The sequence below is a fragment of the Alteromonas sp. HB246098 genome, from assembly GCF_054890645.1.
Genome location: NZ_JBTZUG010000006.1, coordinates 173,015 through 230,685, shown reverse-complemented (window position 1 = coordinate 230,685; position 57,671 = coordinate 173,015). Strand labels below are relative to the sequence as shown.

Below are 57,671 nucleotides of genomic sequence, written 5' to 3'. Positions count from 1 at the left end.
TTTATGCGCCACGTTTGACCGTCCCAGTATTGGGTGCGAAGTGGTAACAGTAGGGCTTCATCTGCTGCGCCATAGTTGTTTATTAGCGTGGCTCGGCCGTAGGCGAAGTTGATCGCATCACCAAAATCATCAACACAGGAACCAGCGCAAGAAAGCCCATTAAAGTTTGCGCTCTCAATTTGTCCACTATCAGCCACCAGCGCAATAACTGCATCCATATATGCTCCGTCGAGTGCTGCGCTCCCCAAACGACTAAATACTATGTCATTGTCAGAGAAGGTGATTTGACCTGTAGTCCCACTTTGAGGCCATGTTATCGAATTTGTATTTTCTAGACGGTCTAGCAGGTTTCCGTCGTGTTCAACCTGCAAACCAAGGTTTGTTAATTTGTCGAAGCCATCGTAGTAGTTCACAGTGCGGCTGCCATTTTGATTAAGGGCAGTAAGTGTAAAGCTTACCTCATCAATAGGTTGGCCAAAATAGTTAAACCTATCACTGGCAGTACATGCCGCTACTACGTCTCCAGTTAGAGAAAAGTTAGAGGGCGCAAACCTACCTACATTATCTACCTGCCCTAGCACGGTAGCATTTGTTAAATACGTGCTTTGCGCCGCAATAGATATAGTGCCAACCTCATCATAATTTACGGCCAGGTTAACTTTACCTTCGTTATCAAAGTTGACACTGGTAGCGCTTAATGACCCCGGTGCCCCCCCTGCTGGCAAGGTTTGTTGAGGTGTTAAGGTGACACTACCTGTATAGTGTTCAGCTGTGCTGTTATTGGTTAAATCAGCGAAATTATCTGGTACACCATCGTTGTTATTATCTTCGCCATCAACCCACTGCACAGTGCGAAGGCCTAATACAAAGTCTTCTCCCGTATGCGCTAGCAATGAACCATTCGCGTTAGTCGCATATCCGTTTGGATTTGTACTGGTAGCACTGTCATTTAAGATATCCATAGCAAATCCAAACGGGCGAACTGCAAAGATATTTGAAGAGCCCGTTATGGCAGTTCTGTCAGTGATTGTTCCTGTAAGCGACAATTCTCCCGCGTCAGGATACTGCACTGTGAACTCCGCCCGAGAATTTGCGTCAAACTGCAGCGCAAATGTCTCTGCTGATAACCCAAGTTCGTACGTATTGTTGTTATTTGAAAAGGCCATCTTATTCGAGCAGTTGCTAGAACTTGCGCAATTGTAGTTAAGATCCACATCCACTATTTTATTTTTTAAAAGTTCTGAATTTCCACAGGCCTCGACAGCATAGGTCTTACTATTAAAGCCTTGGTCAGATGGCTTGCCTGATAGCAGGGTAACTATGGTTGTGTTGTCGTCAGAAAGGTTTTTGAATACCAATCCATCGTTTTCAAAATCTATTTTGCAGCCTTCTATACCTACTTCGTTTCCGCCAATAAAACAGCGAAGCTGGGATGACGGCGTTTCTCCTAAAGTTGCAAGCTTTGTATCGTTCCCTCTAAGACTGTCGAGCGCTAACGAAATCTGTCCAGTAAACGAGACCGTATCACTTCCACTCCATTGAAAATTATTGCTATTTTGAGGAGATAAAATAACGCTAGAAGGCTGAGAGTAGATAAGATCGCAATTTACATCTGCGCAAGCTTTAAGCGTTATTTCTTTAGCTGCACAACTACTGCCTTTGTCATCTGCTAGCTCATAGCGATAATGATTGAGTACTTCGATAACCTCTCGACCGCAGATACCGGGAATATTATTTGGTACTTCATTTGCTGTAACTTTAAGAGGCGCAGGAACATCTACTTGGCGCGAGGAAACAGATTCAATTCCCCCGCCTGCGTTAAATCGTCCAACAATAGTTTCATCACCTACATTAGCAAACGTTACCGTACCTTTGGCAATAACTAACGCTTTGGGGTTAGAGCCATCAATGACTACGTCGCCGTCTACATAAATAGCTAAATAGGCACCATCGGCAACCGTTATATTAGCATTAGCCATAACGAAGCGGGTTGGTTGACCTGCTGGATTAGTACCAGGATCGGAAACATAGATTCTAGTTGGCGCGACAACGTTATAGTTACCTGCTGCCATCAGTACATTTAGCCGGTTAAAATAGTAATCCCCGGCTAAATTGCCCTCGGCTATTTCAGGGCCGCTGTTATCAACAGTAATAGTAGGTATGGCTCTGGCCTGTGACTCGGTCAGTGAGTCTGTGTTATTCACCGTACAGTCAACACCCGGCTCTCCACATTTAGGATAGTCCGCTGTGCCTGCGGTTCCACCAGCTATTAGTTGTGTTGCACTCAATACCCCGCCGTTTTCATCAATAATACGGCTATTAGCGGGAAGGTTAATTGCCGAGCCGCCAAATGCAGCTATAGCCCCTGGAAACGCCACGTCACAACTTGGCACTTCACCACTAAAGACAAACTCTGATGTCATAGCCAGAATGCTGGCCTCTTCTTCGGAGTGATTACGTTCTGAATCTAAACTTCGGTCTTCATCAACGCGAAGCCCCAATCTTGTGTTACTAACCCCGCAACTACGTAACCACCCACCGTCGGCTCCATTGCGGCTTATCTTACTGGCAGCAACCAATGGGGTTTGCGTATAAGAGTTCTTAAAGTTATTTCTAAAGCAGCCGTCACTCCAGCCCTGAATAAGAACATCTGCAAAATCAGCCTCCCAAACCACCTCGACACCATTGTCGTCAAAGAACCTGCGATCAAACCCTTCCGTGGTTGCCATATAAGCAACGGTCTCGGGTCGTGTTACCGGTTCATAATCGGTTTCTGATGCTTCCAAGGCAATGTAGTAGGAAGGCGCATCATATTTAGCCGCAATAGTTAAAAATGGTAGTAAATGCTCATTAGGGGGCTTTTTCCCATCCACATCGACCTGATTATTGACAGTTTGGATGGAGTGGAAGAAAACGGGCTGCTCACCAAAGTCTGTCTGTAGCGGCACTTCTGCGTATCGCGCATCTTCAGTACCGGGCACTAATGGCCCTGTTGGGATATACCAAGGAGAATTAGTAGAGGCCTGTATAGTAGTAGCATCCAACTCCATTTGCCCTACTTCAACGATATCCCCGTTAGGAAATTCATGAACGCCATAGGCAATAGCTAAGTAATGCCCACCCATGGTGATGTGAGGGCCATCTTCACCGGAAGGCTCAAGTGGTAATGCTTCAAAACCCGTTCTGGTCACGTTGCGAATTTTAACAATAGCAGGGTTACCCCCCTGATTTGTCGATAGCATAAACACGGCTGGAGGCTCGTCGTATACCTGCGAAAAGCTTATGGTTGTCCACTCTGCTTTGTTGTAGGTATTTTGAAGTTCGATGAACCTGCCTTCGATTTGGGGCACGGCTAGTACGGGCAGCGCAGGCATAAACAGCAGAAAAGCCAAAAAGAGACGAACAAGAGATTTACGGAAAGTCATTATTCTTCCTGCCTTACTTCAACAAGAACACGTTTGGAGGTTGTAAGTTGACCTACGCTGCACTGCGCTTCTGCTCCCAATGCATAAACCCTAATTTCACCAGCGGCAACTTCAGGCTCTTCAACTTCTGGCTCCACCTCACAAGATAGCGTAATTACGCAATTCTGCACATTAGCGGCATCTATAGTTACTGGTTGAGTAATTACGGCACACGCGGGGTTATTACCATTAATTAGTCTAGAAATAGCGACTTCCATTCCACTTTGGGCGGCTAAATAAGCACGAGCACCATAATATTCAATGGATTGCTGCCGGATGTTAGATGAAATTTGGTTAGATAAAGCTATACCGAGCCCTAAAAGAACAATGCTTATAATGATCGCAACAATCGTTGTCGAGCCTTTTTGTCGAACAAGAGAACCACGCAATCCAACTGTACGCTGGCCGCTGAGATTAACGTTTAATTGGCGTGTTTTACTATGGCACATTAGGAAAATGCACCTCATGTACAACCGATATTTGTTCGTCATCACTGCTTTCTAACGTCATTTGTAGCTCAATTAAGCCATTTTGGCGTAAACCCGCGGTGACCACATTCGCGCTCCACGATGCCACATTAATTCCAAGAACGCCCGACGTAGCGCCTTGTGTTCTTATTAAGCGTTCACCTTGGGCTGTAGACGTTCTACAAATTGTCACCTGCGCTTCAGGAACAAAGAAGCGTTTGCCTGGTGAGGATTGTGTGTTCGCGGCGCTAAGCGTGAGGTCGTACTGATTACTATCAGTCAATAATGGATCGGTAATAATTGTTCGCCCGTTATCATCCACGCTTTGTGGATTCGTTGGGTATATAACGAGGGTGTCGCCCTTACTTAACTGACTATTAAACACGACTACGTGCATAATGTTGTTAAACGCATCACCAACGTAGGTGCCGCTTTCCTTGATAGGGTAATATGAAAGGCATCCTAAACTCGAATCGAATGACACAGAGTTGGGTACCACATTGCGCAGCTCTTTTTCCAGTCGCAAAATAATAAAGCGCGCGTCTGAAACAAGCCGAGTGCGCTCTGCGCCTGTTATGTAAATTTGGGCACTGAGTGAAAACACTTGCGCTACAGATACACTAATTACGCCTAAGATGGTGATCACCAAAATAAGCTCTATAAGCGTAAAACCGCGCTGACGCTGTGCTTTGCGTGGAAACATTAATAGCTCCCTCGATAAGCACTGAAGTTGTAAACTTGGCCGTCCGGTGCAGTCACTGCTATATCAATACGCTTGAACGTTTGCCCATCAGTTGGCGTACTGTCATCTAAGTCACTGTCGTAATCTACCGTTACCGCAAAACCAAAATTGTTATAGTTACCGCCCACATTACCCACTATATAACCGTTGTAGTCGTCAACATCGTCATAGTCGTCTTCACTCGCCTCTTCAGGACCAAGGGTTGTTGAACAATTTCCTTTAGTATTACAAGTTTCAAAAGGCGGGCTTCGGTCGCTGTTTTCATCATAAGAGCGGCTTAGAATATCGTTCATTAACGATTGGCCCAACTTAGCTGCTTTTACTTGACGAAATGGTTCAGCCGTTTGTTCAGCTTGCGGCACAATGAGCGACAGCACTATTGTTAAGCTGATAGTGAATACAACAATACCAATTACTAGCTCTAATAAAGTAAAGCCTTCACTGTGTTTTCTACGCGTAGGTAACATTACGCTAGCACGCATAAATGGCTCCTTCACTTTGCAAACACATGGTAAAGGTACTTATTTGAATTTTGCAGTTAGTTGAGCAGGCAATATTGCTTGGTCGGCCAAACCCGTCAAACTGAATTTGAGAAAAGCTATCGCCGTTCTCATCTGCAGTTTGAAAAGTAAAATCGGTGCTTGATGCGTTGACAACCTGATCGGCATCAAAAGCAGAGGAAAGAGTATTTGCGCAATCGTGCCCGGCAGGGGGAGCAATAACTGTACTCGTTATTTTCACGCAGCTGCTGTCTTGTACGTTTTGCATGGCGCGAAGCTGCATATTGCGCACTAACTGAAGGGTTCTGTCCCGAAGTGCTATGGCTTCTTCAGTGTCGCTACCAAGAAAGCGAGGTGCGGCGGTTACCGCCAGCACCCCAATAACCAATATGGTTATAATAAGTTCTACGAGTGTAAAACCGCTTTTCTTCACATTACTCTACACACGTGTTTACAGTAATTGTAGGGCGCTCGCCTTCGGCTGCATTAACATATTGGACCGAGCATTTATCGCCTGCTGTATCAGGAGCATTCGCAGCATCCGAATAGTCACCATACCCTGTGTAATAAATAAACGCTGTATCGGTGCCATTAGTTGAGACCAAATATTCATCAGGTAAGTCTAGTAGCTTCGTGAAATTCGCAGCGTCATCACCATCTGGGTAACCATTAACAGTTGTAACATCTACTGCAGCATCGTTCACGCCGTTTCCATCCAGGTCGACAAAACCAGTCGCACCAGCTTCATCTGCAATAAGTGCTTTGCCGTATATAACCGAAGAAGAAGACTCCAATGAACCAGCAATACCTTCCAATACAGAATCACGTGCATCGTCTTGAAGGTTCAAAAACTTAGGTGCTGCGGTTACCGCGAGGATACCCAGCAATACAATTACAATGATTAACTCGATTAGGGTAAAACCCTTTTGTGTTGATACTTTTTGCATAATCAAACTTCCTGAGTATTAATTAAAAAACAGTAACCTGGCCAGTGGCTGGGTTGTAAGTGAAACCGTCAAACGAGGTACCGTCAGGCGTGCCGTCTGCTGGTGCTGAAGTATTAGGTAAACCCATAGACTCAACTAAGTAGTAAACACAAAGCGTGTTTGCACCAGAGTCATCTGAACGTACCGCGTATCTGAAATCAGCAACAACCGTATCGTTTGTCGATGTGGTGTTGGTAGGTGCCGACTGTAGAATTAGGTCAAATGTGTTTTTACACTCGGTATTGTTAACCGTAGAAATAAGTGTATTACCAGTAGAGCTGCCGGTAGGGTAACCAATGGTACCGTCAACGCCCACTGGCGTTTGGTCGTAAGTAACCACTGTGCCGTTGCCGTTCCCGTTGTTGCCACTTGGGCGACCTTCTACTTCCCATTGCGCGCGCACAAGACCTACAGCAGCGGCAAAGCCCCCTGCTACACCTTCTACACTAGCTTCTCGTGCTTCATCGGTAACATCGATAAAACGCGGTAGCGCCGTAGCCGCCAGCAAGCCTAAAATAATTACAACAATGATAAGCTCTATCAGCGTAAAACCTTGCTGTCTCGTGTTCATAGCATCTCCTAGATTACAAATAAGCGCATAACTCCGACGCTTAGTTAACTTTTTCTTTCTCTTACTACGCCGCTACCAGCGTTGTACTCAAACCAAACTTTGTCTTGAACAAAAAATACACACTGCAAATATCCGTTTGCGTATTCATCGCTTACCGATATTTTTGACGACACATCGAATTCCCTTAAAGTCGCCAATGTGAACATGTATTCACACGCATTTCCTTGGTCCGGTTCCAGCCCCTCAGGCCAACCCTTTGTATTTACAAATAACTCTGCAGCGACTTCTTTTTGCTGCTTTATACTGCCACTGGCATCAAAGTCCGTTTCGTAAATCAAAACCCTTGATTGCTTGGACTTTATCCATTGGGCTCTGGCTAACATAACAACCCGTTGAAACTGAGCCACTGCGTTTTCTTTGTTTACTTGCTCAGCTTCTTCTATCACCGGTGATGCGTAATACACGTACGATGTAGCCAAAACAGCGAGCACCAACCCAATCACGATAAAGTTAAATAACCCTGCTCTAGTGCTAGCCACGTTTTACCCCACTGAAATAGCGAACCTATTACCCGCCTTTCACCGCCGACATCATGTTCCACATTGGTGTAAAGATGCCAAGCGCCAGTATCAACACCATGACCGCCACAAAACCGATTAAAATAGGCTCTATTTTGGCGGTTAAGCTCTTAAGGTCGAAATCGACTTCACGTTCGTAATAATCTGCGCTTTCTTCTAAAAGCGGCTCTAATCGACCCGTTTCCTCACCCACAGCAATCATCTGTAATACAAGTGTAGAAAACAGTTCGCTATTTTTCGAAACTCTCAGCAAACTTTCGCCTTTTTCTATGCCTTGGCGCATCTCTTTAATGCGCATTTGCATATGAGCGTTATCTACAGCATCCGCTGTTAGTGACAGGCCCGCAGTTAGCGGCACACCTGCACGCAAAATCATAGAAAAGCTACGGCTATATCTTGATAATAATGATCGCTCAATAATGCTGCCTACGACAGGCAACTTTAGTTTAAATTTGTCCCATTTAAGTCGTCCATTAGTCGAATTAACGTATTGTTTAGCCGAGAAAATTATTCCAATTAATACGATTAAAATTAGCCACCAGTAGTTTACAAAGAAGTTTGAAGTGCCTATAAGCACGCGAGTCATTATGGGTAGTTCGGTATCGAACCGCTCAAACATTTGTGTGAAAACGGGTACAACGAAAAGATTCAATATAAACATAGCAATAGCGAGTGCTATCAATACAAAGGTGGGGTATCGCAATGCGGATTTAATGCGCTTTCGCGTTTCCTGTTCCCGTTCGAAATAGAGGGCTAACTGCAGGAAAACATCGTCTAGCTTACCGGTATTTTCACCTACTACGACAACAGAAATGGTTAACCGCGTGAAGACTTTTTCATACTTTGTCATGGCCGAAGATAAGCTTCTGCCTTGCTCAAGCTGATCAGCGATGTCCTTTAAAATTTCTTGGAAACGCTTATGTGAGGCGTTTTCACTTAGCCCTTTTATTGCCCGAATAATCGGAATACCCGCTTTAAGCAGCGAGTACATTTGGCGTGAAAAGATGATCATCTCATCTAGTCCGACTTTAGGTTCGAATAGACGCCCAACGTCTAGACCATCGCCCGCTTTTGCCGCTTTTTTAGTTTCTTCTATCGAAATAGGCACTATGTTTTTAGACAACAAAGCCTGCGCCGCTGCTTGCGCAGACGCAGCTTCAATAATGCCTTTTTGAGGGCCACCTTGAGCCGATTTACCCGCATAACTAAATTGAGGCATTAGTGATTCACCACCTCGGGTACAAATTCAGCCACCTTAAAGACCTCGTCTAACGAGGTTTTACCTTCTGCGGCATAATCTAGTGCCATATGTGAAAGAGGCACAAAGTCTTTGTTGGCCTTTGTCGCATCAACAAAACCTTGAGTATTATCGTCGCGCAGGGCCTCCATCATGTCTTCGTTCATTTCTAAAAATTCGAAAACACCTATACGTCCTTTGTAGCCTGTATGGTTACAGCTATTACAGCCTCTACCCTTGCAAAACGTTGCACTTGCTAGCTCTGGTTTTAAGAAACCTACCCATGCTTGCTCTTGCGCACTGGGCGCTCGCTCCTCTTTACAGTTTTCGCATAAGCGACGTACCAGGCGCTGCGCCAACACCCCACGCAATGAGGTAGCGACTAGATAGGGCGCCGCGCCCATATCGATAAGACGTATGGCACTGGTGACCGAGTCGTTTGTGTGAAGTGTACTTAATACCAAGTGACCGGTTAGTGCGCCTCTAAGCCCTATTTCTACGGTTTCTTGATCGCGCATCTCCCCCACCATAATAATGTCAGGGTCTTGTCGAAGGGTGGTACGCAAAATAGATGCGAAGTCGAGACCAATTTTCGAGTTCACTTGTACTTGGTTTATACGAGGCAAGCGATATTCAATGGGGTCTTCTGCGGTAATGATTTTCAAATCGGGCTTATTGAGTTCGCTTAGCGCGCCATACAAGGTGGTAGTTTTACCCGAACCCGTTGGCCCGGTTACCAATATCATGCCGTGAGGTCGGTTTATGGCGGCGCGAAATTTTTCGGCCATTGCATCTGGCATCCCCGTCTGGTCTAACGTCAAAAGACCTGCGGATTGATCTAGCAAACGCATAACCACCGCTTCACCGTTAGCGACAGGCATGGTGGAAACACGCACATCAAGGGTGTGACCTTTCACTTTAATATTGAAACGCCCATCTTGAGGAATACGCTTTTCTGATATGTCGAGACCTGACATTAGTTTGAGTCTAAGTACCAACGCAGCGGCAATTTTTACCTGGTTTAGCGTATTTTCTTGCAATACACCATCTACACGCTGCCTGATACGCAGAATATTCTCATCTGGCTCGATATGAATATCAGAAGCGCGCACCTGAACCGCATCTTCAAAAATAGAGTGAAGCAGTTTTACTACCGTGGCATCTGAAGTGGTATCGTCGAGAGCAGACAATTCAAAGTCGGCCTCATCGGCGTACTCTTCACCTAACTTTTCTGCAAATGACGCTATATCCTGGGTACGTCGATAAACCGAATCAAACGCTTCTAACATCTGATTTTCTTGAACTATTGCCAGCTCGATATTGCGCGGCGCTACTAGCGGACCCAACTGATCAAGACCGCCTAAGTCAGTGGGGTCGCTCATTCCAATCAGCACTTCATCGTCGTCAGCTTCGAGTACTAGCGCGCGATAACGCCTTGCATAGGTTTCTGGGATAAGTTGTGCTTGCTCTGGATCTATTCGACGCTGTGTAATATCTAAAAAAGGAATATTGAGCTGCTGAGCAAGAAAGCGAAGAAGTTGCGGCTCGCTGATAAAGCCTAAGTCAATAAGCGTATCACCAAGTTTTCGCCCGGATGCGCGCTGTGCCGATAGCGCATTATCAAGCTGCTCGCTGGTAATGATATTTTCGTGAACTAATAAATCGCCGAGGCGCATCTTTAATCGAGGACGCATTAAGGTTGCTCCTGTAAATCGGTTAGGCGGGCACTAGCATATTGCGATGATGTAGAAGAGAGGCCACCAATCGCAAGGGCTCTGGAATATGAAGATATGGCTAAACGCTTGTCAGACAGTGCATCGTAATTCACCCCCAGTGCCAACCACCATTTTGCATTATTTGGTTGTAGCGAGGTCATAGCGCTAAACGCCGAAATAGCTTGTTCTGGTTTATTAACTGTTTGTGCAGAGGTCCCCTTTAGTATCAGATAATCGATACGTTTTTCAGCCAGTGCTTTGGCATCTAAGTTGTCTGGCATAAGGTTCAGAGCTTCTTCAAAACGGCTTTCTTGAACCAAAATCTTAGCCATGAGTTCGCGCCACACTAACGATTCTGGCGACATCACAACGCCTTCCGAAAGTACCTGTAACGCTTGTAGGTTGTTATTTTGACCAAAATAAAGCGCGGCCAATTGTTTGCGAGCCTCGGTATTTTGCGGGTAGGTAGCCAGTGCAAGAGTAAAGCTTTTTTGGGCGTCGTCGAAAATACCAAAATTGTAAGCTTTAAGCCCTGCCTCTAAATGAACGGCGCTTTGTTGCTCTGGGGATTTAGGCGTAACGTCAATCGCAGGCTCACGTGAAATAATGCTGTTTGGCTTAGGCGAGCTCAATTCACTGCTTGTTTTAACGTTTGCTCCAAGGTTTGTCTTGTTGTGCGTTTGTATGTTTGCTTTTTCTTGGGTTAAGCCTGAGGCTTTCACTACCGCCGAGCTGGTTTCTCCAGTCTCTGCTAATATGTTTGCGGCTGATATGATTTCGTCTTCAACTTCGGCTGCCTGTTTATCTGTCTTTTTATCTGACTGGGCATCCGAGTTTGAGCTTGAAGAATTAGCAACTTGCGTACGTTGCCTATATTCTGCTTCGTCGTCGGCTACCGTTTCATCAATACTGTTAAATACAATCTCGGCCACATCTGACGGCGTATTTTGATATGCCAAATCTTCTTCGGATAACGGCGTAGACTTCATGCCTTCTAACTGTTGTTCGGCTCTATCGACATCTTGCTTGGAAGTACTTTCATTGTCAGTTGTAATGGACTCATTTTGCACCGAGCTCGCTGCTGTATTCGGTACATCGATTTTTGCAACAGTATCAAGGCTACCTGTATTAGCAGAACTCTTACTATCCCCTGACTCAGTTACGCTATTAAACACCAGCCAGCTAAATAGCCCTAGTGCGATGAGCGCAATTAGCGCTTTTGGCCAAAGCGAGCGATTTTCGACTTGAACTGTAGGCGGCAAGCCAAAATCTTCGTTCTGGTTTCGCTCATCTAGCGATCTCAAGGTGTCATTTAAAATGCTCATAAGCCCGGCGCCCCGTAAAGGTGAAGCGCACTTGCTACAGCAACCGCAGCTATGGATAAAATAACAATGCTTTGCCTAGGAACAAGCCTTCGTTTACAGTCATCAGTATCAAACACTGCGTTTATCGTATGTTGCCAATTCGCTGCGCTTTTACCCTGACCGTAAGCACGAAGAAGAATTTTGTGGCAAACAATATTGACCAACCGTGGCGTTCCTCGGGTGACTAATGCAATAAAACCCCGTAAACCTTTAGAAATTAACTGCTCGCTTCCGCCCGCCGTTGTTAGCCTATGGCCAATGTAGTAATCCACTTCTGCCGACGTCATTGTGCGCAGCGTGTAAGAAAAGCTGATGCGCTGACGGATTTGCCTAACCTTGGGGTTTGACAGGTTAGCGTCAAGCTCTGGCTGGCCGAATAAAACGATTTGAAGCAGCTTACTTTTCTCAGTTTCTAAGTTGCTAAATAAGCGCAGCATCTCAAGTGCATCCCAGCTTAACGATTGCGCTTCATCGATAATCAGTACCGCTTGCCGCCCCTCTTGTTTAAGCGCTAAAAGCCTTGACTCTATGGCACTGTGTAACCCTTGAGAAGCTTCGTTTTTACTTATATCAATACCTAATTCATTGGCGAATGCTATACGCAACTCGTCAGGGCTTAAGTATGGATTCGGCAAGTAACAGGCTACGAATTTGTCCGAAAGGTGGTTTATCAGTTTGCGGCACAACAGGGTTTTACCTGTACCTACTTCACCGGTCACTTTAATAAAGCCCTCAGACATACTTAATGCAGACAAAATGACTTTTAACGCTTCATTGTGCGGCGCCAGCGCACAAAAGAAATCCGTGTTCGGCGTAAGCGAAAACGGCATTTCTGTGAAATGATAAAAGCCTTGGTACATAATTAGTTTCTATACCATTGATCAAGTAATGACTGAGTGCGAAGGCGCTGCTTTTCCCATGTATCTGGCTGTACCACCGAAGGGCGAATAAGAATAACCAATTCGCGTTTGCTCTGGGTTTTCGCCTTGTTTTTAAACGCGTTACCGATAATAGGGATATCACCTAACAGCGGTGTTTTAGATTCTTGCTCGCTGGTAACCGTTTCCATTAAGCCGCCTATCACCACAATTTCACCGTCGCGAGCGCGGATCACGGTGTCTGATTCACGAATATTACTTTGTGCTAGCGGTAACAAAATTTGTTGGTCACCTACTTGGATAACCTTTGTCTGTTCCGCCGTTTCTGTTACTGAAGGGTGAACATGCAGTATTACAGAACCACTTCTGTCTATTTGCGGTGTTACATCCAGCGCGATACCAGAAAAGAAAGGAGTAAGTTCGATGTCATTCTCGTTCTCTGTGCTTGTTGTGCTTTGATCTTCACTGGTCGACACATCGGTAACAAAGTACTCGTCTTGCCCTACTTTAATAACGGCCTTTTGGTTGTTAGTTACCGTAACGCGAGGGTTACTTAGCATTTGCACGTCACCCTGGGTTTGAAGCATATTGATAACACCATCAAAGTCGCCGCGAGAAATTCGTAGCGTTGATACTCCGCCGATATCGGTAGAAATAGTATTGCCTATAGCATTAACCGCATTAATAGCTGGGTCGATTCCCGCAGCAGTGTTTGCTGCAAAATTAGAAGCAAGCGCCCCGCCGCTAAACCCAAAATTGAGGCTCCCTGTTAAGCCGCTAGCTATACGGTCCCATCTAACGCCTTGTTGGTAACCATCATTTAGCGTGACTTCAATAATGCGAGCTTCTAGAACCACTTGACGTTGCAGGCTTTCTTGGCTTTGGTTTAAAAAGTCTTTCACCACGGCAATTTCGCTTGGTAGCGCGCGTACCGTCACTAACCCCGCCTGCGGTGAAACCACCACCTGACGACCTTCAGTAGGTGATACCAGTACTTTTAACGCTTCTTTTAAGTCACTCCAAAAATCGTTTTCACTGGTAGTCTGAATATTTGAACCGTTGAGCTGCTGTATATTGTTGCCGCCAAGACCACTTTGACCACCTAAGCCGCCTTGACCGCCCAATGCGTTGCCGCTGATATTGTTGTTGCCGTTAATACCGCCGTTGTTACCACCGTTATTCTGGTCTTGTTCGCTTACTCCGCCTGCAATCACGCTGACGTTCGAAACACCAAAACGCTTGATCATTAGGAAGTTAACCGGGATAGATTCTGTCTTTAGTTGCGACGGCATCACTTGGATAACTTTACCTTCTAAAAATACATCCAGTGGATACATTCTAGAAATAATCGTAATCACATCGTCAAGGGCCACGTCTTTGAGTGTTAAGCTGATTTGGCCAGACACCGCTGGATGCACAGCCACGCTATAAGGCGTATCTTCCACCAGCGCATCGAAGAACGGACGAACATCCACATTATTAGCGGACACGGCAAACAGCTTCTGAGACGTAGGAGCTGGTAGCGACTGATAGCGAGCCACTTCTGACAGCAATTCTTGGTTTAACTGCGGTGGAGGGGCTGGTTTGGTTACAGGTACATTTTGGGAGCGATTGAGCTCATCGCGTATATGCGGTTTCACTTCCTCGCCAACACCATAGGTTTGACAACCCGCGATAACAAACGCCGCAGCTAGCATCAGTGCGTTAGAAATAAGGCTATTTTTTAATTTCATATGCATACATTCTTAGTATTTTCTGCTGACGACCGTCAGTTATAATCACGTGTTTAGGGGTTATTTTGGACACAGTAAATTCATTCAGCGTGTCACCCTCTCGATAAGACTTGCCAGATATGATCGCGCTGTAACCGGAGCTGCGTTTAAAAATTGACTGCAGTGCCAATGCGCCATCTAAAAGGTTGCTTTCGCTTGCACTCGCCCCTTTGAACTGGGCAGGTTTAGTTGGGTCTACGGCGGCTATTGCAGGTTTGAAAACACTACCTACCACCAACAAACTAAATATGAAGCATTTCATTGTCTTCACCTAGGCTCCCTAAAGCGAAATGAAGGTAGCGTTATTGCTTACTGTCGCTAACCCCAATGTCAGTGATGCACTGGGATATTCGTCGACGTTATAAGCGAAGTCCGTCACAATGACTTTTTCTGGTGCCGCTTGAAGACGCGCAAGATAACTGCGTAAGTCGAAGTAACTACCCTCAATCACTAAACGCATATTGTGACGATAGAATGATGTACTTTGCGTTTCACCTTCACCAAAACGAATGGTTTGAGTAGGTTCTACGTTAAAATTAACCAAGCTCACATTGTTTTCTTCATTCAATAGCGTCATTAACAACTCGGGCATCCTGTCGGCAGCCACGAAGCCTTCGTTCAATGAAAGCAACGCATCGTCAACGCTCAGTAGCGCTTTTCTCGCGTTATCTAACTCCTGTTGCATCCGCTGCGTGTAATCGACAGACAATGCTTGCTCAATGGCATCTCGCTGAATGACAAGCGCCTTGTACTCGCTTTCTTTTCGAGTAGCGGTTTTGTCAGCGGCAGACATGTCTTCCAGCGCTGGCGATATGCCAAACCAAAAGAACAGATAAACGATAAGGCCAAAGCTCACCCACAAAATAAGCTGCTTTTCTCTGTTTTCGAGCGCAGAAAACTTATCAGAGAGCTGTTGATACTGACTCATCAGCGTCTCCTTCAAAATCAGTTGATATTAAAAATTGCTTCACGTTTTCAGCCCCATCTACTTCGTCGAACTTCACTGACGAAAATGACTTACCCTGAAAGAAAGGTGACTGCTGTAACTTCTTCAACCAAATAGGGATAGACGACGGTGCCACCGTTTGTCCTGACAAACGAATTTTCTGGGTATCTATGTTTATGCTGGTAAGCCAAAGGTTCTGGTTGTGATAGTTAGCTAAGTCGTCCATCACTTCGCCATACTTGGTTGCATCAAAAGACAGCTCTCCACTTTCTAGATAGGCAAGCAGTTGCTTTCTGTTTTCTATCTTTGCGTTTACTTGCTCAAGCTGCTGCTGAAGCGTTTTGGTATCACGCTTTTTCTCCAGTGCATTATTCAGCGTTTTAATTTCATTATTGATTTGGCGGGTTAACGCTGATTGCTGTTCTATTTTTTCTTGTTTAGCGTTTAGTAATACATTTAAAGCAACAACGGCGATTAGCATTACTCCAAATGCTATGCCGTTTACCCAAAGTACCTTTGATAGAGGTAAGCGCTCTTTTTTAGGCTTAAGCGAGGGGTGATAAAGGTTTATCGTGCGTTTCACTGGGCCTCCCTCGCTGCAACAAGCGCACTAGCCAAAGCAAAGTGGCAAGTGGGGTCAACAACATCAGCTAATTCGAGCTGCGCAGCGAATTTTTTCATAGCCGCAGGCTGAAAGGGCTTTAAGCGCTCTATAACAGGCTCGCAATCAAACTGTGTTCTGAACAAGATTTCTTTTAGCGGTGGCTGTTTTAGCTGTGACTCATAGAAATCCATTGAACGTTGAATTTCTAAACCAAGCATGTCGCTTAATTGGGCTAAATCTTCTGGGGCGGAGGATTTTTTAACAAATCCCCTTAATCGACGCGATAGCCAAATAGCACGCGAGCGCACTATCATCAAAAAAGGTTCGCTATTGGGCTCTTGAATAATAAGTAATCGCGCGTAATCATCATCAGGCACCATTTCGGTAGCCAGCACTTCTTTAGCGTGGATATGGGTGAGTTTAACCTCTTTCTTTTTCGATAAACTTTGAACCAGTGCAGAAAGCGATGACTTTTCGGCAGCAAATACATCTATTTTCTTGCCGCCGGTCCGCGTTTGAACCGGGTAATCGATGTAGTCCAAAACAATATTACTAGAATCGAACGGAACCAACTCGCCAAGTGTCCAAGGTAGTGCAGTCGTGATGTCCTCTTCGGGTACATCAGGCTTTTCCACTTGAACCATATGATACATTTCTTGAGAAAGTACAATGGATACTCGACATGCCTCTTTTTCAAATTCTCGCAAGGCCTCGCTTAATTGCTGTTCAAGAGGTTGTCGACTGTCAAAGGGAACAGACGCAAAAGAGTTAAGTACATAGCCACTGTCGCTAAAATTAACAGCGGCAATATGTAACTCAGCCGCACTCACAGACACACCTACCGTGAGCGTTGTATTGTTCTTTTGCGAAGAGAATAAGCTAGAGAGCATATGTCTACTTAATTCGTTAGTGTCGAGTATTATCTTGTTATCAACAATACCTTAAGGTGCCAATTTGTGACATGGCGCTAACTCAAAAGTAGACTAATTATCTAAATAAACCAAATACCTACATAGGTAATTATTTATATTAATATGTTAATGGTATGAAGACCTTACTAGTCTTCCAAGGCAGTTACCGAACCGCTTGCGGGGTAATAGTCGAAGTAGGCTCCTCTACTCAAGCTGAAGCGACACCAGTAGTTATCTTCACTTGTTTCAAGCTCGGCGTAGTATCGTGCATGCACTTTGAATCCGTCGACACGTAATGGGGATGCCACTATTGATGACCAAATTTTTTCACATCCAGCGTCCGACATATCAGCGGTCGGCCACCCATTGTGGTTCATACGAACTGGCGTTCGGTTCATTTCGCTGCCAGAGTCGTCATAGTGAATAAGCATTATCATAGTGGTAGGCTGACGTACTCGCCATTGCCAATGTGAAGAAATCACATGCCGCTTGAACGTCTCTAAACGCTCTGCAAAAACTTTTGTAGTGGTATCTTCTTCGCCAATATGGAAATGGTTAATTGCTATGCCTAGCGAGAGTGCAAAAACAACGGCAATAGAAGCTTTAATAAGGTTTTTAGTGGTCTCGGTATCTTTATTATTTTTATTCATCTGTGGCTCCTCAGCTTATAACTGAAGTATTAAACCTTGTTTGGTGTGGTGTTTGTCGCTATTTGGGCAATATGAAATTGCTATAGCTGCGAAAACAACTTCGTTATGTTGTTAGTTTATCGGCATTTTGGAGGAAATATGAAGTAATACCAGTCCGTATAAATAATTAACCGAAACCTTAAGCCTAGCTCGTTTTAAAGTAGCGATGATTAGCAGTACGGCTGTTGGTTAACCGTTTTTTTGCAAAATAGTAATGCCCCAGAAATCACTGTCTTTTTGCTTTAGCTGCCACCCGCTTTTCATTAGCGCTTTTCGCGTATAGTAGTTCGTCATCCCATGCCCAAAAAGAACCACTCTGGGGTGTTTTTCGCTAAGTTTATTAATATGCAATGAAAGTTTTTCAACCCGTTTTTTAGCAAATTTAAAACTTTCAAAGCGGCCTTTAGTTCCCATAAACCAAAGAGCACGGCTTAACAAAACCCAGTGCCAACTACGCAAAGTGAAAGGCAGCTTGTAGTAAGGTATATCCATTTCTCTTAGTTCCGGTAGCTCTTCATCAATTGAAGTTGCCCCATATTGAGCTGCTGTTAACCTTGCTCTTAACAGCGGGCTAACCGCGATGTAGCTACCGGTTATATCAATTTTTCGTTTTGGTTGGCTGGCTGGGTCTAAGGGGGATTTATTATAGTTACGCACCCAGCTTGCATAATCCGCAGCATTCACTTTCTCATTGTGGGCTGAAAGTGGCTTTCCATGGCGAATGAAAATAACTTCTTTCACTGTGCTTTCTTTTATGACATCCGTGTTCATATTGAATCCGATTAATTCAAGCTTGAGATCTTGTTAGTGTAAAGAGCTATAAAAAACAGTATCAAATTGATAAGACCGAGGGTATACGAAAATAAAGGGCGTTGTATTAGAGGAAACGCCCTTTATATATGTCGTATCTAATTAATAAACTTACGCACTTGCCAACACTGGGTCAATAGCTTGTTGCTCGCTATGAAGGGAGTGCGCTTTTTGTTCGATGTATTGCGATAGCACCTCTTGTTGCGCTTTGGTTAAACGCAACCCATGCTTAGTTCTGCGCCAAATTACATCTTCCAGCGTACATGCCCATTCACTCTCTATTAGATAGTCCACTTCTGCGCAATACATACCTGCGCCAAAGTCTTCACCCATCTCAGCAATTGACGATTTTCCTTTTAAAAATTTGTAGCTTAAAAGGCCATACTGACGCGCATAGCGTTGAGCAATATCTTTGTTCAACCACGAGAACTCACCAATTAACTTATTTACAAGCTTGTCTTGGCTTTCGAATGCGCCACCTGGTAAAGGCACATCTTTAGTCCATGCTTTCTTGGCTTTAGGGAAACATGTAGTCAGTTTGTCTACCGCATGCTCAGCTAATTTTCTGTAGGTCGTTATTTTCCCACCAAAAATATTGAGCAGCACTGGCTTTCCTGTTTCACCTTTCAGCTCAACTTTGTAGTCTCGCGTTAACTCTTGAGCAGAAGCATTCTTTTCTTCCAGTAGAGGTCTTACGCCACTGTAGGAGTGAACGATATCGCTTAAGGTGATTTTTGATTTAAAATATGTGTTTACCACATCTATCAAGTATTCGGTTTCTTCATCCGATATAGCAGCATCTGACGGATTACCTTTGAAATCTTCATCAGTAGTACCTACCAGCGAGAAATCCCCTTCATAAGGAATAACAAAAACAATACGCCCGTCTTTGTTTTGCAGTATGTATGCTTCATCAGTATCGTAAAGTTTAGGCACTATGAAGTGGCTTCCTTTCACCATACGCATAGCATTTGGGTTGTTAATATTTACTAAACGATCTAAGAAGGATACCGCCCAAGGCCCTGCAGCATTGACAATAGACTTCGCTTTTACTGTAAACGTTTTCCCTTTTGCTGTTCTAAGCTCAACACTCCACAGGTTGTCTTGCTTTTCAGCTTTAACACATTCAGTGCGGGTGTAAATTTGTGCGCCTTGATCTTGTGCGGCTAGTGCGTTCAATACCACTAAGCGTGCATCGTCTACCCACCCGTCAGAATATTCAAAACAGGTTGTAATATCGCTAACTAAAGGGCTTTCGCTGGTTGTCGACAGCTTACGTGAGCGAGGTAGCATGTTGCGTTTCGCCAGTGAATCGTAAAGGAACAAGCCAATTCGAATCATCCACGCTGGGCGTAAATGCTTTTGATGCGGCAAGCGAAAGCGCAAGGGCCACATGATATGAGGGGCTTTTTGAAGCAGTACTTCCCGTTCCGCCAATGCTTCTTTTACTAAACGGAACTCGTAATGTTCTAAATATCTAAGGCCGCCGTGAATAAGCTTGCTACTTGATGAAGATGTAGCGCCAGCAAGGTCACCTTTTTCACATAATGCTACTGAAAGCCCACGTCCTGCAGCGTCCAGCGCTACGCCAACACCGTTAACGCCGCCGCCAACAACTAAAACGTCTACTGTTTTTTCAGATTCATTGCTGTGACTCATAGTTTGCCCCTGCTCGTATTCACATTTGCTTTATCTAGTTGTTGGCTATTTGACAACCAAAAGGAAAACATGTCAACACAAAACGAACATTATCGAACATTAAAGAAAGTTAAATGAACCCAGTTATGCGTTAACTTGCTGGTAAATAACGCAAAGGAAGAATAAAGGGTTTAGCTAATCTATATGCGCTTAACCGCATATCTGTAAGTACAACTAGACGAGTGAATCAATACAAAACCATGTGCAAGGATTAGTTAGCAATGCAGCAACACACAACATTATCGAGTGATAAGGCTAGTGCAGAATTATGACAAATCTGTGATTGTGACGATAAATGAGTAAGACAACTTATAGTTATGCTTTTACAAAAGTAATGTTATTTTCTTTTATAATTTTGCCTATGCTTGGCGGTGGTGTTTTGTCACAAACTAAACAGTCGACTTGTGATATATGGCCCTGTTCAACCATAGCGCGGCGTTCAAATTTACTGTAGTCGGCAGCAAGGATGACGTGTTGAGTATGCTCTAAAATAGCTTGTGAAACTTTCACTTCTCTGAAGTCAAAGTCTAATAACGCGCCATCTGAACTTATACCACTTATACCGATGATGCCGTAGTCCATGCGAAACTGACTTATAAAGTCACAGGTTGCTTCACCAATAATACCGCCATCGCGATACCGTACTTCACCTGCGGCAATTATCACCGAGAAGTCTTCTTTAGCAGACAGGATTGTCGCTACATGAATGTTGTTTGTTACTACATGTAGATTTTTATGATTTAGCAGCTTAGTAGCGATAAGCTCAGTCGTAGTTCCAATATTAATGAATAAGGACGCACCATCGGGTATCATCGCCGCAACAGCCTCAGCAATTTTTTCTTTTACTTCACTGTTTTGTGTTTTACGTTCTTGATACGGTGTATTTTCCCAACTTCTGTTTAATCCAGCGCCACCGTGATAACGACTGACTACACCGTTTTCAGCCAGCTGATTTAAATCTCTTCGAATGGTCTGTGGCGTCACTTCACAAGCACTAACCAAATCATCAATAGACATAAAACCATGTTGCTTTATTAACCCAACAATTTTTTCGTGTCTTTGCGTTTGGTTCATCACACATCCTCAAAAGTAAAATCGACAATAATTATACGTGCTTAATAACAAACTTCACGCGATAAAACGAAAAGCAAATGTTCGTTTTCGAAAATATGGCATTGTTAAACACCTGTAAATGATGCAAACTCTATGAAAATTATCTTCAGGAGTGACCTTATGGGACAACATATTCTTGCCATTGATCAAGGCACAACAAGCTCTCGCAGCATTATTTTCTCTGCAAAAGGCAGTATAGAGGCCATCGCTCAACAGGAGTTTTCTCAAAAGTACCCTAAAGATGGCTGGGTTGAACACGACCCGGAAGAAATTTGGGAAAGCGTTGTCGCTACCCTGAAGGAAGTTTTTGATAAGTGTAGCGTAACCCCGTCTGACATCGCCGCTATTGGAATCACAAATCAGCGCGAAACCACGCTAGTTTGGGATAAACAATCAGGAAAGCCTGTCTACCCTGCAATCGTTTGGCAAGACAGACGTACAGCGCAATATTGCCGAGATTTTAGCGAAGACGAAGAATTCGTTTCGTACATAACAGAGTCGACAGGGCTTTTACTTGATCCTTACTTCTCAGCAACGAAAGTTGCATGGATACTAGATAACGTCGAAGGCGCCCGAGAGAAAGCAGAAAACGGCGAGCTTCTGTTTGGTACCGTGGATACGTATTTGATTTGGCGCTTAACGGATGGTGAATCACATAAAACTGATGCCACAAATGCGTCTAGAACCATGCTGTTTGATATACACAATCAACAGTGGGATGAAAAACTATTAGAAAAATTCAATATCCCATCCTCAATGCTGCCTGAGGTAATGGACTGTGCCGCTGATTTCGGCGTAATTAAAGACGATATTATTGGTACCGCCATTCCTATACAAGGTGTTGCTGGAGATCAACAAGCTGCATTAGTTGGTCAAGCTTGTTTCGAAAAAGGCATGGCTAAAAGTACTTATGGTACCGGTTGCTTTATGATCCTTAATACTGGCGACGCACCGCTTCAGTCGAAAAATCGATTACTTACGACAGTCGGTTATCGACTAGACGGTAAAACTACTTATGCGCTTGAAGGCAGCATATTCATGGCCGGCGCAACCGTTCAGTGGCTGCGCGATGGGCTTAAATTAATTGATGATGCTGCTGAGACAGAAGCATTAGCACAGAGGGCAAGACGAGATAACGGCGTATTTTTAGTTCCTGCATTCACAGGCTTGGGTGCGCCTTATTGGGACCCAGATGCTCGAGGCGCCATTTTAGGCCTAACCCGAGATACCGGGATCAGCGAAATTGTCGCGGCGGGCCTTCAATCGGTTTGCTATCAAACCAAGGACCTTCAAAAAGCAATGGAAAGCGACGGAGCACGCCCCACTACCATTCGGGTAGATGGTGGTATGTCGCGTAACGATTGGGTAATGGGCTTCTTATCAGACATCTTAGGGGCCGAAGTAGAACGCCCTGAAATCACTGAAACTACTGCGCTAGGTGCTGCGTTTCTTGCAGGATTACAGGCGGGCGTATTCAATAGTATCGATGATTTAACCCAGTGTTGGAAGAGTGATAGCGTTTTCACTCCGCGTTTATCCAAACATGAACGCGATCAAGCTTATGACGGCTGGAAAGCTGCTGTAGACCGTATCCGCTGTAGCTAATTTTCTCTTACATTTCTTATTGTTAATAAAGTGCGGTAATACACCGCACTTTTTTTATACAAAAAAATTTTTTATAACATTGTAATTACATTGTCATTTTGTGCTAGTATTGGATCTAAGGTAAACGTTTCACCTTTTACCTTAGATAATAAATGTTATATTTTTCATAAAGTTACAAATAATAAGCGAAGAAATATAACGTTAAATGTGTAAAAGTAATGTTAATAAGCTTGATCCGCACATACTAAAAACGTAATTTAAGTGCAAAGTACGTTAAAACGTAGCCTACTCACGGAGAAAACACAGTGACACACAAAATTAACACATCACAGTTAGGCCCTATCGCGAAACGCTCACTTTTAGGTGTTGCTATCGCCTCTGCCCTACACGCACCGGTTGCATTTTCACAAGACGCTGATACGCAGAATGTAAACGATGCACCTGTTGAAGTTATTGAAGTCCGCGGCATTGTAAGCAGCTTGAAACGAGCAATGTCTGACAAGAAAGAAAACCTTGCTGTTTCAGACGGTATTGCAGCGGAAGATTTAGGAAAATTCCCAGATTTAAACGTTGCTGAATCACTTCAGCGTATCACTGGTGTTTCTATCGACCGTAACGGTGGTGAAGGCCAAAAAGTTACAGTTCGTGGTTTCGGCCCACAGTTTAACACTGTACTTGTAAACGGTCGCCAGCTTGCTACTGACGACGCTGGCCGCGCATTTAACTTCGACGTACTTGCTGCCGACCAAATTACTGGTGCAAATATCTACAAAAGTGGCGTTGCCAACCTTCAATCTGGTGGCATCGGCTCTACCATCAACGTATCAACTGCTCGTCCGTTCGACTATGACGGTTTCCAAGCAGTAGGAAGCGTGAAAGGTGTGTATGAAACCCTTTCAGAAGAAACGTCTCCACAAGCCTCTTTCTTAGTTAGCAACACATTTGCTGACGATAAATTTGGTTTGCTACTTGCGGTATCTCATCAAGAGCGCCAAGTTCAAATTAACCGTATTCAAACAGCAGGTTGGCGTCCAGGTTTAACACTTTCAAACCGTGGCGATGGCGAAACGGCTGAGATTATTGCTACTGATGTTTATTTACCACGTAACTGGGACCAAGTTGTAGACCAGCAAGACAGAACCCGTACTAATGCATCGCTTGTTGCGCAGTTTGCGCCATCTGATGATGTAACCATTACCCTAGACGGTTTTATCTCTAAGTTTGAAGTTGATTCACAGGTTACTGACCTTGCATCATGGTTTGAACCAGACCGCGTAGGCTCTGCCACTATTTCTGAGTTTGGTACAGCTGTTCAATTTACTCAGGAAATTGACTTACACCAAGGTAGCGGTAACCCGGCATCTGACTTCGTTTCATCAACCCGTGGTGTACGTGATGTAACTAACAAAGGGTTCGGTTTAAATGTTGATTGGCAGGTAACTGACGCCCTTTCAGCAACCTTCGATGTTTCAACATCTGAAGCGGAAAACGACGTTGCTGGCGAAGGTCGCTTTAACGTTGTGGGTATTATCAACAACTACGAGTTTGACAGCACAGGTGGTACACCTACTGTAATTCACGACGGTTTCGGCAATGGTCAATTACCTGATATTTCGCTTAACCGCCTTCACTATAACGACTTAGGTAACGTTGTTGCGTCTGAAGACGAAGTAACAGAATACAAAGCTGACTTCACTTACCTTGCTGACTCTGACGTTTTCCGTAAAGTTGACTTCGGTATTTTGCGTTCAGAGCGTGAGAAGTTCGTTTTCCAAGAGTTTGCGTCACAATGTGCATTCTGTGGTTATGGCACAGCAGCGCCAATCGATGAACTGAACATTCGTCCGTTCACCGCGAACAACTTCTTCAGCGGTCTGATTGACACTTGGTACACGTACGATGGCGATGCATACCTAGATTACCTTGCTTCTCAAGGTGCGCCAGTAGTACCAACCCTTCAGCCTAACTATTACAACATCGAAGAAGACGTAACCGCGCTTTACGCTAACTTCGAATTTGGTTATGACATCGGTGATATGCCGTTAACCATGAACTTCGGTGCCCGTTACGAAGAAACCAGTGTTTCAGTTTCTGCCGTACAAGCACTTATCGCTGACGTTGTTCCTACAACTGACTTAACCTTGTTCTCGAATGTTTTCGCTCCAGCAGAAAACATCACAGGTTCATCTTCATACGCAAACCTTCTACCTAGCCTGAACGTTAAGCTAGAAGTACAAGAAGATATGATTGTTCGCTTCTCTCGCTACGACTCTTTGACACGTCCTACTATGTCTCAGATGTCTCCAGCGACCACTTTCAACGAGCCTCGTCGTCAAAACCTACAGGCAAGCGGTGGTAACCCTGACCTTAAGCCATTTAGCGCTGAAAACTGGGATCTATCATTTGAGTGGTATTACAGCGACGATTCTGTGTTCTCGTTTGCAGTGTTTAGCAAAGAAGTAGAAGACTTCATTGTTACGCTTTCTGGCGATGAAACTTATACCATGACTAACCGTTTGCCGAATGACTATCGCTGTGCGGCTGAAGATTGTGCGGTGGGCGTATCGCTTGACCCACAAGACCCTGATCGCGACGTAGTGGCTGACACAGAAGAGCTCAATGGTGCAAGTGAAGTTTATACTGTTACCCGCCCTCAAAACGGCGAAACGGCGACAGTTAATGGCTACGAAGTAGCGATTACCCACGTATGGGATAACGGCTTTGGTGTAACCGCTAACGCGACTGTAGTTAACAGTGATGCGGAAGTGTCTGGTGATACAACGCAGACATTTGCACTAGCTGGTCTTGGTGATTCACAAAACCTTATCGTTTTCTACGAGCGCGATGCATTCCAGGCACGTGTAGCGTTTAACAACCGTGAGTCGTTCCTATTTGCACTAGATAACACTGAAGTTGGTGGCGCTACAGGCGAGCCAATTACTACTGAAACCTACGGTCAGTGGGATGTAAGTGCAAGTTACGACATCAACGAGCACCTTACGGTATTTGTTGAAGGTATTAACGTAACGGAAGAAGAGCTTACGCAAGTAGGTCGCTTCCCAGACCAAATTTACTCAATTGAAGACAATGGTGCTCGCTACTCTGTAGGTATCCGAGGCTCATTCTAAGATTTGTGAGTGTTCTGGCAGGGGTAATACCCTGCCATTTATCCATAAGCCTATTGGCAAAACGAGTACGTTTATGGATAAATGTAGTAAGCAGTCATAATTTCATTTAAGCAGTGTTGTTTCATGAACCATTCATCTAATACATCTCAAAAACAGCGTATTGTCATCGTAGGTGGCGGCACTGCCGGCTGGCTTACAGCCGCTATCGTCGCAGCTAAACACAAGGTAGCAATGGGTGAATGTGGCTTAGACATCACTTTGGTCGAGTCCAGTGACATTCCTACTGTCGGCGTAGGTGAAGGAACGTGGCCAACAATGCGCAACACGCTGAAAGATATTGGCCTGTCTGAAAAAGAAGTATTTAGACGCTGTAGCGCTGCATTCAAGCAAGGCGGAAAGTTTGTTAATTGGGTAAATGGCGACGGTGACTTCTATTACCACCCGTTTACCGTTCCGCTAGGTTATGGTCGTGTTGAGATGGCCCCCTATGTAGGCGATATAGCAAATTTTGCCAACGCCACTAACTTTCAGCAGCATGTGTGTGAGCGTAATATGGCGCCTCGTACGCTTAATGAGCAGGAATACAGCAGCGCACAGTCTAACTACGCTTATCATCTGGATGCGGGTGCATTCGCTGACATGTTACGAGATTTCAGTAAGACGGAGCTAGGCGTTAAACACATTGTCGCTACTGTAGAAGACGTAGCTACAATCTCAAACGAACATATTGAAAGCATTACCCTTAACAACGGCATGGTTTTGAAAGCTGATTTATTTGTCGATTGTTCAGGTTTCCGCTCGCTATTGCTTGGCGAAACCCTCGGTGAAAGCGTAGTTTCTACAGACGACGTGCTATTTAATAACTCAGCCCTTGCCCTTCATGTACCTCACGAAGAAGACTTCGAAATAAAGCCTTACACCCAAGCAACAGCGCAAGAAGCAGGCTGGATTTGGGATATTGGTTTATCGTCTCGAAGAGGTGTAGGCCATGTTTACTCCACCGAATTTACCACCGATGAACGGGCTGAAGAAGTGCTACGTCAGTACGTGGGGGATAAGCACGGAGACCTAAAAGCTCGCACAATTCGCTTTAGCTCTGGTTATAAGAAGCGCATTTGGAAAGGAAATTGTATTGCTGTAGGCCTTTCAGCAGGCTTCGTAGAGCCATTAGAGGCAACGGCCCTTATGCTTATTGAGATTTCAGCGCGTTATATTGCAGAGCAAATGCCGCTGCCAGAATCAGCGATGCCTATCGTTAGCCAGCGCTTTAACAAGCAAATGAACTATCGCTGGCAGCGCATTATCGACTTTTTGAAACTCCATTATATTTTCAATCAACGCAGTGAACCTTACTGGGTTGCCAATCGCGATGCGACTTCTATCCCCGACTCTTTAAGAGAAGATTTGGAAATTTGGAAGTATCGCGGCCCTCAAATTGCTGATTTTTCAGCGGCAATAGAGCTTTTTCCTGCCGCCAGCTATCAGTACGTACTATATGGAATGGGATTTTCTCCAGACTTTTCTTTGCAGTCTCATTTCTACAACGAACGTGACCTAGCTGATAAAGTGATTCAACAAAATCAGCTAATCACGCAGCAAAAACTAAGCAGCTTACCTAATCACCGCGACTACATTGAGCAGTGGTTGGCAAGCTAACGAGAACTATAATATGCCAACATTTGAAACCTTATCGGCTGATACCCACAGCGCTCTTACTATTGATGAGAGCAAGCTTGCTAGTACTTATTCGAAATTTCATCTTCTCAACATTGAGATAAAGGAAGCCGTTCAAGCATCTAGCGACTTCCCTCTGTTTTTCAGTAAATCTACTGAAGCACAGTATTGGACAATATCGGCCCTGTGCGGCCTAGCTCCTCAAGAAAACGTGTTTGAAACACAAGGTACATGGCTTGGTCACTATGCACCGCTTAGTCTTCGCACCTTACCTTTTATCGTACGATTGGGAAATGATGCTCAGCAGCAAGAAGTTTTAGTTGATGTCGACTCGCCAGCTGTTTCTTCTCAAAACGGTGAAGCACTCTTTTTGCCTTCCAAGCGCCCTACTGCGTACTTAGATAATAAAAAGAAATTGCTAGATGAGCGCGTTACCGCCATGCAACAAACCGCTGTAATGATGAATCAAATTAGCGAGATGGGACTCATTCATACTGTTGACTTGATTATAGAGTACAAAGACAACACCAATCAGCGCGTAGGCGGGCTAGCTACGGTGAATGAACAACGCTTGCAAAACCTTACGGGCGAAGAACTGGCTAGTTTAAATCAAAAGGGCCTGCTCAACGTGCTTTTCAATATTCTTGGTTCTATTTTGCAAGTGAACCGCGTTATCCGTCTTCATAACACTAAATTCCCTGATCGCGCTGTAAACAACATTAAGTTCGAAACCAGCAAGTCATAACTGTCCCTTAGGAGTAAAACATGTTTTCCAGCACTATTCAGGTGTCTGTTTTTGTCTTTGTGACTGCTTTAATTGGTTTTCTTACCTATTTAAGTTGCCGCGGACAAAATAGAAATGCCCAAAACCAAAACCGCGAATACTTTCTTGCAGGCGGAGGTCTAGCTTGGTATTTCGTTGCAGGTAGTATCACGCTCACCAACCTAAGTACCGACCAACTAGTAGGTATGAACGGTAACCAAATGGCCTTGTTAGCCCTATGGGAACTAGCAGCCGTTGTAGGACTTTTCGTACTGGCAAAAGTATTTCTGCCTGTGTATTACAAGTTCAAGTGTACAACGACAACAGAACTTCTAGAGCAGCGCTATCACGACAAGCATATCCGAGCGGTAATCAGTGCTTTGTTTTTCGCGGGTAGTGCACTCATTTTCTGCCCAGCGGTAATTTATTCGGGCTCGTTGTTCATGCAGTCTATGTTTAACGTTGAGCTGCCGCTTATGTACATTGCAGTTATCTTCGTTATTGTCGGTGCTTTATATGCCATCTTCGGCGGTCTTCGCGCAGTAGCGGTGTCTGATACCTACTCGGGCGTACTTCTTTTAACCATGGCCGTATTGGTGGTTATTCTGGCGCTTCAAGCCATCGACTATAACTTTGACGGCATTCCGCAAGAGCGCCTTACGTTAATTGGCGATGATGAGTCTCCAATCCCTTGGCATACCTTGCTTACCGGGATGATCTTTATCCAAATGTTTTACTGGGGTACTAACCAAGTTATTACGCAACGCGCAATGGCGGCACCTTCTTTGAAAGAAGCGCAAAAAGGCGTATTCGCTGCGGCCGGTATCCGCTTGCTGATTGTACCTGCCATTATTGTTATTCCAGGTATCGTTTCGTACAAACTATTTGGTGATATTGGTGATAGTGCTTACGGAAAAATTGTTGCAACGGTATTGCCTGATTGGCTTTCTGGCGTATTCGCAGCGGCCATGGCAGCTGCGGTATTAACCACGTTTAACAGTAACCTGAACTCTGCTACTGCGCTTTACGTGTGCGACATTCATGAAAGCTATATCAACAAAACACCTAACGTACCTAAGTTAAGCGGCTACGTTACTATTTTGTTGTGCTTAGTATCGCTTGCGCTAATCCCCGTATACCAACAAGCTGATAGTATTATTAACCTAGTCCAGAAGCTTTACGGCCTTTTAAGTATGCCTATTCTTTCGGTATTCATCGTAGGCTTACTGTTTAGAAACGTGCATGCATTCGCGGCCATTGGTGCAGTGTTGTTCGGCGTTTCAATTTACGCATTAATGAGCTTTGAAGCTTCACCTCTGTATGCACCATTTGGACTTCATTACATCCACCTAATGTTCGCAACTCTTATTGGCTGTGTCGCCTTTGCTCTTATTGTGAACCGCTTGGTGTTTAGCCAAAAGGCAGAGTTTTCGTTAGAACTTTACAAGAAAGAAGCCTAACAAATTAGTTACATGTCGAAAAAGGATGTCTTTTGACATCCTTTTTTGTTTTTAACAATTAATATCGTCTATATTTTACAACTATTGGTCAGACTTCATTTCCTTCGCAATGCAGACTACCATTGAAAGTAAAACGTTTACCCTAAAATTGTAGAATAGGTATAGTGAACGTGATTTAATATGCGAAATTATGCCGTAAGAAGTCACTACTTACGTTGTAAAAAAGTTGTATCACCACCTAATTTACGTTTTATTAACGCTGAGGTTTTTATGTCGTCACTTTCTCAATTCGTACGCCTGTCGAACGAAAAAGTCACCTTAATATTCGACTGTCAGGGTCGTATGCCAAAAGTCATTTACTATGGTGCGCCATTAAGTGACAGCACAACGCCTGAAATGCTTAGCGTTTTAAATACACGCCAAGAAGCTAAGTGTGCGCCAGTAATAGAGCCACCAATTACTTTAGTACCAACCCATGGTGAAGGTTGGACAGGTCAGCCAGGCCTTGAAGTTTCCGGTGATGCTGACCAATGGTCAGCGGGCTTTTGCTTAGTAGAGATAAATCAAGACGCTCAATCGGTTGCCTTTATTGCTGAAGATGCGCATCGCGGTATGCGCCTTATTACAAATGTAGAGCTTGATACCGCGACCAGCGTTGTAAAATATGTTTCTCGTGTAGAAAACACCGGCAGCAGTGCACTGAACCTCAATTACCTGAATGCTGCTAACCTTCCACTTCCTACAACGGTTAGTAAAATCAAAACATTCGAAGGTCGTTGGTCTGCTGAATTCCAAACCAAAGATCACGACTTATTCTTTGGCAGCTACGTGCGTGAAAACCGTCGAGGCAAAACCTCTCACGATACTTTTCCCGGTTTAATTGCATTTCCAGATGGAACAGGCGAGCTTAACGGTGAGTGCTTTGGTTACCACCTTGGCGCTTCAGCAAACCATAAGCTTCGCGCCGAACTCATGGCTGATGGCAGAAGTTATGTTCAGTTCGGTGAATTACTGTTTCCTGGTGAAGTGGTACTTGATGCAGGGGACAGCTACACATCTCCGGTGCTTTATACCGGCTATGGCTGTGAAGGTTTCTCATCCCTATCGCAGCAGTTCCACAATTTTATACGTAGCAACGTGCTAAACCATAGCGCTGAATCTAAGCCTCGCCCAGTTCACTACAACACGTGGGAAGGCATTTATTTCGATCATAACGAAGACGAACTTAAAGCCTTGGCTGACAAGGTAGCACCGCTAGGTATTGAGCGCTTCGTTTTAGACGATGGTTGGTTCAAAGGCCGCAGAAACGACAAAGCTGGGCTTGGTGACTGGTTTGTAGATGAAGCCATCTACCCTGAAGGACTAGACGGGTTAATTGACCATGTTACTGGTCTTGGCATGGAATTCGGCATTTGGTTTGAGCCAGAAATGGTTAACCCAGATAGCGACTTATATCGCGCGCATCCCGAATGGGCTTTACAAACTGAAAACAACCCTCATGTGCCGTTTAGAAACCAATACGTACTGGATTTAACCAACCCAGAAGTGGTTGAGTACCTGTATAAAGTTATTACTGATGTACTCAAAGCCTATCCAAAAATTAGCTACATCAAATGGGACATGAACCGCGACGTAAACCACCCAGGTAACCTTCAAGGCAAACCGGCAATGCACGGCCAAATGGCAGCGCTTTACGGCTTGATTGACCGTGTAAAAGCGGCCAAGCCAGGCATTGAAATAGAAAGCTGTTGCTCAGGCGGCGGACGTGTAGATTTAGGCATATTGCCACACACAGATCGCTTCTGGACGTCAGACTCTAACGATGCACTAGACCGCTTATATATTCAGCGCGGTTGCTCTTACTTCTTCCCATCTGAAGTAATGGGCGCCCACGTAGGTCCGCGTGACTGCCATATTACAGGTCGTAACTTACCTATTGAAATTCGTTCTGCAGTAGCCTTATTTGGCCATATGGGTATAGAAATGGACCCGCGTGAACTGACAGACCACGAGCAAAGCGTGCTAACAGACGCCATTTCGCTTTATAAGAAATATCGTCATATTACTCACGGCGGCGATCTATTCCGCATGGATGACGACGGCATGAATGTGAAATTTGGTTATGTGTCGAAAGACAAGCAGGAGGGTATTTTTGCATATAACAGTGTTACAGAAACCGTACGCACTACGCCTAACCGTTTCTACTTCGCAGGGCTTGACGCTAACAAGCAATACTCCATTGAGCGTGTGTGGCCTGAAAAGCTGAAAGAATACACTCCTTCAATTTTGCAGCAAACTGAAGGGCAAGTGTTCTCAGGCGAAGTCTTGATGAAATACGGTATGCAGCTGCCGGTACTCTTCCCACAAACAGCCTTAATTTATACTGTTAAAGCCCTGTAGTTTTCTAAACGCTATGGCTTTCTAAGCTCTGCCTAAGGAAAATTAGAGTAAGCGAGCTACGCGGTATTACACCGCCGCTCGCTTTTTTAGTGCCTTTTTGATTTTTTTGAGTGTCTTAGCAAAACGTTCATCTTTCTCTTCTTTTATTCCCTCAACAAGGTTTTGCGCTTCATTTACCTTATCTGCATTAAGAAGAAGTTCAGCTAAGCGTAGCTGAGCCCAATTAGCTGCTGGTAGACCTTCAGTATCAATGGTCGCAATCTGGTAGTCCTCCAAATAGCTTTTTAGCGCGTTTATACCTGAAGTTGTGTACTCGCCACTTTCAACAGCAACTTGCCCTAAGCGATACTTTCCATACATAAGACTGGCTTTACGCTTTTGATAAGTATCCCAAGCCTCAGTATCCGCTTTCGAAACTGCAGCCACATCTGTATCTGATAAAGGCAACAAAGTATCGTAAGATGCCGCGTACTGCTCATTACCTAAATAGAAACTACCTAGCTCAACCCTAGCGCGAATTTGGGTACTATCATCTTCAATTAAAGAGGCAAAGATCGCCTCTGCTTCTGCCTGGTTATCTTTCTCCAAATAAACCTTAGCTAAGGCAAACCGACCTTCGGTAGCATCTAGTTTTGAAATTGTTTGCGCAAGTGTCATGGCTTCATCCATGTCCCCTCCTGCAATAGAAGGAGCCATTAAGTGAAACTGCATTAAGGCTTGGTAAACAGCAACCTCTTCTGGGGCGATTTCCACTGCTTTTTCTAAACTCTCTTTTGCTTTTTTCGCATAGCCTAGGGCTGAAAATATACTACTTGAGGCTTGGGCTCCCATCACGCTTGCGTGTGTATGGTAAGCCTTATAGTTATCACTGTAATCCTGAATAAACTGCTCTGCTGCCTCCTCGGCATCGTCTAAATCTATGTTCATCAGGGCAGAAATAAGCATGTTGTGCTGTTCTGGCGATTTGCCTTTAACGGCTTCGAGGGATTCTACAACGTATTTAAAGTCGCCTTGTTTGAAGTAGGCCTTTAACGTTGCTACCTCATCGGCGTTCGCTGTAGCAACGTCTTGTGCTGCTGCATGGCTTTGGGTAATAGCCGCTGCTGGCATTAACAAAATAGAACACACACATAGTGCTGACACAGTAGATTTACGCATTTTCACTTCCTTATGGTTTAGTTTATGGCTAGCCAGAAATACCGCTTTAAAGCGCTTTTTACTATCAATGATTGATAGAAGCAGACTTACATTACGCCACTATGCGTTACGATAGAAAATAAATATGTAACAAAATTAAAAAAGGATGCCGAAGCACCCTTTTCAAACTTTTATTTGCTGTCCATCTCTAGACCCAATGCCCATCGGTCGTCGAATCCCTTCCAAGGCTCTGGCTTCTTACCGTCTACGGGTACTTGGGCACTACTGCCGCTCACGTTCAGGTATTTACAATCATCTTCTAAACCTTTCACATGACAATTCATAAGCGCTAACGCGAAGTGCTCGTTGATACCATTCAGCTTTTGCACTTCCCACGCAGGTTCAATGTAGCTGCCCAAATCAAACTCGCTGCCATAGGCTTCTTTCGGGGCGGGGTGAGGTGCGACATTATGACGCGCATTTTTAACGGTAAGTAGCTTAGAACCTTCACTGCCGGTATTTTCGAATAACCATTTAATACCATCGTAACCAGAAATATCGTCGTTATCACCCGCCACATAAAGAACAGGTACCTTGATATTGTTAAGTGATTCAACGTCAAAAAGCTGATGTTGCCCGCCCCATGGGGCAAGCGCTAGCGCTGCTTTCCAAGCTGGCAGCACATCTTTGCTACTTTCTTCGCCACCAGCGCATGTATTTAGCGCGTCTTTAACAAGGGCTGCCACTTTAGGGTCTTGTGTACCGGTAAAGGTTGCTGCTGTTTGATCGTTAAATGCATAGCAACCACCGACTGTACTTACCGCGCCATAGCCTCCCATTGAATAACCAATTACCCCTGCTTTACTTGCGTCAACACTCTCTTTGAAAAATTCGTTTTCGCTGATGCTGTTTAAAGTAAGTACTTGGTCTCGTGAGCGGTTTAGTAATGTGCTTGGAAAACCTGAATATGGGTTTTCTGCAAAATTAACATCTTTATTCGTAGAATCTGTGTGGTCGACTGCTGCTACTACATAGCCGTGAGACGCAAGGTGTTCACCTAAATAATACATAAGCGTGCGATAGCCAGTATACCCGTGAGATATAACCACCACCGGGTAACCAGATTCTGCTGCAGCAATGGGCGCATCGCGGCTTGCATCTCCCTCAATTTCAAATACTTGACCACTTCGTGTTTCATTCACATACGTTGCCGTCTCAGCAGCACTTGAAGCTGGATACCAGACCTCTAGTGTCAACTTACGCTCGACATCATTTCCAGCAATATCTTTTACTTTTTCAGGATACGTGGCTTCAATAGTTTTTACGCCAACTGTATGTGTACCTTTCTCACTGAGCGACGGCATCACGTCGGCAGGAAAAGGTTTATACAGATTTTGAGCAGCTGATACTGTGGGTGAAACGATGGCAGCTGCTGAAACCAAAGCGATGGTACTAGCAAGTAGGGATAACGTTTTCATGGTGATAGGCATTTTTCTAATTAGTTAATAAAATAATAATACCTTTTAACGAGTGAGGAGCAAGATATGCGCTATTTATAATGGTAATTAGAAACAATAAGAAGCAATGATTGAAAAGGTGAAACGTATTACTTTTTCAATTTATGACGCTTCCTTGAACAATCACTTATTAATCTAAGAATTTCAGTTTCATTTGCAGTCCTCAAATAAAAGTGCGACTTGCTACAACCACCCTAGTGCTGACTGTACTGCTTTCAATTAGCCTGCTAGCAGGAAACACAGGCTTTAGGAAAGTAACATCCAAAAGCCGCGACCAGCTCACTAGTGTACAGTTATAGGTGCTTACGGAACCAGCTCACGAGTTCGTTATTAACCGCTTCTTTATTTTTAAAAAGTCCATGATTGTCGTTAGGGTACAATACCAGCTTATGAGGGATATTATATTTAACTAATTCAGAGGCGAAGTCTTCGGAATGCTTAACGGAAACCCGCTTATCAGCTGTACCGTGTAAAAGTAAAATTGGCACATTTGGTGATAATTCATCCACCCACTTTAGTACCGATCTTCTATCTAATTCTTGCTGCTTATTTTCTAGGTAGTTGGGAATTCGCTTTTTATATACTTTTTCCATCTCTGGACGATAGGTTAATCCTTTAGCTAGATCCGTATTTCCAGCAATGGTAGCGATAGCTTTAATGTTATTACTATGCTTCAGCGCTAAATGTGTTTGCATACCTCCTCGGCTCGCACCATACATTCCAACCCTATTTGAGTCAGCTCCACTTATCGAAGGTATCAAGTCTAATAAGGCAGTAACGTCTTTAACATCTTCCCCACCAAACTCATCTAACGTATCAAATTTGGTATGTGTTCCTCTATATTGACTTCCGACGACAACAAAGCCCTCTTGTGCAATAGGGAATAAGTTATGCATCATTGAGCCGAAAACTACACCGCCAAAATTACCATTTCCACCTCGATTATAAACAAGTACAGGGAGTTTTTTATCAGCCTCCTTTGGTTTGATAACATACCCTTTAACCATGAGAGAATCGACTTCATATTCAAATGTGCTGCAGTCTAAATTACTCTTATAAAGGTCATATTTTTCTTGCGTAAACATTGAATCAAACCATGCAAGTTTTCTATTTACGGCCTCTTCGGTCTTTGCGCTTTTCTCGTATTTCTTTTTCATTTGATTGCGCCAAGAACTATAGTCGGAAAATATCCAGCTAAAGCAGCTTCTCTCGTTTTTAACGAGCTCATGATCGAGTAAATTTGATGCCGAAGCTGAAAATGAAAGTAATAGCAAGGAAGCTAAAAGTATGTATCGTTCCATTACAAATCCTTTTTGTTTTGTTGAACTATTCCATTATGTTTTTGAATAGGGAGCCAATTGTTACGCTGAGATTTAAAACAATAGTCTAAAAGACACCAGCGAAGCAATCCTATGCAAGAACTTTCTTTTTTAAAGGAATTACTTGGCTTTTGGACATCCGGCGTTGAACTTGCGATATTAACTTGATTAGCGGCTCTAGTAATTGTTTGCTAAAACCTAGTGAATACAGATCAAAAGAGATTTGCAGGAGTTTTTTTACATATTCAGCCCTTGCTTTAGTACAGCAAAAAAAGAGCGAGAATAAAAAACAAAAAACCCAGCTTTTACACTGGGTTTAAATAGTATTTAGGGTCAAAAGTGGGTTTTATCTACACTTTTAATTTATACGTAAGCTAGAACGGAATGTCGTCGTCGAAGTCAAAGTCTGGCTCGGCCATTGGTGGGTTCTTAGGCTGACCTTGGTTACCACCTTGAGGCGCTTGATTATAGCCGCCACCTTGGTTTTGATTGTAACCACCTTGTTGACCACCGCCTTGCTGTTGCGCTTGGTTATAACCGCCCTGCGCTGGTGCTTGGTTGTAACCACCTTGGTTGTTTTGAGGACGTTGGTAACCACCGTTACCACCACCGCCTTCACCGCCGCGACCGCCAAGCATTTGCATTTGGTCTACGATAATTTCGGTAGTGTACCTATCCTGACCTTGCTGATCTTGCCACTTGCGCGTTTGCAGTTTACCTTCAACGTAAATCTGCGAGCCCTTTTTCAGGTACTCTCCGGCAATTTCTGCTAAGCGACGGTACATTGTAAGGCGGTGCCACTCAGTGCGCTCTTGAACCTGACCTTGTTGGTCTTTCCAGCTTTCGCTAGTTGCTAGGCTTAAGTTCGCAACGGCGTTTCCGTTAGGCATGTATCTAACTTCAGGATCATTGCCAAGGTTTCCAACAAGAATAACCTTATTAACGCCTTTCGTTGCCATTGATGTCTCCTGTAACGTTTTTAGTGGCTTGCTGATGTCTTCATTAACTAAGACATCAGCAAGCGCGAAAGTTCATCGAATATTAGCCGGTTAGTATATCGTATTTTATGTGGGAAATTTGAAATTTTTCGCCTCACGTTTACCTCACTAACTGCAACACGTTCTAGAACTTAACAAAATTTGTTGTCAGCGTCTTCTGAACTTTCGCGTTGTTTTGAGCAGAGCTTAGTTAGGGCGTTAAGATTAGAAACGCCCTCTTATACTTGCTACCACCACGTAATATAAAACGCTGCGGTCAAAATCACTACGGCGATTGACGCTACGTTAAACCCACTTGTGGTTTTGAACCGCACTTCATTCAGGTCAACCGCATTTTCACTAATGCCTTTCTTCTCTAGCAGAGAAACAACCACAGCTAAAGCAACACAAAGCAGGAATACGAGCCCAACACGGTCGATAAACGGCAATTCAGGCCAGAACTGTCTAAACACAATGCTTAATAAAAATGAACCTAACGCTGCAAGCAGGCCACCGTTTGCCGTGGTTTTCTTCCAGAACATACCCAATACGAACAGCGCGCAGATACCTGGAGTAAAGAAACCGGTAAACTCTTGAATGTATTGGAATGCTTGATCGAAATTGCCTAAAAGTGGTTTAGCCACCACCATTGCTATGATAAGCGCTATCAAGCTTACAATTCGTCCTACTTTAACGTAATGTTGCTGCGACTCGTTAGGGCGCTTATCTTTATAAAGGTCCATAGTAAAGATAGTAGACACGCTGTTTGTCATTGAGGCTAGTGATGACACAATTGCCGCCACAAGCGCGGCAAAAATAATACCTTTAAGGCCCACAGGCATTAGCGTCATCAAGCTTGGGTAAGCTTGGTCAGGCTTAGCTAGGTCAGGCACAATTAGTACCGCAGCTATGCCAGGCAACACCACAATTAACGGCATAAGTAACTTAAGGAATGCCGCAAACGCGATACCTTTTTGGGCTTCTTGCACACTCTTTGCCGCCAATGTACGCTGAATGATGTACTGGTTAAAGCCCCAGTACGACAGGTTCATTATCCACATACCACCAACCAGTACAGAAATGCCCGGTAAGTCCATATAATGCGAATTGTCTTTTGACAAAATCATGTCGAATTTTTCAGGTAGTTTATTGGTTAAATCGACAAAACCTTGAATAACACCGTTTCCATCGCTGATTAGGTTTAACGCGGTATACGACAGGAACAGCCCGCCAATGACTAACAGCACCACTTGAATAATGTCGGTTAACGCTACCGCTTTCAGGCCGCCATAAAGTGAGTAGGCTAGCGAGAAAAGACCTAAGAACATCATACCGTAAACCATATCTACACCGGCAATAGTGTTAATAGCCAGAGCACCCAACCACAACACAGCAGTAAGGTTTACGAATACGTAAACGCCTAACCAAAATATTGCCATTACTTTGCGCACGCGATGATCATACCGCTGCTCTAAGAATTGAGGCATGGTGTATATTTTATGTTTTAAAAAGATAGGTAAAAAGAATTTGCCCACAATAAGCAGTGTAATGGCGGCCATCCATTCATACGACGCTATAGCAAGGCCTAATTGGTAGCCTGAGCCAGACATACCAATAATTTGTTCGGCGGAAATATTGGCGGCAATTAACGATGCGCCAATCGCCCACCATGGCAAGCTTGAGCCTGCTAAAAAGTAATCGTTTGTGTCTTTCTGATGCCCCTGCTTTTCGCGAGAAACCCACCACGCAATTGTGACAAGCGCGACGACGTATATCACGAATAATGTGATATCTATTGATGCTAATTTCATAATTTTCCCAAAGTTTTTATTTTGGGTGCGGCGATTATTATGCAGGGTACACAGGTGAAAAATTGTTTTTATTATTTTATTGGTTTTTGCCACACCAGTGTCACGTATCAATACGCGTTTTTCGCATTCTACGATAAACCGTCAACCGGTCAGAAAACCACCGATAAACGCATCGTGTTATTGCGGGTAGTATTAGTAACACACTTTGTTGATCTTTTTTAACAAGAAATGTGCAATTTTGTAAAAAAAAAGCCGCTACCTATGGAAGCGGCTTAAGGGACACAAACAATTCTAGCGAATAGGATTGTTTAGAAAAAGGGAGTGATGTGTATCTAAAATCTTTGTTCCTGCTGATTTATCTTTAGGCAAATGCGCCTTGTGTTGCAGTGCACACATAGATGTCTGCATGATAGCCAGTTTCGTCAAAGTATTTGTCTGCTACTACTTTCTTCACAGCATCAACTTTGTCTGTAGGGGCAAGCGCCACTACGCAGCCACCAAAACCACCGCCCGTCATGCGGACACCTCCAGATTTACCAAGTACTTCACCGATAATCTCAACCAAATAATCAATTGGGCGTACGGTAATTTCGAAATCGTCACGCATAGAAACGTGAGACTGCGCCATAGCGTCGCTTACCGTTTCAATATCACCAGACTTTAACGCCTGACTTGCTGCTAAAGTACGCGCGTTTTCAGTAATGATATGCTTTGCTCGGCGATAAACCACTTCAGGCATGTGTGCTTTAGCTTCTTCCAGCATCTCCATGGTTGCTTCGCGCAACGATGAAACACCCAGTAGCGATGCTCCTTGCTCGCACTGCTGACGACGCAAGTTATACTCGCTGTCTACCAAGCCACGTTTCACATTCGAATTGATAATCACGATTTGGTGCGAATCTGGAAGCGGTGAATGCTCGATGGCTAATGACTGGCAATCAAGCAGCATTGCCATACCTTCGTTGCCCATGGCTGAGATTAACTGATCCATGATTCCGCACGAACAGCCTACGAAAGTGTTTTCTGCTTTTTGACCTAATAGCGCAGCTTGCACACCATCAAGAGGCAATTCATACAATGCGCTTAAGGCTTTTAGTATTGCCACTTCAAAAGACGCTGAAGAGCTCAAACCGGCGCCTTGTGGAACATTACCCGTTACCAACAAATTTGCGCCGCCAAAATCTGGCATAGCCTCTTTTAGTACTTTCACTACGCCGCGAACATAGTTTGCCCAACCTTGTTCCTCGTCGTAATTAATGTCTGACAATGAGAACTGGTTCTGCTGATTTTCGTAGTCCATAGCAGTAACTAGAATGTCATTATCGTTGCGCTTCGATGCCGCAACCCAAGTACCAAAGTTGATAGCAGCCGGAAAGACGAACCCTTCGTTATAATCGGTGTGCTCACCGATTATGTTCACTCGGCCAGGGGCGTGTGCTATTAGCGTTGGCTCATTGCCATAATGCGCTTCAAATTTTGAAGAAAGTACTTGGTTATCCATTAGTATTCTCACGTTGCTTGTAGTGCACCGCAGGCAGTGCTTTTAATCTGTCTGCCGCCTGTTCAGGGGTCAAATCTCGTTGTGCTTCGGCCATCATTTCGTATCCAACCATGAACTTGCGGACACTTGCTGAGCGCAATAGCGGCGGGAAGAAATGTGCATGAAGCGTCCACTCAGGGTGTTCTTCATTATCAAATGGCGCACTGTGCCAACCCATTGAATATGGGAAAGACGTCTCAAATAAATTGTCGTATTTCGCTGTTATCTCACCAATTATTTTGGCAAGTGAAAGAGATTGCGAATCAGATAGCTTATGCAAAGATTGAACATTAAAACGTGGCAGTAATAACGTTTCAAATGGCCATGCAGCCCAATATGGAACCACAACCACCCAGTCATCGTTTTGGCATACTACGCGCTCTTGCTTAATCACTTCTTGCTCTGCGTAATCTAACAACATAGGTGCGTTGTTTTCACCAAAGTACTGCTTCAGCTGTACCAATTTTTTTGCTGGGTCTGTGGGAATATGCTGCTGCGCCCATACCTGACCATGCGGGTGAGGGTTTGAACACCCCATCATTGAGCCTTTGTTTTCAAAAACCTGTACCCAACGATAGCTTTCACCCAGTTCAGCGGTTTGTTCTTTCCACGTCTTAACCACATCTACCCGTTCTTCGTCAGTAAGTTCAGGAAGTGTTTTACTGTGATCAGGAGAAAAACAAATAACGCGACTACAGCCTTGCTCTGTTTCAAATTGGAACAGGCCTTTTTTCTCACTGGCTTGCTCAGTGTCTTGCTTGAGCGCAGCAAAATCGTTTTGAAAAACAAACGTCCCTTTATAGTCGGGATTTACTTCGCCGTTCACACGCGTGTTAGACGGGCACAAATAGCAAGTAGGATCGTAAGATGGCTTTTGTTCGTTATTCGGCTCTTCAGAAGCCCCCTGCCAAGGACGCTTAGCACGGTGTGGCGATACTAGCACCCACTCGCCCAACAACGGGTTATAACGGCGATGTGGATCATTGGTTGGGTCGAAAGGGGTTCCCATAATCACTCTCTCTGAATAGGCCGGTTAAGCTCTAGCATAACGCTTTTGCATAACACTTAAAGGTTAAACGTTTACCCTAGCAATAATATAGCAAGCAATGCTGTTTATCAATTAACTAACAAAGAAAATTAATTGTTAAATTAATAACAATTAATTTTCTTTTGGTAATTCAGTGAATTTACTCAGCCCTGAACTTATATCGAATCGTTTCTTCATAAGTTTCACCCGGCTTTACAAAACAATTTGGAAACGACGGTTTATTCGGTGCATCAGGGAAATGCTGAGGCTCTAAACATAGGGCGCCTAGCTGATCGCTGTCTTTTAAACTTCCCGTATAAAACTGCAGCCCAGGAAGGCTAGTGTATAGTTCCATTGTAACGCCGGTATCCGGTGCTTTAACCGTAGCTTGTGGGGCATTTCCTGAAGCTGCTTGAAGCACATAGTTGTGATCGTAGCCGCCTACTCGGTCAAACAATGGATGCGAATTGTCTTGTTTAGCCCTTTCTTCTATTTTACTAAGTGAAGTGAAATCAAAGGGTGTATCAGCAACATCAACTAAATCACCGGTTGGCAACAGCGTACTATCTGCATCCGTCACCTTTTTTGCATCGATATGTAGCAGTGTACTACCCACTTTTTCATCGTTACTTAGCGTAAAGTAAGCATGTTGGGTGAAACTAAGGGGTGTTTCTTCATCTGTCGTTGCTTTGATTACAAGGGACAACTCGTTGAACTGATCAAGTGTATAAGAGGCTTCAACATTAATATTTCCAGGAAAGCCACCCTCGCCGTTTGGGCTAGATAAGGTAAATGTCACACTGGCACTATCGGGTGATTCTTGAGTACTAGCTTGCCACAATTTTTTGTGAAAGCCGGCATGCCCCCCGTGAAGATTATGCTCTCCGCCGTTTTTATCTAACGTGTATTGCTGGCCGTTTAGAGTAAATGTGCCATTCCCTATTCTATTAGCGTAGCGCCCTACAATTGCACCGCGATAGCTAGGGTCATCAATATAGCCCTGCAACGTATCAAAAGTTTGAACACAGCTAATCAACTCGCCCTTCGCGTTGGGAAAATAGAGTTCCTTGATAATTCCACCATAGTTAAGCAAGGTAACTGACATCCCGTTGTCATTGCTTAAAGTAAAAGCATTAACAGCTTTGCCGCTTACTTCACCAAATGTCGATACGTTGATTTTCATAACAATTATTTTACCTTATAGGGTGCTCGATTAATTAATCTCGGGCAATTTTTCGTGCTCGCCTGAAAAGTTTTAGAATCGGTAGAGCGTTCAGAATTGCTAAAAGGTTATACGTTTTCCGTTCTTTTTGACAGGGGTTTGGCGAGGAACTGTGTATGGTAAAACCACTTGATAGTTTTATCTATTGCTTGAGATGTGCCGCCATAGCACAGAAAGTGAGAATTTTACCTTTTTATGTAAATATAATGTACGCTATGCCAATCAGACCTCAAGGTCTTTAATGCATTAAAAAAACAAAGTTAAAGAGAAAATGGCAACAATAAAAGATATAGCCCAAGCCGCTGGCGTTTCGTTAGCCACAGTATCCAGGGTTATCAATAACGGCCCAAAAGTAGGCAACGATACTCGACAACGCGTTAAAAAAATCATGGAAGAAATGGGATACCGTCCCAACGCAAATGCGCGGGCTCTTGTAACTAAACGCAGTGCCTCATTGGGTGTGGTTATTGCTGAACTGCACGATCCATTTTTCGCAATGTTAGCCCATGGTGTTGAATCAATAACGCGCAAAAATAACGTTCAAATACTATTAAGTGCTGGGTCAATTGAAAAAGAAACAGAACTTCGCGCCATCGAAACCTTATTAGAACACCGTGTTGAAGCCATGGTAGTGCACAGCAAAGCCCTTGATGATAAGACTTTGATTGGCTTTGCTAGTCAAGTACCAGGTTTTGTTTTAATAAACCGTTACATACCAGAAATAGCAAATCGCTGCGTGTGGCTTGATAACGTGACCGGTGGTCGCCTAATGGCAGAGTATGCAATTAACCAAGGGCATGAAAATGTAGCGGTAATAAGCAGCCAATACCGTATTGATGATCCGAATCATCGTCTTGAAGGGATTAGAAACGCTATTGATAGCGCAAAGCTCAGCTTACCTGAAAGCATGATTGAATACGCCACGCCTGATCAGGAAGGTGGTGAATTAGCTATGCAGAACCTGCTAGCCACCGGCGCAAAATTCACCGCTGTATTGGCTTATAATGATGCGATGGCATCAGGTGCAATGACCATGTTACAGGACCACGGCATCTCAGTGCCCGAACAAGTGTCTGTAATGGGGTATGATGATGTATTGCTAGCTAAGTACTGTCGCCCCAAATTAACCACTCTGCGTTACCCTGTCGAAATGATGGCCGCAAAGGCCGCTGAGCTTGCACTAAAGTACGCGTCGGGGAGTAAACCAGAAGAAGGCTTAACTTTTAAATATACACCCACGATTGTTAAGCGAGATTCCGTAGTGCGAGTGTAATCTTCGCTAACATACTACCAGTCCGCATGGATAATAGTTTACAAACGTTAAAAGTAACAAATACCCGCCTATGGCGGGTATTTTATTTAAACAGTAAAAAGCCCATTTGATGAGTGATTAATCGCAATTCGATGTATTACCGTGCAATAGTATTCTAAAAATTTTATTTCACGAAACTGTTGACAAAAATACACGCTTGATCGTTTCACCCTAGACTTTTATCCCCAATTTGAAAAAGTGCCTGATCCTGCACATAATTACGATCAAAAAACATTAAGATCAGCATGGATTGCTCTACACCGCTTGATTTCACTGATATTTCGTGATCCGACCAGAAGGTTACACCAAGATCGTGATCTGCCGGTATATATGGCTATTAACAGACTTACCAACAAGGTTTTCCACTATTTATCCACAGAGGACAAAACTCACTTATTGAGTAAACCTCGCTAAAAATTGTTTGTACTGTTCAATGGCATAGTCACTTGTAAGCGTTGCATTATGTGTGGCTCCGGGAATTACGGAAATGTATTTTTTGCTACTTGAAGCATCTTCTAGCAATTGTTGGCTGATTGGATAAGGCGTTATCTTGTCTTGTTCACCAACTACAAGCCACAAAGGGCCTTCATAATGGCGAAGAATTGGTGCTATTTGCATACTGTGAACTTCGTCGTGAAGTTTCATGTTAGTGAAAGAATTAGAGAAACCCGGCACCATATTGGCAATTAAATCAGAAATGTTGTTGAAAGCCCCGTCCAGTACCAAAGCATCTATTTTTCGATTGGCCGCAACATAACTTGCGAAATAACTGCCTATACCACGGCCGTGAACAATAGTGGGAAGTGAGGCATCAAACGCATTTTCGACATAATCAAACTGGGTTAACGCGTCTTGCTTGATAGCGTTAATACTCAAATCTTTTGCCTTATCACTGGCCCCTACCCCCTGATAATCGAGCCATAAAATATTAGCGGGCAGCTTACCCAGCCTGTGAATAATGCTGTTATTTTCACTTAGCGGCATACGATTGTCTGCGAAGAAAACAATGTTAACGATTGGGTCAGGGTATGAAACGGCAACACCTCTTAGGGTTAATCCAGCTTCGTTTTTTACTTCAACACGGGTGATGCCCGCTGAGGTTTTATCTTTTTGAATGGCGGCGTGCAGCTTTGTGGTATCAAGAGGTTGTTGCTGCGCATCTTGATAGAAGAATGCAGAAGGAGATACGTTAATTGCACACCCTAATAGTGAAACACTGGCAACTACACTGATTACTGCGCTTTTAAAGGTCATCATTTAAGAACTGTCCGTGTTGATTTGTAATAGGGAAGTTTATATTTAACCTGCGAGTGCTTGAAAGTCGCGTCACTGCACACACTTTGTGCTTTGATATGCTAAACCAGCTGTAACAGTTTGCAACAGTTGTTCAGTTTCTTCGCACTACAAACTTTCTTATACTTGAGTCTATATTACTGACATAAGCTATCCATAAGAAAAAATTAAAATAATGAAAAGTACATCATTTTTCTCACCCCGCATTGCGCCATCAGCACGAATGATTTTCGCCTGCTGCACGCTACTTTTGCTCGCCGCTTGCGAGTCTACGCCACCCGAGCTTGACTCATCATTAATTCCTGCGTCGCAAAGAAAAGACTATCAGCTAACCATGTCTAAAGCGAAAGCTTGCCCAATTAACTTGGCAGAATTAATCGATATGCGGTCGAGTAAAGACTTGCTCGTTGGAAGCAGTAATGTAACAGAAGACACGCTCTATTCACTGTTACAGCAAAGCTTAGAAGCGATGAATGTCAGCCCAGATATTGAAGCAGCCACAAGCGTTAAAGTAGTACTAAACCGCGCGTTTGTAAAAAGCTTAGGAAGTAATATGGTTGCCACCGTGGTGCTTAATGTTTTGTACAAACCTGATAATGCCGATGAGTATTCACCCGCCACCACTTTCAGAGGGCAAAGCGTAAATGTAAACGCCAGTGTCAGTGAAAAAGAGAGCAGTCAGATTGCTATCGATGCCATGAAAACCGCCATTCATGATGCCACCAAACGTATAAAGTCTTCACTACTACACAACTGTGGAAATACGCTAAGCGAACTAGAGGCGGTATAAGCCTAAGAAACTATAGAGTGGACACGATTGAGTGAGCGTAAACCCTAAGCTCGAACTTTCAATCAGGAGAAGATTCAGTAGATTAGACGCGTGTTTTTAACCATAAAGCACGCCATGCCGCCGTCAACCGCCGCTTTTCTACCCATGTCGGTATCTTCAAACACCACACAATGCTGTGGTGCTACCCCCATTAGTTCTGCCGCACGCACAAAGGTTTCAGGGTGAGGTTTACCTTGAGTGACATCATCGGCTGTAACTAGCGCAGATAATTGGGCTAGCAGGCCGTGTTCATTTAACACCATTTGCGCATGCTGCCTATCTGAGCCCGTCCCCACTGCAATGGGCATGCTTCCTTTATAGTGATTAAACACGTTAAGGGTATCTTGAATAAGCCTTGGCACATGGTCTAGCCCTTCAAAGGCCTGTTTTTTATTTGAAGCAACCTCTGCTGGATCGTGGCTTTTTCCATACTTTGCATTCATAAGATGTACGGTTTCAAAGGTAGGAACACCACCTAAACTGTATTGATAGTCTCGGTCGAAGGGATAATCAAACGCATCGCACGTAAGCTGCCACGCATCAATATGCGCCCCCATTGAATCGACCAAGGTGCCATCCATATCAAAAATAATGGCTTTGTAGCTGCTTAGGTCAATCATGGTTTTCGCTTCCTTTTCAAAAATGGTGTGGTGCTAACCTTTCATGGTTGCAATGAGATCAGCAACTATGCAGACAACACGTCTCGCGCTTTTACGGCGTCGAAATCACGATCAACTTTTAAGTATACCGCGCTATTTTGACTGTTTAATGTCACTTCCAGTACACCCGGCACCAGCAATAGGTCGGCCTCAATGCTAGAAGCATTTGAACTATCAAACTCTGCGTTCATCATCACGCGCTTTACCCGACTCACTTCTTTAACACCAAAAATAATGAACAGCCAAAGCAGAGTACTAGCAGCGCCGATGCCATAAGCGAGTTCTTGCGACCAAATATCGGTAACTAAGCCTGAAATTACACCACCTAAAAACGCGCCAAAGAACTGAAAGCTAGCGTAAAGACCCATAGCCGTTCCTTTTTGGCCCGCTGGTGCAATACTCGACACCAATGCAGGGAAATTCGCTTCTAAATAGTTAAAGCCAGTAAAGAAAAGAACCACGGCTGCGGTAACCCACCACCAGCTATGGTCCTCTAAACTCAGCGCCAAAAACGCACCGCCCATTAATACAACGCCAGTTACAAGGAGCGATTTAGGCGTACGGCCTCTTGCTGCTCCCATCATTATGATTAGACCTACAATTGACGCGCCTAAAACGGGTAAGTAAACCGTCCAATGGCTATCTAACGTCATATCAAAGTTCAGTAGCGTTACGGGCAGTTGAACAAACAACAGCGTTATCATCATGTGTAGAATCATCACACTTATATTTAAACGCCATAACTGAGAAGAAAAGACCAAACGCTTTAGCTGGTCTTTTTGCGGGAGTGTATCACCACTGCTCAGCTGCACGCCGTTTGGCACTACCCATTTAACCAACGGCATGCAAAGAATGGCCAGAATACCAGTAATACCAAACACGCCGGCAAGCCCGTAGCTGTTCGCAATAAGTGGCCCTAAAATAACGGCTAAATAGAATGAAAAGCCAATGGCAATACCTATAATAGCTAACACTTTGGCTCGCTGACTTTCCCGGCTGACATCGGTAGCAAGGGCCATTATCGCACCTGCAATAGCTCCAGCGCCTTGAAGAATACGCCCAACAATCATCATAACCATGCTGTCGGCGTTTGCTGCTACAAAGCTTCCTAATGCAAAAACAGCAAGCCCTAGCAAAATAACGGGTTTACGCCCCCATTTGTCAGACATCATGCCCATAGGAATTTGCAGCGCAGCCTGGGTTAGGCCATATCCACCCACGGCAAGTCCCACCAATAAAGGCGAGTAATCCGGGTAGTCCATCGCGGCCACAGCCAATACAGGCATAACCATGAACAACCCCATCATGCGTAATACGTAAACGGAGGCGAGTGCAAGCGCGGCGCGTAATTCCAAAGCGTTCAAAGCGTCTGTTTCCCTCAATAAATAAAATCAAAAAAACATAAAAGCGCGCAGAGAACACCTGTTTCTGCTGCATTAAGAATAAGGCCGCGAAGTGTAGCATAATACCAGTCCGCATAGATAATTGCCCACGTACCTAAAATTCGATTAATACAATTGGCATTTTCTTCAACTCGCGAAGTTGATTTAGCCTTTTCGCCTTCTTAAGGGTTTAAAAGTGGAGATAAAATCACCACTTTGCAAGGTAGTTTCGTTAGTACTAATCGTAAGCTTGTGCCTGTAAGGTGATCTGCTTACTCCACTCACAGTATAACTTGAATGTCATATCACTTTACTTGACACCTATGGCATACTGATTCTTTTTCTCTCATTTAGGCTTCAATGGATAAAATCGAAATTCGCGGTGCTCGCACCCACAACTTGAAAAACATCGATTTAACACTGCCACGAGACAAACTGGTGGTGATAACCGGCCTTTCTGGCTCGGGTAAATCGTCTCTTGCATTCGACACGCTTTATGCGGAAGGTCAACGTCGTTACGTTGAGTCTTTATCTGCCTACGCGCGTCAGTTTCTTTCCATGATGGAAAAACCCGATGTTGATCATATTGAAGGGTTGTCACCTGCAATATCCATTGAGCAGAAATCAACATCGCACAACCCGCGCTCCACCGTGGGTACCATCACTGAGATTTATGACTACTTACGTTTGATGTTTGCCCGTGTAGGCACACCCCGTTGTCCAGAGCACGATGTGCCTTTGGACGCACAAACGGTTAGTCAAATGGTAGACAGAGTGCTAGCGATGCCAGAAGGCAGTAAGCTGATGTTGCTAGCGCCCATCGTTAAAGAGCGCAAAGGTGAGCACGTTAAGACGCTGCAGAACCTGTCAGCACAAGGTTTCATTCGCGCGCGTATTGACGGAGAAGTTTGCGACTTGTCCGATCCACCGCCACTGGATTTGCATAAGAAGCACACCATTGAAGTTGTGGTGGACCGCTTTAAAGTGCGTGACGATATGGCGCTGCGTTTATCAGAATCATTTGAAACAGCGCTGAGCCTTGCTGGTGGTAACGCTGTCGTAGCTGATATGGACGACAAAGACGCGGAAGAAATAGTGTTCTCTGCCAACTTTGCTTGTCCTCACTGTGGCTACAGCATTAGTGAACTTGAACCACGTCTGTTTTCATTTAATAACCCAGCGGGGGCCTGCCCAACTTGTGACGGGCTAGGTACCAGACAGTTCTTTGACCCCGCACGCGTTGTCGGCAATACCGAATTGAGTCTGTCTGGCGGCGCTATTCGCGGATGGGACAAGCGCAGCTATTACTATTTCCAAATGCTGCAGGCGGTAGCAGACCATTACAAATTTAGTCTTACTGTACCGTTTGAGGAACTCGATAAGAAGCATCAAGACATAGTGCTTTACGGGTCCAAAGGGAAATCGCTGTCCTTTAAGTATATCAACGAGCGCGGCGACGTGATGGAACGCAAACATCCATTTGAGGGCATAATCCCAAATATGGAGCGCCGCTATCGCGAAACCGAATCGAATTCAGTTCGTGAAGAGCTAGCAAAATATTTAAGCCAACAACACTGTAGCAGTTGTAACGGCACCCGGTTGCGGGTAGAAGCGCGTAACGTATTTATTCAAGATACTAACTTACCTGCTATCGCAGAAATGTCGATTGCAGATGCGTTTGGCTTCTTTGAGTCACTTAACCTGGAAGGTCAGCGAGCGCAGATAGCTGAAAAGATTCTAAAAGAAATTATGGACCGCCTAAGCTTTTTGGTGAATGTGGGCCTAAATTATCTTTCTATGTCGCGCAGTGCCGACACCTTATCCGGTGGTGAAGCCCAACGTATTCGACTAGCAAGCCAAATTGGCGCAGGACTTGTTGGCGTAATGTACGTACTCGATGAACCGTCCATTGGTCTTCATCAACGCGACAATGAGCGACTGCTTGGCACCCTTACACGCTTGCGCGACTTAGGTAATACAGTATTAGTTGTTGAGCACGACGAAGATGCAATACGCGAAGCCGATTACATTGTGGATATTGGCCCGGGTGCCGGTGTACACGGTGGTGAAATAATTGCCGAAGGTTCGCTGGAAGACATTAAAAACAGTGAAGACTCACTTACCGGAAAATACCTATCTGGTAAGGAAAAAATAGATATACCTGCTAGCCGTACGCCAGTTAAAGACGATAAGTGGTTAGAGCTTTTAGGCGCTACGGGTAACAACCTGCAATCCGTTGATTTACGTATTCCTACGGGTGTAATGACCTGCGTAACGGGGGTGTCTGGCTCGGGTAAATCAACGCTGATTAACGATACTTTCTACAAAATTGCACAACGGGAATTAAACAAAGCTACCACTTCTGAACCGGCGCCGCATAAGTCAATGACGGGGTTAGATCAGCTCGACAAAGTGGTAGATATTGACCAAAGCCCAATTGGTAGAACCCCGCGTTCTAACCCGGCTACCTACGCAGGCATATTCACTCCCATTCGTGAAATGTTTGCGGGCACTCAAGAGTCACGTTCACGGGGCTATAAGCCTGGCCGCTTTAGCTTTAACGTGAAAGGCGGGCGCTGTGAAGCATGTCAGGGCGATGGTGTGATTAAAGTAGAAATGCACTTTCTGCCAGACGTGTACGTGCCCTGTGATGTATGTCAGGGCAAACGCTATAACCGTGAAACCCTAGAGATAAAATACAAAGATAAGAACATTCATGAAGTGTTAGAAATGACCGTGGAAGATGCTCGTCAGTTCTTTGATGCTATTCCATCTATTTCACGTAAATTGCAGACACTGATGGATGTGGGTTTGTCTTATATCCGACTTGGTCAAGCGGCCACCACGTTATCTGGTGGTGAAGCGCAACGAGTAAAATTGGCGAAAGAGTTGTCAAAAAGAGACACTGGGCAAACACTTTATATTTTGGATGAGCCTACTACAGGTTTGCATTTCCACGATATTAAGCAGTTGTTAGCCGTCCTTCATCGACTACGCGATCACGGTAATACCGTTGTGGTTATTGAGCATAACCTAGATGTAATCAAAACCGCAGACTGGATTGTCGACCTTGGACCTGAAGGGGGATCTGGAGGTGGCCAGATTATTGCAGAAGGAACACCAGAGCATGTGGCACAACAAGAAGTTTCACATACAGGACGATTCCTGAAACCCATGCTCACACAAGCTTGAGCCGGTTTAGATGTAAATTCGTAGGCGTTGAGCGCATGACTTCTTCTTTGTAAGCTGTTGTGTAATTTACACAGCAGCTTGTAAAAAGTGCGCGTTGACGTTTATTTGCACGTTTTTCCATGCTGGTCAGAGCTTGTTTTGGCAAATCATACGTTACGATGATTTATGTGAATTTTGCAGTAAGAATTGCTGGAGCGAAACCCAATGACTCAAACGCCACCACTAGCCTTAGTTAAGACTTGGTACCACTTACTTTCATCATCTGAAGATAACGATGTTAAAGCGCGCGCACAAGAAATGCTGTTAAATGCTTTCGAGTCGCCAGAGGCTATTGCAGTTTATTTGAAAGAACACAATATTCTTAAGCACTGATCAAAAAAGCCTTAGCGTAGTTTATGTAACCGCGCTAAGGCTTAATGTTTTTCATGTCTGAGAAAGATTATAGAAGATTAAGCGTGCTTAGCTGCTTGAATTGCTAATCCTTCGCACACCGAATTGAACGCATCGTTTTCTAATCGAGGCAGCCCCGTAAGCAGTTTTTCATAGAGAGCATCGACTACAATAGGTGATAAACTCATACCACCCGTTATCATTACCACCTCTGGTTTTTCACTGCTGTTTTCCAAACATTCCACGACTAACGCTTTCACTTTGTCTAGCCAAGGTTTTAACGCCTTTTTAAGTGAATCCTGTGAAATCTCTACATCAAAGTCGTCTTCAATGTAGTGCAGCGGTAGCGTAATGTTTTGCTTGCTCGAAAGTAGTTCTTTGGCCAAACGCGCTGAGTTGACCACTCGAGCAGACAACTTATTCTCTTGCACGATAAGCAAACGCTCTAACTGGGCCGGCTCTTTAATCACTGACATGGATTGAGAAATATCTAACCCGTAATCATCAGAGAAAAAGCGCGTAAGCGCTGGAATGTTATCAACAGCGCACATATCAGAAAAATAGGTAGGCGGAACAGGTAACCCGTTAATCATTTTAAGGCCCATACCCATTTCAGGGGCTATGCCTTTAAGAACCAAGCTTTTATCACAGTCCATACCGCCTAAACGTCTGCCTGTTACCGCTAGCACATCGTCTTTACGGTCAAGCTGATTAGAACGCTCCGGCGAAAGCTTAATACAGCAAATATCCGTCGTTCCCCCACCAATATCGATAATTAGCGTGGTAGTGTCTTTTGGTAAGGTTTGCTCAATCTTATACGCTGCAGCAATAGGTTCATCCAAGAAGTTTACACCTGAAAACCCAGCGTTAGTCGCCGCTTCAGTCATAATCTGAATGGCTTGGGCATTGCCCTCTTCACCGCGGGTGCCATGAAACTTAACAGGTCTGCCGATAACCGCATTGTTTACCACCTTGCCTAGCTGCTGTTCGGCACACTGTTTAAAGTAAGCAAGCTGCTTGGCAATAATGCCGATGAACGCCTGTTTTTGGTCGCCATCTAGCGATGCGCCTAAAAAGTTCTTGGGGGAATAGATAAGTCGGCCTTTGTCCGGCATTTTAAGAAAGCGCCTAAAGCCCTCTTCACCAAATGCAAACTTGCCGTGCTCTACCAAACGCAGCAAAGGAATTTCGTCTAGCGACATGGCGTGCATTAACTGCTGAATCGCTTTTCGTTGAAGGGCTGGCTTGTTATGGAGGTCACCACGAAGCGAGTCGATTCGGCTGCTATACATTGCCTGCTCTTTCGGGTCTTTTGCCGAATAATAGCCGTCTTTAGCTTTGTCTATTTGTTCGCTTATTACACGCTGTAACTGCGCAACTTTCGCCTCCACCATAGCATCAGGAGGCGGCGGCAGTTCATCTTCAAAGTAAATGAACACCGAAGAACGAATTTTATTGCCCTTTTTATCTAGCGGGTCAAGTTTGATGTGCTGATGGGCCGTTCCATCAAAATACACAACCTCAGAATTTGATGTACCGTAGTCAATCCCAATCGCAGTCATAGTATGTTCGCTCAAAAAGTTAGATGCGGATTGTAATGCAAAAGAAGCTAACGGCACACCCCCTGTAAGCTAATCGAAACACAACGATTTGCCTTAAACACAATCGCTTACACAAGGGCTTACTGAAAACCCCTGCCCATAATGCTAGAGTAGGAATTAAACTTATAACAACGCCTACAATAATTTATGAGTAACACAGCACCACTTATCACTTCTTTTGACGTACGTTTTTGTGAAACCGATGCTTTACAGCATGTAAGTAACACAGCATTAGTCGCGTGGTTTGAAGCAGCCAGAGAACCCATTTTCAGAATGTTTACCCCTGAGCTAGACTTACAAAACTGGCCACTCATTTTGGCCAGTTATAAGGTCGATTTTTTAGCTCAAATTTTCTATGGAAAGCCAGTTACAGTTAAAACGTATATTAGTCGATTGGGAAACAGTGCGTTCGACGTGTTTCAAGAGTTATGGCAAGACGATAAGCTATGCTCAACTGGCGTTACCACCATGGTGCATTTCGACTATAAAACACAGCGCTCTGCGCCAATTCCAGATGATGTGAAGTCAGAGCTACAGTCACACTTTAAAGAATTACCAACTAAGTAATAAAGCGCAGTACGAGGTATCCATGAGCGATTTAATTGAAGTTATTGATGATGTACTACCACCCGAACTGTGCTCGCAGCTTATCGCGCGCTTTGAAAGCAGCCCTAATTTAAGTCAAGGCCGCACTGGCGGTGGTGTAGATTTAGATAAAAAGCGTAGTATGGATGTGTCGATAAGCCGAAGCCCGGAATTTAAAGACTTATTTCAGCAAGTGATGCAGCACACCGGAAAGCAGCTGGTTGCCTATATTGAAAAATACTATTTTGCGCTTGTTGGGCCTATTGGCTTAACCGTACGCCACCCAAAAACCGGCGAACCGGTAAAAGTAACCGGTGAAAATTTTGATGAAGTGGGCAAGCCAAACTTGGTAAATTTGGTGAATTACCTGTTTCGCGTAGGTGATGTTAATGCACAGCGATACACCGCGGGTAACGGCGGCTACCCATATTGGCACTCTGAAGTGTATCCGCAGCTTCAACATAACGATGCGCTGCACCGCGTGCTGCTGTTTATGTACTACTTAAACGATGTGGAAGAAGGCGGCGAGACCGAGTTTTATTATCAAAACCGTGCGGTTAAGCCCAAAGCAGGCAGAATGGTAATTGCGCCAGCCTATTTTACTCACACGCATCGCGGTCAAATTCCAAAGAGTAACGACAAGTACATTTTAACGTCGTGGCTTTTGTTTAACCGCGCTGAGCAGATTTATACGCAGGGCTAGCTTAACGATAACTCCGTGATGATGTGCTCTAGCTCTCTGTACTCTTTTTTGTCGATAGGTAAGAAGGGCGCAGGCAAGCTAGGCGTTTCACAATAGCCCAAAATTTCTGCCGCAGCAGCAACCACACGCAAGCCGCCGCCATTGCGCGCAAACATGCTCCATATTCCGCTTAACGCTTGTGACTGAGCCTGTGCATCGACAGCATTACAAGACTGAGCGGCGTCGATAATACGCATTACAGTTCGCGGGAATATTCCACCTATAACAGAAAGCCAAAGGTCGCAACCTTCGCACATTCCTGCTGCGCCGAAACTATCGCCACTTACACCGATAGCAATGTTTGCAGGCATTATTTCTCGCAATGATGATAATCGGCGAGCGCCTTCGCTATTGCTTGCTGAAGTGGGTGAGATACCTTTGCTAGCGCTATTATCCATTGAATTTTTAGCAAATGTGGCAAATGGCGAGCCGGGTATTTTAATCGCTCCGATATTCGGTAATTTTCCTATGCGAAGGTATAAATCATCACTAAAGGTAAAATTAGTCACGCGAGGGTTTTCATAAACGCAGATAGGCACAGACACTTCGTGACTCACTGCCTCATAGAGGCCGTACACTTCGTCTTCGTTAAGTACTTGATAAGAAACCGGTGCCAACAACACAGCATTAACCCCTGCTTGCTGCACAGCTTCAACGTTTTTTAACACGTCATAGGTACGAAGGGCCCCGACGCCTGCCATAACAGGAATGCCTTGTGCGTGGTTAACGGCGAGCTTTACTACGTTGTACTTTTCTTCTCGCGTTAGGTAAGGATACAGCCCAGTAGAGCCAATGGCGCAAATTGAATCTACGTTAGCTGAGGCTAAATTATCAACAAGCCCTTGAAACGCTTTGTAGTCTATCGTCTCTTGTTTAAATGGGGTAATGGGAAACGCTGATAGCCCTGTAAACACCTGATGTCCTTATTTTAAAACGTTTAATGCTTCCTAACGTTAACGCATCACCTATGCATTGTCTCTATCCAGCTCGTCGTGACACTTGAGATAGTAGAGGTAACCTTCTTTAGCGTGGTTGTACATTCAAGGCTACCGCTAGAACCCCTCAACCGCTTCACCTTTTAAGCGGTAACCTACTGATGCGATATCGCCTTTCCAGCCGTCGGTCGATAGTTCGCCAGTCACCCATATCGCATCGTAAATATTATCAATGCGTACACCTTCTTCAAATTTTACGTACACAATTTGATTGGACGGCGGCGGTGGTACGTGAATACAGGCTCCAAAATACGGAACAAGTAAGAACTCGGTGGTGAGTTCTGCGGTACCTTCAAGTGGCACAACAAAACCCGGAATTTTCACTCGTTTACCGTCAAAGGTATCGACGACTGGTGCGTCTGGCTGGAGCTGACTCATTTCACCATTGTGCTGAACCGAGGGTGGTGCGAGTTCGTTAAAGCCTTCAGGTACAAGGTCTTCCCAATACACCTCTACAAGAGCTTTGACAGGCGCTTCATCTGCCAGTGCGTTGAAAGTTACAACCATCATTAGTACAGCAAATAATGAGGTCATGGATAATTTATGGTGGATCATACTGCTCTCTATCGTTGAGTATTTTGTTCGCTTTTTTGTATCGGCTTTTGCTTTTCGTTTTCAATCTTCACTTTTTAGCCACATACAAAAAGGGCCGGTATTACACCAGCCCTTTGTATCATCAATTTAAAGCAGCGTGAATTATTCTGCTTCGAAACGCGCGATGCTTGCGGTAATTTCTTCTTTTGCAGCTGCAGCGTCTGCCCAACCGTCAATCTTAACCCACTTGCCTTCTTCAAGATCTTTATAGTGCTCGAAGAAGTGCTCGATTTGCTTAAGAAGAAGAGGAGGTACGTCAGCAATTTCTTTAACGTCACGATAGATAGTAGAAAGCTTGTCTACTGGTACCGCTAGTACTTTTGCATCTTTACCAGACTCGTCAGTCATGTTTAGTACGCCAACTGGTCGACACTTAATAACAGAACCCGCAAGTAGTGGGAACGGAGTCATTACTAGAACGTCAACTGGGTCGCCGTCTTCAGACAAGGTGTTGTTAACGTAACCGTAGTTAGTTGGGTAGTGCATGCAAGTTGCCATGAAACGGTCAACAAATAGTGCACCTGTGTCTTTGTCTACTTCGTACTTCACCGGGTCAGCGTGTGCTGGAATTTCGATGATCACATTTACTTCGTCTGGTACATTTTTACCAGCAGAAATAGCACTTAAGCTCATTCTTTGGTCCTTTCAATGATGTATAAGAAATTTGGGGTTAAGTATACGGTGACAGCAGCAAAATAAAAACGCTTTACGACCCTTGTCGTACTAATCTCTTTATTTTTTCAAGAAATTTTGCTGCTTTTTAATAAAAAATGGCCCGTCAGGGCCATTTTTTGCTATTCCGCGTTGTCGTTATAGCTCAAGCACATATCAACTTCGTCTTTAGAACCGATAATGCACGGTACACGTTGGTGAATTTCTTCAGGCATCACCTCTAGAATTCTGCCCGTGCCCGTTTCCGCTTTACCACCTGCTTGCTCCATCAAAAATGCCATTGGGTTGGCTTCGTAAAGCAAACGCAATTTACCTGGCTTAGACGGGTCTCTGTTATCGAATGGATACATAAAGATGCCACCTCGACAAAGCAAACGGTGAATATCACCTACCATTGCCGCCACCCATCGCATATTAAAGTCTTTACCACGTGGCCCCTCTTTACCCGCTAAAAGATCGGCTACATATGCCTGCATAGCAGGTTCCCAATGACGCTGGTTCGAAGCATTAATTGAAAACTCAGAAGTTTGCTCAGGCACTTGAATATTCGGGTGAGTTAGCAGGAAACCACCATGGGTTTTATCAAGGGTATAAATGTGCGTACCGCGACCTGTGGTCAGCGCTAACATTGTAGACGGGCCATACAGTACATAACCTGCTGCAACCATTTGTGTGCCCGGCTGCAAGAAAGCAGAGGGATCGTCTGGCTTCATCCACTGCGGTGCATGAGTAATTGAAAAAATAGTACCGATTAGGCTGTTAATTTCAGTGTTTGAAGACCCGTCAAGCGGGTCGAAGCT

49 protein-coding genes (2 of these 49 running past the window's edge) are annotated in these 57,671 nt (G+C 44.4%); 12 read left to right on the top strand and 37 right to left on the bottom strand.

All coding sequences use genetic code 11. The features are described from left to right. The 21 genes from ACYTPF_RS14290 to ACYTPF_RS14190 form a co-directional block, all read right to left on the bottom strand. Positions 1 to 3,425 carry the 5' portion of a DUF6701 domain-containing protein gene (locus tag ACYTPF_RS14290; RefSeq protein WP_461852686.1) on the bottom strand. 298 nt of this gene lie to the left of the window's left edge, so only the first 3,425 of its 3,723 coding nucleotides appear in the window; it begins with the start codon at positions 3,423 to 3,425; its stop codon lies beyond the left edge, outside the window. Then, positions 3,425 to 3,913, bottom strand: a complete 489-nt coding sequence (locus ACYTPF_RS14285) for an agglutinin biogenesis protein MshP (RefSeq protein WP_461852685.1) — start codon at positions 3,911 to 3,913, stop codon at positions 3,425 to 3,427. Before ACYTPF_RS14285 ends, ACYTPF_RS14290 begins: the two co-directional genes overlap by 1 nt. Next, positions 3,903 to 4,634 (bottom strand): PilW family protein, encoded by a 732-nt coding sequence (locus tag ACYTPF_RS14280; protein WP_461852684.1) that lies wholly within the window; start codon positions 4,632 to 4,634, stop codon positions 3,903 to 3,905. The genes ACYTPF_RS14285 and ACYTPF_RS14280 overlap by 11 nt, the downstream gene beginning before the upstream one ends. Next, complete coding sequence (locus tag ACYTPF_RS14275) at positions 4,634 to 5,155, bottom strand: type IV pilus modification PilV family protein (protein ID WP_461852683.1); 522 nt, start codon at positions 5,153 to 5,155, stop codon at positions 4,634 to 4,636. The genes ACYTPF_RS14280 and ACYTPF_RS14275 overlap by 1 nt, the downstream gene beginning before the upstream one ends. Beyond that, positions 5,145 to 5,606, bottom strand: coding sequence for a type II secretion system protein (locus ACYTPF_RS14270; protein ID WP_461852682.1), 462 nt, complete (start codon positions 5,604 to 5,606; stop codon positions 5,145 to 5,147). The genes ACYTPF_RS14275 and ACYTPF_RS14270 overlap by 11 nt, the downstream gene beginning before the upstream one ends. Before the next feature lies 1 nt (position 5,607). Beyond that, positions 5,608 to 6,120, bottom strand: coding sequence for a prepilin-type N-terminal cleavage/methylation domain-containing protein (locus ACYTPF_RS14265; protein WP_461852681.1), 513 nt, complete (start codon positions 6,118 to 6,120; stop codon positions 5,608 to 5,610). Positions 6,121 to 6,142: 22 nt separating this feature from the next. Continuing rightward, positions 6,143 to 6,730, bottom strand: a complete 588-nt coding sequence (locus ACYTPF_RS14260) for a prepilin-type N-terminal cleavage/methylation domain-containing protein (RefSeq protein ID WP_269917640.1) — start codon at positions 6,728 to 6,730, stop codon at positions 6,143 to 6,145. A 44-nt stretch (positions 6,731 to 6,774) separates the two neighbouring features. Further along, positions 6,775 to 7,269 (bottom strand): hypothetical protein, encoded by a 495-nt coding sequence (locus ACYTPF_RS14255; RefSeq protein WP_179982051.1) that lies wholly within the window; start codon positions 7,267 to 7,269, stop codon positions 6,775 to 6,777. Positions 7,270 to 7,297: 28 nt separating this feature from the next. Further along, on the bottom strand, positions 7,298 to 8,527 hold the full coding sequence (locus ACYTPF_RS14250; protein ID WP_461852680.1) for a type II secretion system F family protein: 1,230 nt from the start codon (positions 8,525 to 8,527) through the stop codon (positions 7,298 to 7,300). Continuing rightward, the gene (locus ACYTPF_RS14245; RefSeq protein WP_179982049.1) at positions 8,527 to 10,239 is read right to left on the bottom strand and encodes a GspE/PulE family protein; all 1,713 of its coding nucleotides are present in this window, start codon (positions 10,237 to 10,239) and stop codon (positions 8,527 to 8,529) included. Before ACYTPF_RS14245 ends, ACYTPF_RS14250 begins: the two co-directional genes overlap by 1 nt. Further along, a complete protein-coding gene (locus tag ACYTPF_RS14240; RefSeq protein ID WP_461852679.1) occupies positions 10,239 to 11,585 on the bottom strand; it encodes a tetratricopeptide repeat protein in 1,347 nt (448 codons plus the stop codon). The genes ACYTPF_RS14245 and ACYTPF_RS14240 overlap by 1 nt, the downstream gene beginning before the upstream one ends. Then, positions 11,582 to 12,484 (bottom strand): ExeA family protein, encoded by a 903-nt coding sequence (locus ACYTPF_RS14235; protein WP_461852678.1) that lies wholly within the window; start codon positions 12,482 to 12,484, stop codon positions 11,582 to 11,584. The genes ACYTPF_RS14240 and ACYTPF_RS14235 overlap by 4 nt, the downstream gene beginning before the upstream one ends. Positions 12,485 to 12,486: 2 nt before the next feature. Further along, entirely contained in the window at positions 12,487 to 14,235 is a 1,749-nt protein-coding gene (gene mshL, locus ACYTPF_RS14230; RefSeq protein ID WP_461852677.1) for a pilus (MSHA type) biogenesis protein MshL, read from the bottom strand. Further along, a complete protein-coding gene (locus ACYTPF_RS14225) occupies positions 14,219 to 14,536 on the bottom strand; it encodes an agglutinin biogenesis protein MshK (protein ID WP_179985115.1) in 318 nt (105 codons plus the stop codon). Before ACYTPF_RS14225 ends, mshL begins: the two co-directional genes overlap by 17 nt. Before the next feature lie 18 nt (positions 14,537 to 14,554). Further along, positions 14,555 to 15,202: an agglutinin biogenesis protein MshJ gene (locus ACYTPF_RS14220; RefSeq protein WP_461852676.1), complete on the bottom strand. Its 648-nt coding sequence runs from the start codon at positions 15,200 to 15,202 to the stop codon at positions 14,555 to 14,557. After that, positions 15,177 to 15,803 carry a PilN domain-containing protein gene (locus tag ACYTPF_RS14215; protein ID WP_461852675.1) on the bottom strand — a complete coding sequence of 209 codons (627 nt, stop codon included), beginning with the start codon at positions 15,801 to 15,803 and terminating at the stop codon, positions 15,177 to 15,179. The genes ACYTPF_RS14220 and ACYTPF_RS14215 overlap by 26 nt, the downstream gene beginning before the upstream one ends. Then, positions 15,800 to 16,714, bottom strand: coding sequence for an agglutinin biogenesis protein MshI (locus ACYTPF_RS14210; protein ID WP_461852674.1), 915 nt, complete (start codon positions 16,712 to 16,714; stop codon positions 15,800 to 15,802). The genes ACYTPF_RS14215 and ACYTPF_RS14210 overlap by 4 nt, the downstream gene beginning before the upstream one ends. Before the next feature lie 167 nt (positions 16,715 to 16,881). Continuing rightward, entirely contained in the window at positions 16,882 to 17,385 is a 504-nt protein-coding gene (locus ACYTPF_RS14205; protein WP_461852673.1) for a hypothetical protein, read from the bottom strand. Between the two features lie 228 nt (positions 17,386 to 17,613). Then, entirely contained in the window at positions 17,614 to 18,195 is a 582-nt protein-coding gene (locus ACYTPF_RS14200; RefSeq protein WP_179982041.1) for a phosphoglycerate mutase family protein, read from the bottom strand. Between the two features lie 150 nt (positions 18,196 to 18,345). Then, on the bottom strand, positions 18,346 to 19,893 hold the full coding sequence (glpD, locus tag ACYTPF_RS14195; protein ID WP_461852672.1) for a glycerol-3-phosphate dehydrogenase: 1,548 nt from the start codon (positions 19,891 to 19,893) through the stop codon (positions 18,346 to 18,348). Between the two features lie 354 nt (positions 19,894 to 20,247). Next, positions 20,248 to 21,006, bottom strand: a complete 759-nt coding sequence (locus ACYTPF_RS14190) for a DeoR/GlpR family transcriptional regulator (protein WP_461852671.1) — start codon at positions 21,004 to 21,006, stop codon at positions 20,248 to 20,250. A gap of 159 nt (positions 21,007 to 21,165) precedes the next feature. Between ACYTPF_RS14190 and glpK the strand changes: the two genes are divergently transcribed. From glpK to ACYTPF_RS14160, 6 genes are all read left to right on the top strand, one after another. After that, positions 21,166 to 22,650 (top strand): glycerol kinase GlpK, encoded by a 1,485-nt coding sequence (gene glpK, locus ACYTPF_RS14185; protein ID WP_461852670.1) that lies wholly within the window; start codon positions 21,166 to 21,168, stop codon positions 22,648 to 22,650. Positions 22,651 to 22,955: 305 nt separating this feature from the next. Further along, positions 22,956 to 25,778 carry a TonB-dependent receptor gene (locus tag ACYTPF_RS14180; RefSeq protein WP_420809577.1) on the top strand — a complete coding sequence of 941 codons (2,823 nt, stop codon included), beginning with the start codon at positions 22,956 to 22,958 and terminating at the stop codon, positions 25,776 to 25,778. 123 nt (positions 25,779 to 25,901) lie between these two features. After that, positions 25,902 to 27,434, top strand: coding sequence for a tryptophan halogenase family protein (locus tag ACYTPF_RS14175; protein WP_461852669.1), 1,533 nt, complete (start codon positions 25,902 to 25,904; stop codon positions 27,432 to 27,434). A gap of 13 nt (positions 27,435 to 27,447) precedes the next feature. After that, positions 27,448 to 28,197: a SapC family protein gene (locus ACYTPF_RS14170; RefSeq protein WP_179982036.1), complete on the top strand. Its 750-nt coding sequence runs from the start codon at positions 27,448 to 27,450 to the stop codon at positions 28,195 to 28,197. Between the two features lie 20 nt (positions 28,198 to 28,217). Then, positions 28,218 to 29,675: an SLC5 family protein gene (locus tag ACYTPF_RS14165; RefSeq protein ID WP_461852668.1), complete on the top strand. Its 1,458-nt coding sequence runs from the start codon at positions 28,218 to 28,220 to the stop codon at positions 29,673 to 29,675. Between the two features lie 270 nt (positions 29,676 to 29,945). Next, positions 29,946 to 32,075 (top strand): alpha-galactosidase, encoded by a 2,130-nt coding sequence (locus ACYTPF_RS14160; RefSeq protein ID WP_461852667.1) that lies wholly within the window; start codon positions 29,946 to 29,948, stop codon positions 32,073 to 32,075. 66 nt (positions 32,076 to 32,141) lie between these two features. Here ACYTPF_RS14160 and ACYTPF_RS14155 read toward each other — a convergent pair whose 3' ends face one another. From ACYTPF_RS14155 to ACYTPF_RS14120, 8 genes are all read right to left on the bottom strand, one after another. Continuing rightward, entirely contained in the window at positions 32,142 to 33,233 is a 1,092-nt protein-coding gene (locus ACYTPF_RS14155; RefSeq protein ID WP_461852666.1) for a tetratricopeptide repeat protein, read from the bottom strand. A 170-nt stretch (positions 33,234 to 33,403) separates the two neighbouring features. Further along, on the bottom strand, positions 33,404 to 34,690 hold the full coding sequence (locus ACYTPF_RS14150) for an alpha/beta hydrolase family protein (protein WP_461852665.1): 1,287 nt from the start codon (positions 34,688 to 34,690) through the stop codon (positions 33,404 to 33,406). A 332-nt stretch (positions 34,691 to 35,022) separates the two neighbouring features. Further along, positions 35,023 to 36,030: an alpha/beta hydrolase family protein gene (locus ACYTPF_RS14145; protein WP_461852664.1), complete on the bottom strand. Its 1,008-nt coding sequence runs from the start codon at positions 36,028 to 36,030 to the stop codon at positions 35,023 to 35,025. A 392-nt stretch (positions 36,031 to 36,422) separates the two neighbouring features. Then, on the bottom strand, positions 36,423 to 37,007 hold the full coding sequence (locus ACYTPF_RS14140; protein WP_179982031.1) for a single-stranded DNA-binding protein: 585 nt from the start codon (positions 37,005 to 37,007) through the stop codon (positions 36,423 to 36,425). 266 nt (positions 37,008 to 37,273) lie between these two features. Beyond that, positions 37,274 to 38,836 (bottom strand): sodium/sugar symporter, encoded by a 1,563-nt coding sequence (locus ACYTPF_RS14135; protein ID WP_461852663.1) that lies wholly within the window; start codon positions 38,834 to 38,836, stop codon positions 37,274 to 37,276. Positions 38,837 to 39,197: 361 nt separating this feature from the next. Continuing rightward, entirely contained in the window at positions 39,198 to 40,337 is a 1,140-nt protein-coding gene (gene galK, locus ACYTPF_RS14130; RefSeq protein WP_461852662.1) for a galactokinase, read from the bottom strand. Further along, entirely contained in the window at positions 40,330 to 41,385 is a 1,056-nt protein-coding gene (locus ACYTPF_RS14125) for a UDP-glucose--hexose-1-phosphate uridylyltransferase (RefSeq protein WP_461852661.1), read from the bottom strand. The genes galK and ACYTPF_RS14125 overlap by 8 nt, the downstream gene beginning before the upstream one ends. Positions 41,386 to 41,563: 178 nt before the next feature. Next, the gene (locus ACYTPF_RS14120; RefSeq protein WP_461852660.1) at positions 41,564 to 42,586 is read right to left on the bottom strand and encodes an aldose epimerase family protein; all 1,023 of its coding nucleotides are present in this window, start codon (positions 42,584 to 42,586) and stop codon (positions 41,564 to 41,566) included. Positions 42,587 to 42,896: 310 nt separating this feature from the next. On the opposite strand from ACYTPF_RS14120, the gene ACYTPF_RS14115 reads away from it, so the two are divergent. Then, the gene (locus tag ACYTPF_RS14115; protein ID WP_461852659.1) at positions 42,897 to 43,898 is read left to right on the top strand and encodes a LacI family DNA-binding transcriptional regulator; all 1,002 of its coding nucleotides are present in this window, start codon (positions 42,897 to 42,899) and stop codon (positions 43,896 to 43,898) included. Between the two features lie 432 nt (positions 43,899 to 44,330). On the opposite strand, the gene ACYTPF_RS14110 is transcribed toward ACYTPF_RS14115, so the two are convergent. Next, positions 44,331 to 45,194 carry an alpha/beta hydrolase family protein gene (locus ACYTPF_RS14110; protein ID WP_461852658.1) on the bottom strand — a complete coding sequence of 288 codons (864 nt, stop codon included), beginning with the start codon at positions 45,192 to 45,194 and terminating at the stop codon, positions 44,331 to 44,333. 211 nt (positions 45,195 to 45,405) lie between these two features. Between ACYTPF_RS14110 and ACYTPF_RS14105 the strand changes: the two genes are divergently transcribed. Beyond that, positions 45,406 to 46,020, top strand: a complete 615-nt coding sequence (locus ACYTPF_RS14105) for a hypothetical protein (protein WP_461852657.1) — start codon at positions 45,406 to 45,408, stop codon at positions 46,018 to 46,020. 74 nt (positions 46,021 to 46,094) lie between these two features. Here the strand turns inward: ACYTPF_RS14105 and ACYTPF_RS14100 are convergent, their stop codons facing one another. Further along, positions 46,095 to 46,679 (bottom strand): HAD family hydrolase, encoded by a 585-nt coding sequence (locus ACYTPF_RS14100; RefSeq protein ID WP_461852656.1) that lies wholly within the window; start codon positions 46,677 to 46,679, stop codon positions 46,095 to 46,097. Positions 46,680 to 46,744: 65 nt separating this feature from the next. Continuing rightward, on the bottom strand, positions 46,745 to 48,082 hold the full coding sequence (locus ACYTPF_RS14095; protein ID WP_461852655.1) for an MFS transporter: 1,338 nt from the start codon (positions 48,080 to 48,082) through the stop codon (positions 46,745 to 46,747). Between the two features lie 378 nt (positions 48,083 to 48,460). On the opposite strand from ACYTPF_RS14095, the gene uvrA reads away from it, so the two are divergent. Then, positions 48,461 to 51,292 (top strand): excinuclease ABC subunit UvrA, encoded by a 2,832-nt coding sequence (gene uvrA, locus ACYTPF_RS14090; protein WP_179982021.1) that lies wholly within the window; start codon positions 48,461 to 48,463, stop codon positions 51,290 to 51,292. Between the two features lie 204 nt (positions 51,293 to 51,496). Next, positions 51,497 to 51,664: a hypothetical protein gene (locus ACYTPF_RS14085; RefSeq protein ID WP_025256952.1), complete on the top strand. Its 168-nt coding sequence runs from the start codon at positions 51,497 to 51,499 to the stop codon at positions 51,662 to 51,664. Positions 51,665 to 51,741: 77 nt separating this feature from the next. Here the strand turns inward: ACYTPF_RS14085 and ACYTPF_RS14080 are convergent, their stop codons facing one another. Beyond that, positions 51,742 to 53,244: an Hsp70 family protein gene (locus ACYTPF_RS14080; RefSeq protein ID WP_461852654.1), complete on the bottom strand. Its 1,503-nt coding sequence runs from the start codon at positions 53,242 to 53,244 to the stop codon at positions 51,742 to 51,744. 186 nt (positions 53,245 to 53,430) lie between these two features. On the opposite strand from ACYTPF_RS14080, the gene ACYTPF_RS14075 reads away from it, so the two are divergent. After that, on the top strand, positions 53,431 to 53,850 hold the full coding sequence (locus ACYTPF_RS14075) for an acyl-CoA thioesterase (RefSeq protein ID WP_136783137.1): 420 nt from the start codon (positions 53,431 to 53,433) through the stop codon (positions 53,848 to 53,850). A gap of 22 nt (positions 53,851 to 53,872) precedes the next feature. Next, on the top strand, positions 53,873 to 54,571 hold the full coding sequence (locus tag ACYTPF_RS14070; protein ID WP_461852653.1) for a 2OG-Fe(II) oxygenase: 699 nt from the start codon (positions 53,873 to 53,875) through the stop codon (positions 54,569 to 54,571). On the opposite strand, the gene ACYTPF_RS14065 is transcribed toward ACYTPF_RS14070, so the two are convergent. The 4 genes from ACYTPF_RS14065 to ACYTPF_RS14050 all read right to left on the bottom strand — a co-directional run. Further along, positions 54,568 to 55,524 (bottom strand): dihydrodipicolinate synthase family protein, encoded by a 957-nt coding sequence (locus ACYTPF_RS14065; protein WP_461852652.1) that lies wholly within the window; start codon positions 55,522 to 55,524, stop codon positions 54,568 to 54,570. The genes ACYTPF_RS14070 and ACYTPF_RS14065 overlap by 4 nt on opposite strands. Before the next feature lie 138 nt (positions 55,525 to 55,662). Further along, positions 55,663 to 56,160: a DUF3299 domain-containing protein gene (locus ACYTPF_RS14060; protein WP_423078648.1), complete on the bottom strand. Its 498-nt coding sequence runs from the start codon at positions 56,158 to 56,160 to the stop codon at positions 55,663 to 55,665. A gap of 141 nt (positions 56,161 to 56,301) precedes the next feature. Further along, on the bottom strand, positions 56,302 to 56,832 hold the full coding sequence (ppa, locus tag ACYTPF_RS14055) for an inorganic diphosphatase (protein WP_014947861.1): 531 nt from the start codon (positions 56,830 to 56,832) through the stop codon (positions 56,302 to 56,304). Between the two features lie 161 nt (positions 56,833 to 56,993). Beyond that, positions 56,994 to 57,671 carry the 3' portion of a class 1 fructose-bisphosphatase gene (locus ACYTPF_RS14050; protein WP_136783141.1) on the bottom strand. 300 nt of this gene lie beyond the right edge of the window, so the window shows 678 of its 978 coding nt (coding positions 301–978); the start codon falls outside the window, past its right edge; it ends in the stop codon at positions 56,994 to 56,996.

Coding starts and splice junctions, on each gene's coding strand:
- ACYTPF_RS14285 (WP_461852685.1), bottom strand. CDS start 3,913: ATGTGCCATAGTAAAACACGCCAATTAAACGTTAATCTCAGCGGCCAG.
- ACYTPF_RS14280 (WP_461852684.1), bottom strand. CDS start 4,634: ATGTTTCCACGCAAAGCACAGCGTCAGCGCGGTTTTACGCTTATAGAG.
- ACYTPF_RS14275 (WP_461852683.1), bottom strand. CDS start 5,155: ATGCGTGCTAGCGTAATGTTACCTACGCGTAGAAAACACAGTGAAGGC.
- ACYTPF_RS14265 (WP_461852681.1), bottom strand. CDS start 6,120: ATGCAAAAAGTATCAACACAAAAGGGTTTTACCCTAATCGAGTTAATC.
- ACYTPF_RS14260 (WP_269917640.1), bottom strand. CDS start 6,730: ATGAACACGAGACAGCAAGGTTTTACGCTGATAGAGCTTATCATTGTT.
- ACYTPF_RS14250 (WP_461852680.1), bottom strand. CDS start 8,527: ATGCCTCAATTTAGTTATGCGGGTAAATCGGCTCAAGGTGGCCCTCAA.
- ACYTPF_RS14245 (WP_179982049.1), bottom strand. CDS start 10,239: ATGCGTCCTCGATTAAAGATGCGCCTCGGCGATTTATTAGTTCACGAA.
- ACYTPF_RS14240 (WP_461852679.1), bottom strand. CDS start 11,585: ATGAGCATTTTAAATGACACCTTGAGATCGCTAGATGAGCGAAACCAG.
- ACYTPF_RS14235 (WP_461852678.1), bottom strand. CDS start 12,484: ATGTACCAAGGCTTTTATCATTTCACAGAAATGCCGTTTTCGCTTACG.
- mshL (WP_461852677.1), bottom strand. CDS start 14,235: ATGAAATTAAAAAATAGCCTTATTTCTAACGCACTGATGCTAGCTGCG.
- ACYTPF_RS14225 (WP_179985115.1), bottom strand. CDS start 14,536: ATGAAATGCTTCATATTTAGTTTGTTGGTGGTAGGTAGTGTTTTCAAA.
- ACYTPF_RS14220 (WP_461852676.1), bottom strand. CDS start 15,202: ATGAGTCAGTATCAACAGCTCTCTGATAAGTTTTCTGCGCTCGAAAAC.
- ACYTPF_RS14210 (WP_461852674.1), bottom strand. CDS start 16,714: ATGCTCTCTAGCTTATTCTCTTCGCAAAAGAACAATACAACGCTCACG.
- ACYTPF_RS14205 (WP_461852673.1), bottom strand. CDS start 17,385: ATGAATAAAAATAATAAAGATACCGAGACCACTAAAAACCTTATTAAA.
- ACYTPF_RS14200 (WP_179982041.1), bottom strand. CDS start 18,195: ATGAACACGGATGTCATAAAAGAAAGCACAGTGAAAGAAGTTATTTTC.
- glpD (WP_461852672.1), bottom strand. CDS start 19,893: ATGAGTCACAGCAATGAATCTGAAAAAACAGTAGACGTTTTAGTTGTT.
- ACYTPF_RS14190 (WP_461852671.1), bottom strand. CDS start 21,006: ATGAACCAAACGCAAAGACACGAAAAAATTGTTGGGTTAATAAAGCAA.
- glpK (WP_461852670.1), top strand. CDS start 21,166: ATGGGACAACATATTCTTGCCATTGATCAAGGCACAACAAGCTCTCGC.
- ACYTPF_RS14175 (WP_461852669.1), top strand. CDS start 25,902: ATGAACCATTCATCTAATACATCTCAAAAACAGCGTATTGTCATCGTA.
- ACYTPF_RS14170 (WP_179982036.1), top strand. CDS start 27,448: ATGCCAACATTTGAAACCTTATCGGCTGATACCCACAGCGCTCTTACT.
- ACYTPF_RS14165 (WP_461852668.1), top strand. CDS start 28,218: ATGTTTTCCAGCACTATTCAGGTGTCTGTTTTTGTCTTTGTGACTGCT.
- ACYTPF_RS14160 (WP_461852667.1), top strand. CDS start 29,946: ATGTCGTCACTTTCTCAATTCGTACGCCTGTCGAACGAAAAAGTCACC.
- ACYTPF_RS14155 (WP_461852666.1), bottom strand. CDS start 33,233: ATGCGTAAATCTACTGTGTCAGCACTATGTGTGTGTTCTATTTTGTTA.
- ACYTPF_RS14150 (WP_461852665.1), bottom strand. CDS start 34,690: ATGAAAACGTTATCCCTACTTGCTAGTACCATCGCTTTGGTTTCAGCA.
- ACYTPF_RS14145 (WP_461852664.1), bottom strand. CDS start 36,030: ATGGAACGATACATACTTTTAGCTTCCTTGCTATTACTTTCATTTTCA.
- ACYTPF_RS14140 (WP_179982031.1), bottom strand. CDS start 37,007: ATGGCAACGAAAGGCGTTAATAAGGTTATTCTTGTTGGAAACCTTGGC.
- ACYTPF_RS14135 (WP_461852663.1), bottom strand. CDS start 38,836: ATGAAATTAGCATCAATAGATATCACATTATTCGTGATATACGTCGTC.
- galK (WP_461852662.1), bottom strand. CDS start 40,337: ATGGATAACCAAGTACTTTCTTCAAAATTTGAAGCGCATTATGGCAAT.
- ACYTPF_RS14125 (WP_461852661.1), bottom strand. CDS start 41,385: ATGGGAACCCCTTTCGACCCAACCAATGATCCACATCGCCGTTATAAC.
- ACYTPF_RS14120 (WP_461852660.1), bottom strand. CDS start 42,586: ATGAAAATCAACGTATCGACATTTGGTGAAGTAAGCGGCAAAGCTGTT.
- ACYTPF_RS14115 (WP_461852659.1), top strand. CDS start 42,897: ATGGCAACAATAAAAGATATAGCCCAAGCCGCTGGCGTTTCGTTAGCC.
- ACYTPF_RS14110 (WP_461852658.1), bottom strand. CDS start 45,194: ATGATGACCTTTAAAAGCGCAGTAATCAGTGTAGTTGCCAGTGTTTCA.
- ACYTPF_RS14105 (WP_461852657.1), top strand. CDS start 45,406: ATGAAAAGTACATCATTTTTCTCACCCCGCATTGCGCCATCAGCACGA.
- ACYTPF_RS14100 (WP_461852656.1), bottom strand. CDS start 46,679: ATGATTGACCTAAGCAGCTACAAAGCCATTATTTTTGATATGGATGGC.
- uvrA (WP_179982021.1), top strand. CDS start 48,461: ATGGATAAAATCGAAATTCGCGGTGCTCGCACCCACAACTTGAAAAAC.
- ACYTPF_RS14085 (WP_025256952.1), top strand. CDS start 51,497: ATGACTCAAACGCCACCACTAGCCTTAGTTAAGACTTGGTACCACTTA.
- ACYTPF_RS14080 (WP_461852654.1), bottom strand. CDS start 53,244: ATGACTGCGATTGGGATTGACTACGGTACATCAAATTCTGAGGTTGTG.
- ACYTPF_RS14075 (WP_136783137.1), top strand. CDS start 53,431: ATGAGTAACACAGCACCACTTATCACTTCTTTTGACGTACGTTTTTGT.
- ACYTPF_RS14070 (WP_461852653.1), top strand. CDS start 53,873: ATGAGCGATTTAATTGAAGTTATTGATGATGTACTACCACCCGAACTG.
- ACYTPF_RS14060 (WP_423078648.1), bottom strand. CDS start 56,160: ATGATCCACCATAAATTATCCATGACCTCATTATTTGCTGTACTAATG.
- ppa (WP_014947861.1), bottom strand. CDS start 56,832: ATGAGCTTAAGTGCTATTTCTGCTGGTAAAAATGTACCAGACGAAGTA.